The following is a 54,916-nucleotide window of genomic DNA, read 5'->3' on the forward strand; positions in this document are numbered from 1 at the left end:
CGTTGCCGCCCGCTACTGGGGATCGGGCTGGGGTGTTGTGGCCAGCGCCGCGGTCTTTGCGGTGGCCCATTCCAGCCTCGGAGAATTCCCGCCACTGATGGTTTTAGGGCTCGGCTTGGGCTGGCTGCGCTGGCGCAGCGGACGGCTCGGGAGCTGCGTGCTGATGCACGCCCTCTGGAACAGCCTGACGTTCTTCAATCTTGTTGTGCTGGGTTGGTGAAAACCCACTTGCTGGAAGCGCTCTCGCGTGGTTGACTTGCGCAGCACGCATTGATGTTTGTGGTTGCCGTTCAGCTCCAACAGAGCAACCGAGCGCAGGGCAACCGCTCCAGCCGATCGCTTGAGCTGATTCAAGGCTCACTGCTGGCTCGCAAGCTCGATCGCCAAGCCCCATGGCTTGGGAACCTGCACCGCATCGCCGATGGAAGCCTGGTCGGCCTGGGGGTCGCGGTGGTCGGCCTGAGCGCCTTAACCCTTCACTGGCAAGGCCGCTGGACGAGCAGTTTTCAGTCTCTAGAAGCCACCCAGCGGTTGGAGCACCGCCTGCAGGACTCGGCTGCGATGCTCGAGCAGCACCACCTCTCCATGACCCGCAAACCAAGCCTCCTGGAACCCACCAGCAGCGAAAAGCTGGTGTACGTCGCTCCACCGGCCAGCTCCTCGGGCCCGAGCTTTGAAGCCTTGCTGGCCCAGGTCAACCCGGGCCAAATTCTGCCCGGGTACTGATGGGATCACTGGGGCTGCAAGGCCGCCGCACCCCTGCACCACGGGACGATCGGCGACGCAGACGGAACCACGTCGTGGACTTTCAGCCCGTGCCGTCGCGTCGGCTCTGGGTTGTCTACGGACTGTTAGCAGCGGGGCTCAGTGGCCTCGCCCTTCGCCTGGCTTGGGTTCAAGTCATTCAGGGCAACGAGCTCCTGAATCGCGCCCGGGCGATCCAGACCCAGACGATCACGCCCTTGGGCAGGCGCAGGACCATCGTTGATCGACAGGGACGCCTGGTGGCCCTGGACGAAGAGCGCTTCACCCTCTGGGCCCACCCCCGCTACTTCTCCTTCCCTGGAGATGACATCGGACGACTGCGCAGTCCCCTGGATGTGGCACGCAAGCTCTCCCCCGTGCTCGCCAAGCCGATGGGCGAGTTACTCAAGGCCATGGATGGCCGCAAATCCGGGGTCAAGCTCGCCAGCGAGCTGGATCCTGAAACCGCCCAGCGGGTGCGGGAACTCGGCATCAGCGGTGTCGACCTGGAGGCTTATCCCCAACGCGTCTACCCGCAAGCCGGACTGTTCGCCAATGTCGTCGGCTTTCTCAACCTCGAGCGCATCCCGCAAGCCGGACTCGAACAGAGCCGTGATCGCGACCTGCGTCGCCAAGAAGCCTCACGAAGCCTCCGGCGCGGAGCCGATGGGACGCCACTCCCCGACGGCCTGAAGCCAGGAGTGCTCTACGGCGATGACCTCAAGTTGCAGCTCACCCTTGATGCCCGACTGCAACAAGTCGCCCAGATGGCGTTGGCCAAACAGGTCAAGAAGTGGAAGGCCACACGGGGGGCGGCCCTGGTGATGGATGTCAGCAATGGTGAACTGCTGACCCTGGCCTCCACACCGACCTACAACCCCAATCAGTTCTGGAAATTCAAACCTGGGTTATTCCGCGAGTGGTCGGTGCAAGACCTCTATGAGCCTGGCTCAACCTTTAAACCGATCAACCTGGCGATCGCCTTGCAGGAAAACGCCATTGATCCCTCCGGCAAGGTCAATGATTCTGGCCAACTCACCATTGGCGGCTGGCCGATCTTTAACCACGACCGCAAAGGCAATGGGGTGATCGACTTCCCCACGGTGCTGCAGGTCTCAAGCAACGTCGGCATGGTCCAGGCCATGCGGCGCGTTCAGCCCTCACGGTTCTGGCATTGGCTCCAGACCCTCGGGATCGACAACACCCCCGATACCGACCTGCCGGGCGCCGTTGCGGGCCAGCTGAAGTCCCTCGAGACCTTCAAGACCCAACCGATCGAACCGGCCACGGCAGCCTTCGGGCAGGGATTCAACCTCACACCGCTGAAACTGATTCAGCTGCACGCGATGTTGGCCAACGGCGGCCGGCTGGTCAGTCCCCACATCACTCGGGGACTCCGCTCCGGTGATGACCTCGCTAGCGCCCCACCAGCCTCTGGCGTCCAACTCATCCGACCGGCGATCGCGCAGACCGTCCTGAATTGGATGGAGACCGTGGTGGAGAAAGGCAGTGGCCGTGGCGTTCAAATCCCTGGCCACCGCATTGGCGGAAAAACAGGCACAGCGCAAAAAGCTCGCAATGGGGTCTACGTCCCAGGCGCCAAGATCACGAGCTTCATCGCCCATCTGCCGATCAACAAACCGCGCTACGTCGTGTTGGTCGTCATCGATGAACCCAAAGGCGAGAACGCCTATGGCTCAACCGTGGCAGTCCCCGTGGCCAAGCAAATCATCGAAGCCTTGCTGGTGCTGGAGAAAATCCCCCCCACCCGTTCGGTTCCAACCACAGCAAGGCAGTAGGCCTCAATCAGTGACCGCTTGGTGACAACAGGGTTCTGTCCCCGTTCTGCATCGCTAGTTTGAAATCACGTTTGGTGCCCGGCATGGCCAATCTCCTCGACCAACTGGCCGCGATGACGGTTGTGGTCGCCGATACCGGTGATATCGATGCGATCCAACAGTTCACGCCCCGGGATGCCACCACCAACCCATCGCTGATCCTGGCTGCAGCTCAAATCCCGGCCTACCAAAACCTGATCGACACCTCCCTACGGGAATCCCGCGAAGTCTGCGGGCCCTCAGCTCCCGCTGAAGAAGTGGTGCGTGAAGCCCTCGATGAGATCTGCGTCACCTTTGGCAAAGAGATCCTGAAAATCGTGCCAGGCAGGGTCTCCACCGAAGTGGATGCGCGCCTGAGCTTTGACACTGAGGCCACGATCACCAAAGCCCGGAAACTGATTGGCCTCTACCGCCAAGCCGGCATAAACCGCGATCGCGTGCTGATCAAGATCGCCTCGACCTGGGAGGGGATCAAAGCCGCCGAAGTGCTCGAGAAAGAGGGTATTCACTGCAACCTCACCCTGCTCTTCAGTTTTGCCCAGGCCGTAGCTGCGGCTGAAGCCGGAGCCACCTTGATCTCCCCCTTCGTCGGTCGCATCCTCGACTGGTACAAGAAAAGCACCGGCCGCGAAAGCTATCCCGGCCATGAGGACCCTGGTGTTCTCTCGGTCACCAAGATCTTCAACTACTTCAAAACCTTCGGCTACAAAACCGAGGTCATGGGTGCGAGCTTCCGCAATATTGACGAAATCATCGAATTGGCGGGCTGTGATCTACTCACCATCTCGCCCAAGCTCCTTGACCAACTGCGCAACACCCAGGGCGATTTACATCGCAAATTAAATCCATTTGACCCAGCCACCACCGAGCAGCAGATTCATCTCGATGCTCAAGGGTTCAAGGTGATGATGGCCGAGGACCAGATGGCGACTGAAAAACTGGATGAAGGCATCCGGGGATTCACCAAAGCCATCGAAACCCTGGAAGCCCAGCTCGCCCACCGCTTGGGAGAACTCGAAGGAGCCGGGGCTTTTCAACATGCGGCCCAGGAAATCTTCCTGCTCAACGACCTCGATGGCGATGGTTGTATCACCCGCGAGGAGTGGCTTGGAACCGATGCCGTCTTTGATGCGCTGGACACCGATCACGATGGACGTCTTTTGCCCAACGACATCCGAGGCGGGCTCGGTGCTGCTCTCGCCATCAATAACTGACCTAAAGTTCCACCCTCAAAGTTAGATCCTGCGTGAACGCCCTCGAAACCATGCGCGCCCTGGCGAGCCAAGGCGAGGTGCTTCACGCTCCAGCTGGTGGGTCGATTTTTGCTTCGGGTGAAACCGGTGACTGCATGTTCGGCGTTCTTGAGGGAACCGTCGAACTCACCTGGAATGACGAGGTCGGCCATGAGGTGATCAAGGCCGGTGATGTCTTTGGGGCCGGCGCTCTGGTGACAGCCGAGCACCGCCGCTATGGCAACGCCAAGGCAGTCAGTGACTGCAAACTGCTGAAGATGAACCGCGAGAAGTTTCTCTTCGCCGTGCAGGAGTCCCCGATGTTTGCCATCGAGCTACTGGGCTCGATCGATCAACGCCTCAGACAACTCAAGGACTGCACGAAGGTGGGCTGAGGGTTCAGCCCCTCTGGAAGAGCAACCGTTTGATGACGCGCTGGGCGATATCCCCATAACCCATCTCCCCTGACAGGATCTGAGCAATCCGTTGCGGTGCGGTCGGGCGCTTGATCCCCAGTTGGTAACCCACCTTGGGGACCCGGTAAAAAACTTGCGCAATGCGACGCCCCCAGGCCATGGAGTCTCCCCAGTGCTGGCGCATCTCGGCGCTGTACTGGGCCAGGGCCTTCTGTTGCTCATCGGACGCTGAAGAGCCCAGGTAGCGATCGACTGCCTCTGCCGCGCGAACTCCGCTTATCAGTGCTGGCCGCAACCCTTCCGCCAAAAAGGGGTCACAGAGCGAAGCGGCATCGCCAACCACCACCGCCCCTGGGACATGCAGCGGATAGTGACCATCCCAGACCCGAAGAGGAGAACGCCGTCTCAAGCCAGCATCAGAGGGCAGACCCAACGCTGGCAGCAGTTCAGCCAAGACCGCATCGGCATCCGCCGCGTCGCGGCCAATGAAGGTGCCGACACCAATGCTGTAGCCGCCTTGCCGAGGAAAGGCCCAGCAGAAGCCATGGCGCACGAGTCCGAATTCAAATCGAGCCGTGTCGCTCTCTAGGACATCAGCATCCACCTCGACCGCCAAGGCCTCCGCAAAGCGCGGCTGACTGGGACCAAGGCCCAAGGGAGCGGCAAAACGTGAATTGGAGCCATCAGCGATCACCACAGCTCGCGCCCGGTAGCCATCGCCCCTGGATTCCAGCATCCATTGATCGCCGTCGCGCTGGATCGACGAGACTTCGGAGCCATCCAGCAGCTCAGCGCCCTCTGCCACAGCCTGCTGGACGAGGTAGTGATCGAGCTTGGAGCGCTGGACGATCCAGAAGGGTGAATCACCAGGCAGGACCGCCACCACCGGATCCTCCAGGCACCAGGTGAATTTCACCTGGGTGATCACTCGATCAACGGCCGGCTGCAGGTCAAAGGGAAACCAGCGCTGCACCGAAGCCGCCATCCCGCCACCGCAGGGCTTGGCACGGGGCAAGGACTGAGCGTCCAAAAGGAGAACCCGGCGTCCACGGGCCGCCAGGTGATAAGCCGCCGATGCGCCGGCAGCACCGGCACCGACAACGGCAACATCAAAACAATGCTGTTGGCTCACACCTTGAGGATGTCTGCTTCCTTATCCGCCAGGAGTTTCTCGATCTCAGCGATGAACTTGTCGGTGAGCTTCTGGACCTTGTCCTGCTCATCGCGACTCTGATCTTCAGAGAACTCCCCTTCCTTCTCCTGCTTTTTCACCTTGTCGATGGCATCGCGGCGAACGTTGCGCAGGGCAACCTTGCCTTCCTCGGCATACTTCGCCGCCAGCTTGCAGAGCTCCTTACGGCGATCCTCGGTGAGGGGCGGAATGTTGATGCGAATCAACTTGCCGTCGTTGTTGCACGTCAATCCGAGATCGCTCATGGCGATCGCCTTTTCGATCAGAGCCAAGGAGCTCATGTCGAACGGCTGAAGTTGGATGGTGGTCGAGTCCGGCGTGCTGATGGTGGCCAAGGACTTCAGCGGCGTATCAGCGCCGTAGTACTCCACCTGGATCTTGTCTAGCAGCGATGCATTCGCCCGGCCGGTACGAATCGTGTTGAAGGTGCGCTGGGTGGAATCCACCGACTTGCGCATGCTGGCTTCGAGATCCATGGCGAGAAAAAGGCGTCGCTGAAGGAGAGAACTGGGCCGACCCGTCAGGCCGAAGGAAGAATGCTGGTGCCGATGGGTTCACCGCGCACAGCCCGGCCGATGTTGCCGGTGCCGAACAGATCAAACACCACAATTGGGATGGCGTTGTCCTTACAGAGGGCGATGGCCGTGCTGTCCATCACCTCTAGCTCTTTGCTGAGGACATCCATGAACGAGAGGCTTTCGTAGCGCACGGCGTCGGCGTACTTGTTGGGGTCCTTGTCATAGACACCATCAACCTTCGTGGCCTTGAAGACCACATCAGCCCCGATCTCGGCCGCCCGCAATGCAGCGGTGGTGTCCGTGGTGAAGAAGGGATTGCCCGTACCCGCGGCAAAGATCACCACGCGCCCCTTCTCCATGTGCCGAATGGCCTTGCGGCGGATGTAGGGCTCAGCCACCTCTTGCATGGAAATGGCGCTCTGGACCCGGGTGGGGATGCCTGCCCGCTCCAGTCCGTCCTGGAGGGTGATGGCATTCATCACCGTGGCCAGCATTCCGACGTAGTCAGCGGTCGCCCGGTCCATGCCCGCCGCTGAACCTTTTAGACCGCGGAAGATGTTGCCCCCGCCCACCACGATTGCCAACTGACTCCCGTCAGCGACCACAGCAGCAACGTCCTTGGCGATCGCATCAACAACCGCAGGATCGATGCCGTAACCCTGCTCGCCCATCAGGGCTTCGCCACTGAGCTTCAGCAACACGCGCTGATAGGCCATCCCTTCGTGCTGCAGGTTCGATGGCCGAACAGTAGCAAGCGTGAGATCCCTTGCCGACGCTGGCCAGGAGCGCTTCGATGACCAACAGATGGGAGTGATGGATGGACAGGCATCAAGACCAACCCATTCCCCCCGGCGCCTCGAGCCGCAGCGGCCTGATGGCCCGCCTGACCCTCTCAGCGGTTGAACAGCTCACCGAAGACCCCAATGCCTGGCGCGAGCCGGTCGTCCATCGGGCTCTGTTGATCAGTGGACTTTCAGTGCTGATGAGCGCCTTGGCCACCGTGCAGGCCAATGCCAGTCCCTAAAACTCGATTCCGGCCTGGGCTTTAACCCCCTGCTCTCGGAAGGGATGGCGCACCAACTTCATCTCGGTCACCAGGTCAGCCCGCTCAATCAAGGCCGGCGGAGCCCCGCGGCCGGTCAGCGCCACATGGGTTAAGGGGGGCCGCAGGTTGAGGCCCTCCAGCAGAACCTCTAGGTCGAGGTAACCCAATTTCAGGGCCACGTTGACCTCATCCAGGAGCACCAACTTGCGATTGGGATCCGCGAGGTAATCGCAAGAGCGATTCCAGGCCTGCTGCACCAAGGCACGGTCGCGCTCGCGGTCCTGGGTTTCCCAGGTAAATCCCTCACCGAGGGCATGCCAATGCAGCGACTCCCCAAAAACTTCGAGGGCTTTGGCCTCACCGGGATGCCAGCCCCCCTTAATGAACTGCACCACCGCCACCTGCTCCCCGTGGCCCAAGGTCCGGAGCACGAGCCCCAGTCCCGCGGTGGTCTTGCCCTTGCCATCGCCGGTGAAGACCAGCACCAACCCCTTCTCTAAGGAGCGCTCACCAACCCGCTGCTGCTGCACTTCCTTCCGCCGGGCCATGCGTCGCTGGTAGGCATCAGCCGTTGCCTCAGGGGCCAGGTCACCTCCCATCCCCAATTCCGATGCCGTCTGGTCAAGGGCGTTGGGATCCGGCACAGCAAGGGGCACGTGGTGGGTCCAATCTGCCAAGGTCAGGCCGCCGCCGCCTGATGACGCGCCAGGGCAGTGTCCACCGCCTGCTGTTGGTCCCGGCGCGTGATCCAGTGGTGATAGGTGCGGGTGTGGATCGCCACCGAGTGCCCCATCATTCGCGCCGCCACGGTGTCCGGCAGGCCGATGTGAATGGTGCGAACTGCCCAGGCATGGCGCAGGTCGTAGGGGGTTAACGGCAGCGCGTAGCGGCGGAACTGCTCGGCCACCCGACGTCCGACCTGCTGAAGGGTGGTGCGGCGCAGATCGGTACACACCACCGGCAGCAGCTGACGCTGGGCCCCCAGTTGCTCCAGACCAAAGCGCTCCACCCACTCCGGGCGAAAGGGCCAGACCTGGTGCTCGCCGGTCTTGCTCGTGGGCAGGACCCGGATGACCCGATCACCCCCCGGGGCCAAAGCGGAGAGATCGCTGAAGAAGACCTCGTGGTTGCGCAGGCCATAGGTCGCCATCAGGCCATAGGCCAAACGCCATGCGGGATTGGGAATGCGCTCAATCCACTCGAGAATCTGCAGATCACTCGGGAGCTGGCGGAATTGGGCAGCATGGAGGCCATAGCCAGCCGCTCGCTCACTCCAGTCAGCGGGCAACTCCAACCCTTCCGCCCGGGCTAGGGCCGCCAGGGTCGTGCCGCATTGCTGACGCCCCCGCGAGGCCAGGGGATAACTCTCAAGAACAGCCTCGAGGAGCGGAAAGCCCCAGGACAGTTCCTGATCCTGAGCCAGGCGCTCGAGGCGTCTGAGATAGGGCAAATAGGCACTGCTCCAGGTGGTCCGTGCGCCAGAAGGATTGCGGCGGCGGCGCGGATCGTTAAAAAACGCCAGCTCAAAATGCTCCAGTCGCACCGCGACGGGCGTGGCCGTGACGGGATGCGACCGCTCTCCCGTTGTGCCGTCCGTTGGCTTGGGGCTAGCCACCCAATCCCGCCAGCAGAAGCGCTGCTGCTGGAGCTGTTGCAGCACAAGCCTCAGTTGGGAGCGGGCCTGCTCCAAGCCGGCCATGTCTGCATCGAGGCCGAGACTGATTCGCTGCACGCGTTGGGACGGTCCACCGTTGCGGCAGGGGAGGGGGCCCCTGAGGCCCAAGCGGGAGCCACGGCGCTCAAGCCGGAGCGACACCCCGCTGGCGGCCAGCAGCGCGTTGTGATCCCGAAGGGCCAGATCGAGGCGTTCGAGGCTGATCTCGAGACCAATGCGGGCCGGCCGACCTTATCGAGACTGAGCGGTAGCGACCAGCCCCAGGCCGGCAGCGTTACGCTCGCGCTTGTTGTTGTCCGGTGCAACGGGGCATGGCCAAGGTCGGCGTGGTGTTGCTGAACCTCGGCGGCCCTGAGCGCATTCAGGACGTCGGACCCTTCCTCTACAACCTCTTCGCGGACCCGGAAATCATCCGGCTACCCAATCCCGCACTCCAGAAGCCCCTCGCCTGGTTGATCAGCTCCCTGCGTGCTGGCAAGTCGCAAGCCGCCTACCGCTCCATCGGTGGCGGCTCACCGCTGCGTCGCATCACCGAGCAGCAGGCACGCGAGCTCCAGAGCACCCTCCGCCAACGCGGCATTGAGGCCACCAGCTATGTGGCCATGCGCTACTGGCATCCCTTCACCGAATCGGCCGTCGCCGACATCAAGGCCGATGGGATCGATGAGGTCGTCGTCCTTCCCCTCTATCCACACTTCTCCATCAGCACCAGCGGCTCCAGCTTCCGCGAACTGCAACGCCTGCGTCAGGGCGATCCCTCCTTCTCCAAACTCCCCATCCGCTGCATCCGCAGCTACTACAACGACCCCGGCTACATCGGCGCCATGGCCGAACTCATCGGCAAAGAAATCCAGGCCTGCCCCAACCCCCCTGACGCCCACGTCTTCTTCTCCGCCCACGGCGTACCCAAGAGCTACGTCGAGGAAGCCGGTGATCCCTATCAAAAGGAGATCGAAACCTGCGCCCAGCTGATCATGGACAAGCTGGCCGCTGATCTCGGCCACACCAATCCCTTCACCCTGGCCTACCAAAGCCGCGTCGGGCCGGTGGAATGGCTCAAGCCCTACACCGACGACGCCCTCAACGAACTCGGTGAATCCGGCGTCAAGGACCTCGTCGTCGTCCCGATCAGCTTTGTCAGCGAGCACATCGAAACCCTCGAGGAAATCGATATCGAATACCGCGAAATCGCAACGGAAGCCGGCATCACCAACTTCCGACGCGTTCCCGCTCTCGACACCACACCGTCCTTTATCAACGGTCTGGCCAACCTCGTCCAACACGCCCTAGAAGGACCAGAAGTCAACCTCGATCAAGCCGCCGCTCTTCCCACACAGGTCAAGCTCTACCCCCAAGACAAGTGGGCCTGGGGATGGAACAACAGCTCAGAGGTCTGGAACGGTCGCTTGGCAATGCTCGGCTTCTCCGCTTTCCTGCTCGAGTTGCTCAGCGGTCGTGGGCCTCTTCATTCCATCGGCTTGCTTTAAACCAGGGCTGCTGGCTGCTGCCCTGCTGCTGGCGACTTCTGCCCAGGCCAACCCCTGGCGCAAAGCGCGTTTTCCCGTCCCGCAATTCAGCGGCTACACCAGCCATTTCGGCCTCAGGCCGAGCGGATCAGGCAGCTCGAGACACCATCAGGGCCTTGACATCGCCGCACCCCTGGGGTCGCCAGTCCTCAACTGGTGGGCTGGCCGAGTGGAACGGCTGATCAACGACGGGAGCTGCGGCATCGGGCTTGTCATGCGCTCCGGTGCCTACGAGCACCTGTACTGCCATCTGCAGGGGAGCGTGGAGGGGGGCACCCTGCGCAGCGGAGAGGTGAATCTGCGGCAGGGCACCTGGCTCCATGCGGGTGAGCCCCTTGGCACCATTGGAATCAGCGGCCGCAGCAGCGGGCCCCACCTGCATTGGGGCGTGAAGCTGGGAGAACGCTGGCTCGACCCCGTGGTCGTGCTTCACGCAATGGCTGACGCCAGGCGACTGGAAACACCTATTTCTCGGGCCAGACCTTAGGGTGACGAGATCTGAAAACGCTGTCCGCCGCCGCCGTGACCGTGACGTCCGTTTCGCAAGCGGCCACCGCCGCTGAACACTCCGCCCCGACCCGGGTGAGTGGCGGCTACGCCCTCATGGATGCTCTGCGACGCCATGGCGTCGAAACCATCTTCGGCTATCCCGGCGGCGCGATTCTCCCCATTTACGACGAGCTCCACAAGGCCGAGTCCCGGGGATGGCTGAAGCACGTGCTGGTGCGCCACGAACAGGGCGGAACCCACGCAGCCGATGCCTACGCACGGGCCACCGGAAAGGTGGGGGTCTGCTTTGGCACCTCCGGTCCAGGGGCCACCAACTTGGTCACGGGCATTGCCACCGCCCACATGGACTCCGTGCCCATGGTGGTGATTACGGGACAAGTCCCCCGGGCGGCCATCGGCACGGATGCCTTCCAAGAGACCGACATCTTCGGCATCACCCTGCCGATCGTGAAGCACTCCTGGGTGGTGCGCGATCCACGGGACATTGCCCGCATTGTCTCGGAGGCCTTCTTGATCGCCTCCACCGGCCGGCCGGGCCCTGTCCTGATCGACGTGCCCAAGGACGTGGGCATCGAGGAGTTTGACTACGTGCCGGTGGAACCAGGCGCTGCCATTCCCCCCGGCTTCAAGATCCCCCCTGCTGCGGCACCAAGCGCCATCGAGGCAGCGCTCGAGCTGATTCGCAACGCCAGGCGCCCCCTTCTCTACGTCGGTGGGGGTGCCATCAGTAGCGGTGCCCACGCGGAAATCCACGCCCTGGCGGAGCGTTTCAGGCTGCCGGTGACCACGACCTTGATGGGGAAGGGTGCCTTTGATGAGCTCCACCCCCTCTCGGTGGGGATGCTCGGCATGCACGGGACCGCCTATGCAAACTTCGCTGTCACCGACTGCGACCTGTTGATCGCTGCGGGTGCTCGCTTTGACGATCGCGTCACCGGCCGCCTGGATGGCTTCGCCCCCCGGGCCCAGGTCATCCACATCGATATTGATGCGGCCGAGATGGGCAAGACCCGTCTACCGGACGTGGCCGTGGTGTCCGACGTCAAACAAGCCGTTGAAGCCCTGCTGGCCGCCTCGAGCCAAGAAGACTCCCGCGGCCGCACCGAGGCGTGGCTCGAGCGAATCGCGCAGTGGAAGCAGCACTACCCCCTGGTGGTGCCCGCCCCCGAAGGAGATGTCGCCCCCCAGGAGGTGGTGTCGATGCTGCAAGAGCTCTCCCCTCAAGCGTTCTTCACCACGGATGTCGGACAGCACCAGATGTGGGCGGCCCAATTCCTCCACACCCTTCCCCGGCGTTGGATCAGCTCCGCAGGCCTAGGCACCATGGGCTTCGGCATGCCAGCGGCCATGGGGGTGCAGTGCGCCTTCCCTGATGAACCCGTGATCTGTGTGGCCGGCGACGCGAGCATCCTGATGAACATCCAGGAGCTCGGCACCCTCAGCCAGTACCACCTTCCCGTGAAGGTGGTGGTGCTCAACAACGGCTGGCAGGGGATGGTGCGCCAGTGGCAAGAAAGTTTCTACGGCGAGCGCTACAGCGCCTCTGAGATGACCGGAGGCATGCCGAACTTCCCAGCGGTCGCTGAAGCCTTTGGGGTCAAAGGGTTCCAAATCCAGAGCCGGGATGAGCTGCGCTCAACACTGGCCGAAGCCCTCGCCCACCCCGGTCCTGCCTTTATTGAAGTGAAGGTGCGCCGCAACGAGAACTGCTATCCGATGGTGCCCCCTGGTGCCAGCAACGCCCAAATGGTGGGTCTCCCCTCCCATCCAGAACTGGCAATCGACACCAATCGCGAGTGCCATAGCTGCCACCAAAGCACGTCCAGCACAAGCCTGTACTGCCCCAACTGCGGCGCCAAGCTGTGAGCATGGCGCTGATCCCTCGCTTGATCTGCGCTGCAGCGGCGGCTTGTCTGCTGCTCTGGCCTGGCCAAGTCCTGGCGGCGGAAGTTCTCCAGGTGCGAAGCGGGAATCTGCTCCAGATCGGTGACCGAAACCGCAACTACAGCGTTCAGCTGGCCTGCGTGGTGGTTGATCCAGCCGATGACGCCGCGGCCGTCGACTGGATTCGCAAGCAACTACCCCGGCGCAGCAAGGTCAACTTGAGACCGACCGGCAGTGCTGATGGCGTCCTGATCGCCCACATCAACCACCTGGATGGCCAAGGCAACCATGACCTGGGCGCGGAGTTAATTGAGTCCGGCCTAGCCTCCAACTCCGGATCCTGCTGAAGACCTTTGGGTATCAATCGGGCAGCGAAAGGCATCGTCTTGGTGCCCACCCTGTTGCTGGGAAGCGCCTTTCTTGCGACGGCCGTTTGGGGACCAGCGGCGGCCGGAGAGAACAAACAACTCGCCATCGTGGTGGGCTGCGTCTTGATCGCCGCTGGGTTGCTGGCTCAACTGATGCCGGAACCTGAACCCGAGGTCAGGGCTGACGAGAAACCCTGACCTCCCCTGAGCGCTACTGAGCAGGGGTGGACTGGGCCTTGGTCCTGCCCTCCTCAACGAGGCGGAAGTACTCGCGGGTCGGGAAGATCACAAAGCTGTCTTCCTTCGCTTTGCTGATCTGGGAGAGCACTGCTGTCAGATCAGCGACCTTGGGCTTGAGCTTGCTGCGTTCGGCCGCAGGCACATTGGCGAGCGCCTTCTGCAGCTCGTCATAACTCAGGAAGAACACTCCACGAGGTCCATCGGGGGTGTTGAGAGTGAGGAAGGGCTGGGTGAAGAACACAGCGACATTGAGCCCCTTCTTGATCTCCTCGTCGCTCAGTCCCTCCTTCTTGAGCAGGGTGTAGGCCTGCTTGATATCGGCGTCGTTCATCACCACTGGAGCCACCAGCGGCTTGCTTTTGTCCTTGAGCTGCTTATTGAGCTCAACCACCTTTTCGTTCATCACGTTGAGAGGAACGGGGGTGACACTCGCCTTGAGGCTCGGGTTTGACTTCAGCAGTGCCTTGAGTTCGGTATTGGCCCGATCACTCTCGAGGTAAAGCGGCAAGACCAAGGCCTCATCCCGGGGAATGGGCAGGGGAATGCCATTGGCATCGGTGATCACGAACACCGGAATCACCTGAAGCTTCTTGATCGCCTCGGCTTCTGGAATCGCCAACGCTGGAGCCGCAGCCATGGCGCCCAGAACAGCCACAGGGGCCAGCAATGAGGCCGCTTGACGACCCATCGGCTTCAACCAAGCGGGAAAGCGCGAGAGCATGCGACCCAGGAGGAAAGGTCAACCCTAGTCAGAACCCAGCGAAGCCCCCAGCCAATCAGGACGGTGTGGCCCATGACCACTCCCCAGCCTCAGGCCCCCAGGGCGTAACGCTGTCCAGGCACAGGATCAATGACCTGCGCCGCTGAACCCACAGCCTGCTGAGCCTCCGCCAAGGTCCCTTTCTGCCAGAGCCATCGGTTGAGCCATCCACTGAAGCGCACCTCTCCCCCGGTCGTACTGGCCAGGACCTTGCGCGGAGAGAAGCGCTGCACCAGCTCAGGCAACACGGTTTGACCGCGCACAAAAGCGCCGGCCACGGGTAGCCCCAGATCGACCACCGGAGTGATCACCGCATCGAGGGCTTCGGGAGCGACCTCGGCGGAGAGATAACCGTGGGGCTCGAGATAGAGGCTGGCTTCGGGGTGGCGCAGCAGGTAGCCGTTCTCGACTTGGGGCACCGGTGCGCCAGCCGTGGCCTCGATGCGCAGGTCACCAAAGACCGTGATCTCACCAGGGCGTAGGCCCGTGACCTGCTCGAAGCCCAATTGCTGCACCTTCTTCGCTGCCGCCATTGACCCCACCACGGGCAAGGACCGGGGCAGCAGCGCCAGGGTCTCGGGATGGGCATGGTCATCCAGCCCCTGAGTCAGCAGGAGCAAATCGAGATCAGCCGGCAGCTCCAGCGACTGGGATAACTGACCCTGAAAAAACCATGGCCCCGGAGGGAAGACCAGGGGGCCCCGGAACCAGGGGTCCACCAGCACCCTCAGTCCCGACCAGTCCAGCAACCAGCCATTAGCCCCGAAGTAGGTCGCTTCCACAGCTTCAACGCAACGTCTGGCGAGGCTAGGCAGCCCAAACGAGAGCAGTGCGGTGCTGGAATACAGCAACCAGGCTCAGGACAAGTGGTGCTGCGACTGAGCGAACTGAAGCTGCCACTCGATCACGAGGAGACAGATCTCGCTCCAGCCATCTGCAAACGTCTCAAGATCGATCCAGCGGAACTGCAGTCGCACCGCGTGGTCAAAGAAAGCGTCGACGCCCGGCGGAAGTCAGCGATTCAGATCGCCTACAGCCTGGAGCTGCAGCTCCCACCTGAGCTGGAGCGGCAACTGCTCAAACGCTTCAAGCGCGATCCTCACCTCCAACCGGCGAGCGAGACCCGCTATCAGCTGGTGGCCCAGGCCAGCCCAGACACACCAGCTCCCCTCCGGCCCGTAGTGGTCGGGGCCGGTCCCTGCGGCTACTTCTGTGCACTCATCCTCGCGGAGATGGGGCTCAAACCCCTGCTGCTGGAGCGAGGGAAACCGGTCAAGGAGCGAACAGCAGACACCTTTGGTTTCTGGAAAGGAACCCTGACGTTTAACCCCGAATCCAATGCGCAATTTGGAGAAGGTGGAGCGGGCACCTTCTCCGACGGAAAGCTCTACAGCCAAGTCCGAGACCCAAAGCACCTGGGTCGCAAAGTGCTGGAGGAACTGGTGGCGGCTGGAGCCAATCCAGAAATCCTGGTTAAACACCACCCCCATATCGGCACCTTCAAGTTGGCCACGGTGGTCCGGGGCTTGCGCAGCAAGATCACGGCCCTGGGTGGAGAGATTCAGTTCGAGAGCCGGGTCAGCAAGCTCTGCTTTGAGCAGGTTCATGGAACCAGGCGCCTCAGTGGTGTTGAGCTCGCGAGCGGGGAGAGCATCCCGGCGCGGCAGGTGGTGCTGGCGGTTGGCCATAGCGCTCGAGACACCTTCGCCATGCTCCATGAGCAGGGGGTGAGCCTTGAGCGAAAAGCCTTCTCCGTGGGCTTCCGCATCGAGCACCCACAACCCCTGATCGACGCCGCCCGCTGGGGGGACTGCGCCGGCCACCCGCGTCTTGGGGCCGCGGAATACAAGCTGGTCAAACACGTCAGCAACGGGCGCTGCGTCTACAGCTTCTGCATGTGCCCAGGTGGTCTGGTGGTGGGGGCCACCTCTGAAGTGGGACGGGTCGTCACCAACGGGATGAGTCAGCACTCCCGCAATGAGCGCAACGCCAACAGCGGCATCGTCGTCAATGTCGAAACCGAAGACGTCGAGAGCTACGGCGCCTATCCCGGCGACCCCTTGGCGGGCATTGCCTTCCAACGGCACTGGGAGGCCAAGGCCTTCGAGCTGGGCGGGAGCACCTATGCCGCTCCTGGGCAACGGCTCGGGGACTTTCTTGCCCCTACGGCGGAGCCACCGGCTGAGCTGGGGGTGGTCAAACCCTCCTACAGCCCCGGGGTAGTGCCTGCGGATCTGGGTCAGGCCTTACCTGCGTTTGTGATCGAAGCCCTTCGGGAGGCCCTGCCGCAGTTCAACCAGTCCATTCCCGGCTACGCCATGGATGATGCGCTGCTAACAGGCGTTGAAACCCGCACCTCCTCACCGGTGCGCATTCCCAGAACAAAAGCCCTGGAGAGCGTGAACACTCCAGGGCTTTATCCAGCTGGAGAGGGGGCCGGCTTCGCCGGCGGAATCCTCTCTGCTGCGATGGATGGCATCCGCGTCGCGGAGGCCCTTGGCCTCACTCTTCTTCGTCAGGAGCGCCCAGGGGCACCAGGCGAATCTGCTTGCGACCCAGCTTGATCTCGAACTCATCACCGGGCTTGAGGTCCAGCAAGGCGGTGTAGGCCTTGCCCACCATCAGGTTGCCGTTGAACTGAATCTTGGTGGTGAAGCTGAGCTTGCGGCCACCCTTGCCAACCTTCGCGCTGGAACCGCCAAAATCCACGCCCTTCGCGTTGAGCAGGGCCTCATAGAACGCCGTGAAATTGAGACGCTCGCTTCCATCTTTCTTGGTGGACACATATCCACAGGCGCGAACAACATCGGATTTGCTCACGTCGCCCATTTCTTTGACCTTGGCGAGGAGATCAGCTCCGGTGAGCATGAGATTGATAGTTATGCAACTTCTGCATCATCACACCCAGCGGTCGATTCAGCAAGACTGAATTTTCCCCAACTGCGATTTTTCAGGAGATTTTTTTTCTATCAATGCCACCAACGCTGGTCTGGTACCGCCGCGATTTGCGAACGCAAGATCACGCACCACTGCAGCAAGCGTGCATGCGGGGACCTGTCATTCCGGTGTTCGTACTGGATGACGCATTGCTATTTCACCCCGAAACAGCGGTGGCGCGGGTTGACTTCCTGCTGCATTCCCTGCGCGCATTAGACGCAAGATTGCGCGTCCTCGGGGGTCGATTAATCGTGCTGAGGGGACAACCGGATGTTGTTCTCACCCGCCTCGCCCAGAGCACTGGAGCCCGTCACGTTCTCGCCCACACCGACAGTGAGCGCCTGGTCGGGCGGGTCCGTGATGCCCGTGTCAGCCGCGCCCTGCAGGACCAAGGCGTTGCCCTGGAGTGGATCGAACCGGCGGGTGCCAGCGCCAGCCTCCAGCCCTACAGCGATTGGAACCGCCAATGGCATGGTGCCATGGCCGCACCGCTCGTGCCGGAACCCAAGCGCGTGGTCGTGCCACCAGCATCGGAACACTGTCCCGATGCACCAATCCCCAACCTCGCTGCTCTTGGGCTGATCAGCGATGGCAAACCGATTCCAGAGGCCGGCAGTGGTGCCGCTCTGCAACGGCTGGAGCGTTTTCTCGAAGGCTCCGATTCCAGGACCTATTACTGGGAATTGAGCTACCCGTCAGCAAGGGTGACTTCGGGGCTCAGCCCTTACCTGAAATTTGGAGTCATCAGCCCCAGGCAGTGCCTGCAGCGGCTTACGGCAGCAGCTCAGCGGGCCAGGGAGAACTCCGATCGCAGTCGCCTGCGCAGCATCCAACAACTGTTCAGCCGAATCCGTTGGGGCTGCTCGATTCACCAGCGCTTTCGCTACCTGCCGCAGCTGGAGTTGCGCTCCCTCTGGAACGCCTTCGATCAAGACACACCGCTCTCAGACAGGCAAACGGAGCTCTATGAGGCCTGGAAAGAAGGGCAAACGGGGTTCCCGATCGTCGATGCAGCAGCCAACTGCCTGCGCGGAGGCGGTGGCTGGTTGGAGCTGAACTTCCGCAGCCGGGCGATCTACGCCAGCTTCCTGAGCAACCTCTGCGGCATCGATTGGCGCTACGGGGCACTGCATTTCATGCGGCACCTGATCGATGGGGACTGTCCCATCGATCACTACCAATGGGCCATGCAAGCCGGCGCGACCTACCGAGGCAGCAAGGCCTGGACCCGCATCTACCACCCGGGCCAGGTGGCCGTGAATCGCTGCGATCCCCATGGCCTGTTCATACGGCGCTGGCTACCTGAGCTCGAGCGGCTCACCAACGACCAGCTGGGCGAACCACCGGCCTTTGCGGACTACCCAGCCCCTGTCCTGAACTACGAGGAGGCGCGCCTGGCCCGGGTGGAGGCATTAAGCAACACACGTCACGGCATTGGAGCCATCCCCATGGCATTGGCGCGGTTACCCGAAGACCTAACCCCCTTTGGTAGCGATCAGATCGCCGGCAGCCAGGTGCTCTGGGCCAAAGAGCACTCACCGGAGCTCTACCCCGAAGCGATCGATCTCGATCGCCTCGACCGGGATGGATGGATGGCCCTGTTGAGCTGGTTCAGCCTCAGGCGTTCCGCGGAAACCGGTGAAGAGGGGGACAGCGAACCCAGGCGCCCGCGCCAAGGCAAGCGGCCATCCAGGCGCAGCAAGACCGCCGACGGGCAGCTGAGCCTGGATTTCAGCTAGGCAGCTGCTGGGAGACGATGCCGCTCCACTGCACCGCCTTGACCTGATCCCGGCGCCAGGAGTGGAACAGCAAGGGCTCTGAAGCCGTGCAGAGAGGACAGACGCTGATCTGCTCCGCTGGCAAGCCAGCCCGCTCCAAGAGCAAACGGGTAGCCAGGCGCAGATCAAGGCGCTGACGCGCGGGATCGGGATCCGGCTGCAGCGCACCACAGGCTTTCAGAGCCGCAAGAGCCGACTCCAGGGAGAGGGCTCCATCCAGGAGCTGCAGCTGCTGGGCGATGGCTTCAGGGACAGCCGGCTCCACTTGATAGTTGGGCCCACTAACGGCTGGCCCCAAAGCGATCAACAGTTCACTGCGCTTGCTACCGCGCTGCTCCAGCTGACGGATCGCCTCCAAGACAATGCCCCCGGCCAGACCACGCCAGCCGGCATGGCAGGCCGCCACCTGACCAGAGCGGGGATCAGCCAGCAGCACTGGGGTGCAATCAGCCCCGCAGACCCAAAGACTCTGCCCACCGGCATCGCTCACTAAGCCATCGGCATCGGGCCAGGGATCTGAACAGGCCTGGCTCGCCGGTAGGACTAAGGCGCTGTGAACCTGTTGAGGCCGGTGAACACTGACCCCGGCGCTGACGTACCCAGCCAGGACATCAGGGCCCCGGCCATGCCACTGGCGGGTGAAGAAGCCATGTTCAAAGGCCTCCAGAAGATTCGACTGGAGGTAATAGCCCCCGTAGCAACCAATCCAGGTCCAGCCCTCCAGGGCATTGAAACCGGCATCAGGACGGTTAAAGGGGGCCTCGACGGCCTCAGCCATGGAGCCCTTTAGGCATCGGGGAGATCACGCAGGATCCAGAACCCATCAAACCCGGGTTGATCGGGACTGGATTGAACCGCCAGGAATTGAACACCGCCTGCCTGGCCGCGGGCGGCCAGGAAAGCCGCCGCCGCCGCCTCAGCCTCTTCGGATTCCAGCTGCCCCAGGAGCCAACGGTCCTCTTGCCCCGCCTCGAGCACCAGCTGCTGGCCGGAGACCTCCAGGCGAACGGGCTCCAGGCCGGAGACCCAACCGGCAATGGCCAAGGAACGACTGGCGCTGAACAAGCGCAAGCCACTGACCATCAGCTCATCGTCCAAGGACGCCGGCAAGGGAACCAAGCCCGCAAAGCTGGTGTCCCAATTCATCGCCTCGCGCAGGGCGCTGATAGGCAGGGAAGCCCAGGACCAACTATCCCCGCGAGCCGCCTCGGGCAGCGGAACAGCCACGGGCTGAATCGGCTGCGGAGGAGGAGCCAGGGGGCCAGCCATGTAGCCCTCTTCCTCGGGGTAAACCGTGGCCTGTCGCTCCTGAAGCCACTCCACGAGCGCGTAGCAACGGCGGCTGGGAACAAGCTCAAGACCAAGCTGCTCAGCCGCCCGTTGCACCATCGTGCGCATGGACGAGCGCCAACAGCGAATCTTGCGGGGCGGGTCAAATCCCTCGGCATCCGCCTGATCCAGCGCCTGCTCCAGGGCCGTCTTCAACCACTGGGAGTTGACGCTCGCGGCGGGGCAATTCAGGACCCACTGAAACGTTCGGTCTGAATTGGCACCGGAGGGGGAGCTGCAAATCAGTAGCTCCCAGCGCTTCTTTCCATCCTCTTCGAGGATCGGACGGGAGTAGTAATCCAGCTCCCAATCCGCCTGCAGTCGGGCGGGACTCGCGGGCTCGGCGGCCTGAATCATCCGGCGGTCTGTTCCTGCTGACGCAGAACGTTACGAGCCCTGTTGGCACGATCGACGGCCTCAGCCATCACTTTGTCGCGCTCGATCAACAACTCACCAGGCTGACCTTCCAGCAGGGCCGTGTTCAAGGCAATGCGGCCGCGGCCAGGGTCCAGGTCGGTGATCAGAGCTTTGACCCGATCACCCTGACCGAAGACTTCACGCAGATCGCGCATTTGACCACCCGTGATCACGGAGTGGTGCAGCAGTCCGCTGATGCCGCCCAGATCCACAAACAAGCCGTAGGGCTTGATCGCCACCACCTGACCTTCGACCAACTGGCCCACCTCCAGGTTCTGAAACAGGGCTGCCGTTGCCGCCTTCTTCTCAGAGAGCACCAACTTGCGGGTGTCAGGGTTGACCTCCAGGAAAGCCACGCCAAGGGTCTTACCCACAAGCGCCTCGTGGTTCTCACCGTCCTGCAGCTGGGAGCGAGGCACAAAACCGCGCAGACCTTCGACATCACAGGTGATGCCGCCGCGGTTGAAGCCGTTGACCTTGACCTGCAGGACCTTGCCTTCTTTCTCCAAGGCACGGACCTTCTCCCAACTGTGGCGCAGGGCCAGGGCGCGGGCGCTGATGGTGACCATGCCATCGGCGTTCTGCTCGCGGGTCACGAGCACTTCCACGCTCAGACCTTTAGGGAAGCGCTCCTTGAGGTTGGTGATGACACCAAGGCCGCATTCCTTCTTAGGCATAAAGCCTGGGGCTTTGCCGCCGATGTCGACGTAAACCCCGTCACTCTCCATACCGATCACCGTGCCGGTGACCACTTCCCCGGTCGTGCCGACGAAATCCTGCTCATCGAGGGCCGCCAGGAAGGCTTCTTCGTCAAAGTCGAAGTCGTCGACTGAACGGGAAGGAACAGCCGCAGGCTTGGCCTGTGGTGTGGCCATTCGGGATCCACCGGCACGGCGACCCTTGCTGCGGTCATCGGGGCCGAGCAGATCAGCCATGCTCAGGCCTTCAAAACCGCTCATGTCAAACAGCTCGTCGTCAGTGCTGGACGGGCTGGTGGCCGGGGCGGCCTGAGGGCGCTGGGGTGCAACCGCGGCCTCACCGCGGGCCGCGCGGGCGGCATTTTCCAATTCAGCCGCGCGCTGAACCGCCGCTTCGGCAGCAGTGCGGGCTTCAGCGGCTTCGCGCTCTAAACGCAGCTGCTCTTCCTTCTTATTGATCTGCAGAACCTGGGGGGGCTTGCGAACCGGCGGCGGCGCTGCGGCGGCGGGACGCTGCGGGGACGGGGGCACCGGACGTGCCGAGGTGGGTTGCTGGTTGGCCGAGGGCTGGGAAGGCTGGGGAGTGCCGGAACCGGCCATGACCAAGCAAAGACGCACAGCGCCACACTGTAGGGACGACCCTCCTTCTTCGAAGACAGCCCAATGGGCGAAGACGCAAACTCCCGTCAGGGGTCTCGTCGCCTCGATCACTTGAACTGGCCAGCCGTTCAAGCAGCCGCGCAAACCGCCGGAAGCACGGTGGTCTGGCCCTTTGGCGCCTTTGAACAACACGGCCCGCACCTCCCCCTGGGAACCGATGCGCTGTTTGCCGAGCGGATCCTGGATCAAGTGCTCGCGGCGTTGCCCGTTCAGGCCCCGATCTGGCGTCTGCCGGTGCAAAGTCTTGGCTTCTCACCCGAGCACCTGAGCTTTCCGGGGACCCTGAGCCTCCCAGCCGAACTGCTCCTTCGCAGCGTTGAAGTCGTCGGAGCTCAGCTGGCGGCAGCCGGTTTCCAGCGATTGGTGCTCTTCAACGGCCATGGCGGTCAAATCGCCCTCCTGCAGGTCGCGGCCCGCCAACTCCGCGCCGCCCACCCTTCCCTGGGGGTACTGCCCTGCTTCCTCTGGAGCGGTCCAAAGGACATCGGTGGCCTGATCCCCGAGCCAGAACGCAGCCAAGGGCTTCATGCCGGACTGGCGGAAACCAGCTTGATGTTGCAGCTGAACCCTGAGCTCGTCGGCCCCGAGCGTCCCATTGATGGCCTCCAGGCCCAAACCCCTCCCCAGGGCTGGAGTCTGGAGGGAGCCGTGCCCAATGCCTGGCTCAGCCAAGACCTCAGCTCCAGCGGTGTGGTCGGCGATGCCACCCAAGCAAGTCCAGCCTTGGGTGAGGCCCTTCAGCAGCGGCTGGTGCAGGGCTGGAGCGAGCTCTTCTCCAATCTCCTCAACAGTGAATGGCCGCCTAGGGAACCGCACACACTGCTGGCGCAGCGCTGAAGAATCGGGCAGTTCAAGCAAGCGGAAGTGGGCAAACGCTGCCAAACACCGTCTTGAGCTTGTGGAGATGGTTACAGTCAATTCCATTGCAACGTGTTCTCGGTAGCCATGGCGACCCTTGAAGCCACTGATCTGCCTACGGCGGGCGCGACTGCGCTTCCCGATTTCACCTGCCCGAACTACAAAGACGCCTACAGCCGGATCAACGCGATCGTGATCGAGGGCGAGCAGGAAGCCCACGACAACTACATTTCGATCGGAACCCTTCTGCCCGATCAGGCCGAGGAACTGACCAAGTTGGCTCGGATGGAGCTGAAGCACATGAAGGGCTTCACCGCCTGTGCCAACAACCTTGGTGTGACCGCCGACATGGCCTTCGCCAAGGAGTTCTTCGCTCCCCTGCACGGCAACTTCAAAAAAGCCCTCGATGAGGGCAAGGTCCCGACCTGCCTCCTCATCCAGGCTCTGCTGATCGAAGCCTTTGCCATCTCGGCGTATCACATCTATATCCCAGTTGCTGATCCCTTTGCCCGCAAGATCACCGAGGGCGTGGTGAAGGACGAGTACACCCATCTCAACTACGGCGAGGTCTGGCTCAAGGCCAATCTCGAGACCTGCCGCGAGGAACTGGAGGAGGCCAACCGCGAGAACCTGCCCCTGATCCGCCGCATGCTGGATGAGGTGGCCGGTGATGCAGCCGTGCTGCAGATGGACAAGGAAGACCTGATCGAAGACTTCCTGATCGCCTACCAAGAAGCTTTGACCGAGATCGGTTTCACCACCCGCGAAATCGCCCGCATGGCGGCTGCCGCCCTGGTCGGCTGAACACATCAGCCTGAACGAACCGGCGCTGGCCTTTAATCAGGTGTCTTCTTGGCCGGTGTGCAACCAGGAGAGCCCCCACGAATGTTTGGTCTGATCGGTCACTCCAGCAGCTTTGCGCAGGCCCAAGAGAAGGCCCGCGACTTGGGGCTTCAGGAGATGGCCGAGGCGGACCTGCTCTCCTGGTGTTCAGCGCCGCCTCAGCTGCTCGAAACCTTCGAGGTCACGAGCAAGACTGGGAAAACCATTCAAGGGACCTACATCGACTCCTGCTTCGTGCCGGAGATGCTGAGTCGCTTCAAGACAGCAACCCGAAAGGTTCAAAACGCCATGGAGTTGGCGCAGAAGAACGGCATCAATGTCACGGCCCTGGGGGGATTCACCTCCATCATTTTCGAGAACTACGACCTCTCGAAGTTCCAACAAATCCGCAACACCACCCTGGAGTGGGAACGTTTCACCACGGGGAACACCCACACCGCCTGGGTGATCTGCCAACAGGTTGAAACCAATGCGCCTCTTCTTGGCATTGACCTGAGCCGCGCCAAGGTTGCCGTGGTCGGCGCCACCGGTGACATCGGCAGTGCGGTCTGCCGTTGGCTCTCCCAAAAAACGGGAGTGGGTGAATTGCTGCTGGTCGCCCGGCAACAACAACGACTTTTGGACCTCCAAGAGTCCCTTGGCGGCGGTCGTGTCCTCAGCCTCGAAGAAGCGCTCCCTGAAGCGGATGTGGTGGTTTGGGTCGCGAGCTTGCCCCAAACCCTGACGATCGATCAGGGGAGCCTGCGCAAACCCTGCCTGATGATTGACGGCGGCTACCCCAAGAACCTCGACGCCAAGGTGGCCGGAGAAGGTGTCCATGTCCTCAAAGGCGGCATCGTCGAGTTCTGGCAGGACATCAGCTGGCAGATGATGGAAGTTGTAGAGATGGAAAACCCCAAACGCCAGTTGTTCGCTTGCTTTGCAGAGGCAATGCTGCTGGAATTTGAGGGCATCCACACGAACTTCAGCTGGGGACGCAACCGCATCTCCATCGCCAACATGGAGCTCATTGGTGAAGCCTCCCTGAGGCACGGTTTCCGCGCCATCGGCCTGAAGCAATCCCCCACCAGCTCCGGCAACCCCGACCTTGAACTGGCCGCTGCCTAAGGCCCTCCGGTTCAACGCTCGCTCCCCTGCCCCTCACACCCGCTGCCATGGCCCGTCGTCCCCTGCTCGACTTCGAGAAGCCCCTGGTGGAGCTGGAGGAGCAGATCGACCAAATCCGGCAACTGGCCAAGGATTCTGAAGTTGACGTCAGTCAGCAGTTGCTGCAACTGGAGACCCTGGCGGCACGGCGGCGCGAAGAGATCTTCAGCAACCTGAGCCCGGCCCAGAAGATTCAGGTCGCCCGTCACCCTCAGCGGCCCAGCACCCTCGACTACATCCAGGTGCTGACCGATGAATTCATCGAACTGCATGGGGACCGTCGGGGCAGCGATGACCAAGCCCTCATTGGCGGAGTGGGTCGCATCGGCGAGCAAGGCGTGGTCCTGCTGGGGCATCAGAAAGGGCGGGACACCAAGGAGAACGTGGCCCGCAATTTCGGCATGGCCTCACCGGGGGGGTATCGCAAGGCCATGCGTCTGATGGATCACGCCGATCGCTTCCGTCTGCCGATCCTCAGTTTCATCGACACCCCAGGGGCCTACGCCGGTCTGCTGGCGGAAGAACAGGGTCAGGGTGAAGCCATTGCGGTGAACCTGCGGGAGATGTTCAAGCTGCGGGTTCCGATCCTCGCCACCGTCATTGGCGAAGGGGGCTCCGGCGGAGCCCTTGGCATCGGAGTGGCTGACCGGCTTCTGATGTTCCAGCACAGCGTCTACACCGTGGCCAGCCCCGAGGCCTGCGCATCAATTCTCTGGCGGGATGCCGGCAAGGCGCCCGTTGCAGCGGAAGCCCTGAAAATCACCGCCCCGGATCTGCTGAAGCTGGGAATCATCGACGAAATCATTGCCGAGCCCTCCGGCGGCAACCACTGGGCCCCGCGCCAGGCCGCAGAGAACCTGAAGGCCGCCCTCATGCAACAGCTGGCGGTCCTGCTGGCCCTCAGTGAAGAGCAACTGGTGGATCAGCGTTACGCCAAATTCCGGCGGATGGGGCGCTATCTGGAATCCGGAGCCCAAGACACGAGCCTCAGCTCTTAAGGTTTTCTACGGTTTTATTGGGGCTCCTATGGCCCGCCAGCGCCCTTGAGCTCCTCTGCTTCCGCACTACCTCCCGTCGCCTTGATCACAGGGGCATCAAGGGGCATTGGAGCTGCCGCAGCACGGGCCTTTGCCCAAGCGGGCTATCAGCTCTTGCTCCTGGCCAGGTCCGAGCAGGATCTCGAGCAACTGGCCCAGGAACTTCGCAGCGACAGCTGCCGCGTGGAAACGATCTCTGTGGATCTTTCCAATCCCCAGGCCATTGCGCCTGCCCTCGAGAACTTGCTGGCCCGGGGGCTCGTCCCAACCGTGCTCATCAACAATGCCGGGGCGGCCTACACGGGCTCTTTGGCCGAGATGCCCCTAGAGCAGTGGCAGTGGTTGCTGCAGCTCAACCTGACCAGTGTTGTTCAAACCTGCCAGGCGGTCCTGCCAAGCCTCCGCCAGACCAGCGGTTTGATCATCAACGTCAGCAGCCATGCGGCCCGCAATGCCTTCCCGGAATGGGGGGCCTACTGCACCACCAAAGCCGCACTTGCCTCCTTTAGCCGCTGTCTGGCGGAAGAGGAACGCCAGCACGGGATCCGCGTCTCCACCCTCACCTTGGGTGCGGTAAACACCCCCCTCTGGGACAGCGAGACCGTCCACAGTTCTTTCGACCGGCGTGCCATGCTCACTCCAGAGCGCGTGGCTGAGACGCTGTTGTCTTTGGCCCAGCAACCTTCCTCCAACGTTGTGGAGGACATCACCCTTATGCCCGCCGCGGGCGTTCTTTGAACGCAGCCCGGGATCTGTTCATGACTTCAACCCTGCCCTCGAGTATTCCCGGTCAGTTGGCCCCTGTGAGCCGGCGCATCCGCGAACGCCTTGAGTCTGCCGGCGTCCCCTTTCTGGCGAACGACAACATTGCCGAGCACCTGAAAGACGGTGAACTCGATCAACTCGAGATCGAGGTTGCAGGCAAGGTGCGCGAGCTGCTGCGCAGCTTGGTGATCGATATCGATAACGACCACAACACTGAGGAAACTGCGGAGCGCGTCGCCCGCATGTACCTCCACGAGGTGTTCAAGGGCCGCTACCACCATCAGCCCAAGATCGCGAGCTTCCCCAACGTCAAAAAGCTTGACGAGATCTACACCGTGGGGCCGATCACGGTGCGTTCCGCCTGCTCACACCACCTGGTTCCCATCCTGGGCAACTGCTGGATCGGGATCAAGCCCGGTGATCAGGTCATTGGTCTCTCGAAGTTCTCCCGCGTGGCTGACTGGGTCTTCTCCCGTCCTCACATCCAGGAGGAGGCCGTGATGATCCTGGCCGATGAAATTGAGCGTCTGTGCGAGCCCCAGGGTCTGGCGATCCTGGTCAAGGCTCAGCACTACTGCATGAAGTGGCGCGGGGTAAAAGAGCCTCAAACCAGCATGGTGAACTCCATCGTTCGCGGTGACTTCCGCCACGACTCCAGCCTCAAGGCTGAATTCTTCGAGTTGGTCAAGCAGCAGGAGTCGATGCTGGGCTGAGCAGCCCTCAAGGCGCTTGCACCGGGCCAATCGGGGTGGAGGCGATTCGTTTGACCTGGCCGTTCTGCTTCACCACGGCCACGACCATGAGGTTTTGACCGACATCCACAGGTGCCGGGACATAGCGAGTGCCCTGCGCTGTTTCGATCAACAGCCAGGTACGGTCAGAGGTCCCCTTCCGGTACCAGTGGAACTGGGGATTCGCGACAGCGGCATTGGCATCGGCCTGGAGGGTGGCCTGCAGCAGCTCCCCCTCAATGGCCTCACCGTCAATGACCAACGACTGCAAGCCATCGATCTGCTGCTGAATGGCTCCCTCAAGCTCCAGATCAGCGGAGATCTGATCGCGGAACGTACGGATCTGTTGTTGGGCGCTCTCCGTGACACCAGGAATGCACTGCAGGCTCGCTCCCACCAGCCGGCAGCCCACCAAGTCCTGGGCCCGTGCACCAAGGCCTGACGCCAACGCGAGGGTCAAGCCCAAGAGCACGGGGGCGGAGCGCTGAGCGGCCATGGGCTCGATTTAGTTGCTCAAATCCTGGCGGAAGGGAGCCAAGGCGGCCACAAGCTGCTGCACTTTGGCCAGGTCCTTATCACCGGGAGCTCGCTCCACCCCACTGGAGACGTCCAAACCAGAGGGGGGCTGGTGTTGAAGCGCCTGCAACGCCGGGGCGATCCGATCTGGATTCAGGCCACCCGCGAGCCACCAGGGCAGAGTTGGCTGAAAGCCACTGAGCCATTCGATCGGGATGCGATGGCCCGTCCCGCCGAGCTGATCGGGAACCCAGGCATCGAGCAGCAACCCATCGACCACAGCCCCGTAGTCGGCCGCCCGCTGTAAATCATCAGGCTGCCGAATTCTCAAGGCTTTCCAGAGCAGAAGATCAGGGCCCAGTGCCTGACGCAGTTGCAAGCAGCGCTCCGGGGTTTCTTGACCATGGAGCTGGACCACCTGATGGCCTCCAGCGGGACCCAACACCGGAACGTCATGATCAGTGGGATCTGCCACCACCAGGACGCCCAGACAACGGCTGGAGGCCTGACGCACCGCCGAGAAGAGCGCAGGCCTCGCGTCCTGGGCCAACCAGCGGGGGGACGATTCGACGCCAATGACCCCGATGGCATCCACGCCAAGAGCGGCAACGGCATAGGCCTGCTCAGGGGTGCGCAATCCACAGACCTTCAACCAAGGCTGGGGCCCAAGCGAGGGATCTGGACGCGCCGTCATGCCGTGGCCCCTAGAAGCAGAACCTTTCTAGGATCAGGTCAAAGGACGAGGACGTGTGGGGGAAGGCTGGCAGTTGATGCGGATTCAGGGCATCCCCCTGCGCATTCACCCCAGCTGGTTTCTGATCTTGGCCCTGGCCACGGTGGCCTTCCAACAGCAGTACAGCCAGCAATTTTCAGCGCAAGCCCAGGAGCCCCTGCTCTGGGCCATTGGCCTACTGACCGCCCTGCTGCTCTTCGTCTCGGTGCTGCTCCATGAGTTGGGGCACTCCCTGGTGGCGCTGAGTCAGGGGGTCAAGGTCCGCAGCATCACCCTGTTCCTCCTCGGTGGGGTAGCCAGTGTGGAGCGGGAGTGCCCGACGGCCATGGGCTCCTTCTGGGTGGCCGCCGCTGGCCCCCTGGTGAGCCTGGCCCTCTCCGCCCTGCTGCTGCTGAGTACGCACAGCGCTAGCCATGCCTCTCCCCTGCTCGGGGCGATGGTGAGCGAGCTGGGCGGCCTGAATCTGATCCTGGCTCTGTTCAACCTGCTGCCCGGACTCCCCCTCGACGGCGGCCTCATCCTCAAGGCGCTGGTCTGGCAGTTCACCGGAAGCCAACGCAAGGGCATCCAGGTGGCCACCGCCAGCGGCAAGGTGCTGGCCTTCACCGCCATCGGCCTTGGTGCCTTCCTGCTGCTGCGGGGAGCGGGGGTAGCTGGGATTTGGTTGATGCTGCTGGGTTGGTTTGGCCTGGGGGCCGCCCGCAACCAAACGCAGATGCTCGCCCTCCAAAGCGTGCTGCGCCGACTGCAGGTCAAAGATGCCGCCCAAAGGCGTTTCCGGGTTCTAGAGGCCGACACCAAACTGCGGGAGCTCAGCCGGATTCGAGTGAGCGACGAGAACGGTCTGGCTGACTGGTTGCTGGTCTGTGATCGCGGCCGCTGGAAGGGATTCGTCACCGATGCTCCCCTGCAAAGCCTGCCCGTTCAGCGGTGGGATGAAGAAACCGTCGGAGACCATCTACAACCGCTCGATCAACTGCCGACCATCCGCGATGGTGCACCGCTTTGGCAGGCGATCCTGCAGCTCGACCAACCTGAGGTCAACCGACTCCTGGTGCTCGGTCCCGCGGGCTTACCCAGTGGCACGTTGGAGCGACCGGAGCTGGCAGAAAGGGTCCTGAAGGAACTGGGCGTCCGTCTTCCTCTACCCATCCTGGAAGCAGCGCGTCGCCAGGGCGTCTATCCCCTGGGAATGATGTTGCCGCCGGTGGCGCGCACCATCGAAAGCAACCCTGAGGCTTAAGGGGACAAGAAGGCTCCGCCCTCCAGCTGCTGGATCTGCTTCCACTCGCAGGCGTTCAGGTCCATCGTTTGTAGATCCCCTCCACAGAGGTGATCACGCGCCGCCACCTGCAGCGCCTCCATCACCGCCAACTCAGGCAAGGGATCCAGATCCGGAGCGGCACTGGAGAAGACCTCCTGCCAAAGCCCCTGGGGCGGCTGAATCAAGACGCTGCCGTGCTGCAGCAGGCAGGCCCCACTCCAGAGCTGGGCACTGCCGATGCGCTTGGCGCCGTTGGCCTGGATCAGATCAGCGGCCGTACCGCTGGCAAAACAGTTCCCCCGTTGCGCCGCCTCCGCGGCCTTGACGGTGCCGAATGCCAGCGGCACTCCCAACGTCTTGAAAGCCGCCAACAACCACTGACAGGCTTCGCCATAGGCCGTGAGCCGATGGGTCGTACTCGGCCGGCAGGCCAGGGCATAGGTCAATTCACCGGCATGCAGGACCGCCCGACCACCGCTGGGGCGCCTGACCAAGTGCAAACGCCCCTGCTGGGCTAGCGCCATCCAACGGGGATCGATCTGGCGTTGATGCCTCCCGAGGGACAAGGTCGGCTGACTCCAGCGGTAGAGCCGAAGCATCGGGGACCCGCTCTCCTCGCACTGCTGGGCCAGCATCCAGCGGTCGATGGCCATCTGCCGGTTGCCGTCAGCCGTCAGCGGAGGGATCCAACGCCAGGTCATGGAGCTGACAGGATGCGCAATTGCGGTCGGCGACGCCATGACCTGGGAACTCCTGCCTCTGCTGCCACTCGGCATCTTGGCCGGATTGCTTTCGGGATTGCTGGGCATCGGCGGCGGACTGGTGTTCTCGCCCCTGTTGCTCTGGATTGGACTGCCGCCCCATCAGGCCCTGGCCACCAGCACCTTGGCAATCGTCCCCACCACCATGGCGGGCAGCCTGACCCACTGGCGCAGCGGTCAGGTGCCCAGACAAGCGGCCCTAGCGATCTGCGCGGGGGCAGCCTGTGGCGGGGGGCTCTTCAGCCAAGTTGGCCACAGCCTGGAGGGGTGGCAACTGCTGGCCCTGCAAGCCCTGATGTACGGGCTCCTGGCCATGGTGATTCGTCCCAAACAAGCCAACGGCAAGACCCGCACCACTGTCCCCGTGCCCGGCCTGGTCGGTGTCGGTCTGGTGGCGGGGCTCTCCAGCGGTCTGCTCGGCGTCGGCGGCGGCCTGGTGATGGTGCCGCTAATGGTGCGAGGACTGCAGCTGGGGGTCTATCAAGCGATTCGGCTGAGCACGATGGCGGTCTTCGCCTCATCCCTGGTGGCCGCCATCACCTTCTGGGGCGACGGCCGGGCGCAACTGCTGATCGGCTTGGTCCTCGGGGCTGCTGCCGCCTCGGCTGCCCAGTGGTCGGCCGCTCACCTGCAGAACGTGTCCGAAGAACGTCTGGTGGGACTGATCAGGCTGCTCTGCATCCTGCTGGCCGTTGATGTGGGCCGGCGGGCCCTGCTGCTCTGGCTCTAGCGGCTGGGCTGGCTTGGATCTAGTGGTGCTGATGCTCTTTCCAGAAGCTGCCATCCAGCTCAAAACCGAGCACGGCCGCCATCTGCTCAAGGTTGCCGCGGCAGTTCAGGCCATACCCCCTGGACCAGTGATCCAACAGATAGAGGCGGTGGGTCATCCACAGCTCGAGGCTGTCTGGGGCGAAGCGAATCCCCTCGCTGCGGCTGAACTGGTGGGGAAGCAGCATCGCCACATGGCGGGTCAACTGACCGCTGCTGCGCTCCAGCAAAAGAGGCAGCCAAGGGCAGAGGGCATCAGCGCGAAGACTCCAGAGCCGCAGCTCCGTGATTTCGGAGAGCTCGCGGGGGTCTTCTGCTGCGCGGGGCCAATCGAAGTTGAGCGTGAGGCTTCCGCTGGCCTGCAGCAGGTCCTTGGGGTCCAAGGCAAACCAAGGCTGCAGGGGTTCGAGACTCTGGTCTTGAACTTGCTGCGCCGAGATCGACAGCGTGCCCTCAGGAGCAAGACCAGACACCAAAGACCTCTTCAGGAGTGTCAATTGACCGTAGCGAGCCCATCCCCCAGGGGTGTCGAGCTGTGACAGGCCCAGGCTCCCTCCCTAGCCAGAACCACCATCTGCGTGAAAATGGGATGGTGTTTTTCTCGACGGTCATGTCCCTCACCCAGGCTGAAATTCTGATTGCCCTGGTGGTGGCCGCCCACGCTGGCGTGCTCGCAGTGCGTCTTGCCGCCAGCCTCTATCGCGCCTGATCCCTTGGCACGGGAGGGACGACCTGCTAGAAGCGGTGCGTCTCTCCCGACTCCTCTACCCCCTTGAGCCCCTCCCGATCTGCCCAGCTATCGCAGCGGCGATCTGCAAATCGGAGCAGAACTGCTCAAGAGTCCAAAGCTGAGCCCGTCCGTGGCCGTCGCCATTCAGGCCGCCCACAGCAGCGCAATGAGCCCAAGCTGAGCGTTGTTGAGCCAGGGCCGGCCCCTCAGCTCAGAGCTTCGAGCCCAACTCAGGAATTGCTCTACGGATCCATCGGGCTCTCCCTCAAGGTTGGCCTGTCCCTGGTGGCTGTCGTCAGCCTGGTGCGACTGGCTGGGGCCTACCAGGAGCGCCTGGATCGCTACGGGGAAATCACAGCCGTTCTGGATATCCAGAAAGCGAAGCTGCTCAAGGCCCAAAACCGTTTTGATCGCCTGTTCAACGTGGGCGGTGAGCAAAAGCTGATCCAAGAACAAGACCAGTGGATTGCGCCGAACCGCCTGCGGGTGGTCTGGAAGCAAGCCAGCCCGGATTCCAATCAGCAACCGTCCAACCCAGTCGCGAACCCCTGAGGCGTTTGCTTCCGTAAGTTGTTGCGGGCAGTTTTTGGGTCCATGACCGCCAGCAGCGAAACCAGTTCAAGCAACCTCCCGGAAACAGCCGGCCGTGCCGGTGCGGTGTTGGTGACTGGCACCACCTCAGGGGTTGGACTCAATGCCGTGAAGGCCCTGACCGATCGGGGTTGGACGGTGGTCACGGCCAATCGGGATCCAGTGCGTGCCGGAGCCGCAGCCGATGCCCTTGGCATTGCGCGCGAGAAGCTCCACCACATCCGGATGGATCTAGGGGATCTTGAGAGCGTCCGGGTGGGCGTTGAAACCCTGATCGATTCCCTGGGCTTCGGCCTCGATGCCCTCGTGATCAATGCGGCGGTCTACAAGCCGAGACTCAAGGAGCCTGAGCGCTCTCCCCAGGGCTACGAGCTCTCCATGGCCACCAACCACCTGGGGCACTTCCTGCTCATCCAACTGCTGCTGCCGCAGCTGCAGGCCTCACAGCATCCCTCCCGGCGGGTGGTGATCCTTGGCACGGTGACCGCGAACTCCAAGGAGCTTGGCGGCAAGATCCCCATCCCTGCGCCGGCCGACCTAGGCGACCTCAGCGGTTTTAAAGCCGGGTTCAAGGCTCCGATTGCCATGGCCAATGGCAAGACCTTCAAACCTGGGAAGGCCTACAAAGACAGCAAGCTCTGCAACATGATCACAACGCAGGAGCTGCATCGCCGCCTGCACGACTCCACGGGGATCGTCTTCAGCTCCCTCTATCCCGGCTGCGTCGCCGACACCCCGCTGTTCCGGAACACTCCGCGGGCCTTCCAGAAGATCTTCCCCTGGTTCCAAAAGAACGTCACCGGCGGCTACGTCAGCCAGGCTCTTGCCGGGGAGCGGGTCGCCCAGGTTGTCGCCGATCCAAGCTTCGGCACATCAGGGGTCCACTGGAGTTGGGGCAATCGCCAGAAGCAAGGCGGGAAACAGTTCAGCCAAGAACTCTCCGATAAAGCCAGTAACCCCGAAACCGCTCAGGGGGTTTGGGAAGAATCGCTCAAGTTGGTCGGCTTGGGCTAGTCCAACGTCTCCCTTGCAGTAGGGATGACAACCCCTCATCCCTGATGTATGCCTACGGCAAGCCTTGCAGGGTTGCCGATGGGCAGGCCGGTGAATCCACTGAATGCCCAGGACCAGCCCCGCTGGTTCCTCTTGGCCATGGCGTGTCGGTGGCCCCTGGCCATTGTGCTCGCCACCTGGTCAGCGGCCTTGGCGGCCATCCAGATCCTGGGGCAACCCATTCCGATCGCCGTCAAGCGCCAAATGCCCTTTCCGGTGGTGCTGAAGGGACCGATTCAGGTTGAGAAGATTCTGACCCCGGTCCAGGTTCAGGCCAATGGCTCCCTGCCGGTCGCCGTCAGCGCCAGTTCGGCTCTCCCCGTGAAGGCCAATGAGTCCCTCCCCGTCGATGTGGGGCGAATTGAGAAGCCGGTGGCGGTTGAGAAGATCGTCGAACCCGTGGAGATCCTCAGCGATGAACCGCTGCTGGTGAATGGCGAGGTGGGGGTCAACCAGATCGGCGGCAACGTCACCGTCACCATCAAGGACGCCCTGAAATCGGTTTCCCCCCTACCGCTGCCCCCCCTACCTTGAGGCGCTGGCCATGACTCAACGCGTCCCCCTACTCCCCGCGCTTTCAGGCAGCGTGGTCCTGCTGATGGGCACGAGCCTCCCCACAGCCCTGGCTGAGACGGCCAGCAGTGCCTCAACAGCCGAGCAGCAGGAGATCTTGGAGCGCCTGCGGGAGCGACAGCAGGAAGAGCAGGAACGTTGGCGGCGCTTCGGCGATGTCGAGGTGGATTGGAAAAGCTGGAAGCCCTTTGACAGTCACCCCTACGTCTGGATTACCCCCTGGCGGCGGGCCGTGACAAGGCCAACGGCCATCGGCGGCCTGAGTTGGCCTTCAACTCCAGACACCAATCCCAAGGGCAGCATTCCCGATCGGGCCCTAGCGGTGAACTGCCGCGACATGACCATCAACCGCAAGAGGGCTGGATCGAACTGGGGCGACTGGCGCGTTCCGGCCGTGGGCACCCCTGCTGAGCAGCTCCTGCTGACTGCCTGCTCCAGCTTGAGCTCTTGAACAGAACTGCCCAGTCCTGCCTGCTGATGCTGCTCGGGTTCGGCAGTGGAGTCGCCACGGCACTGCTGCTCAGTGGCCAGGGCCCAGAACGGATTCAGCCCTTGCTTTGGCCCATGGCCACAGTGATCTGCGCTGCGCTTCTGGCGCAAGGGCTCTGGAGCATTGCCCGAGGCGGCATCCGCGTGGAGATTTTCACGCGGGCCCCCATCGACGTGGGAACCCGCGGCGGAAGCATCAAGGCCGAGGTGACCAAGGTGCGGCTCTAGGCCGGTAGCAGCGTCAATCGAAGCCGAGCAGATCAAAGATCTCGCGATCCTTCAGCGGTTCTGCCTCCAGGGGCTTCACGCTCTCGAGCATCGACTGGGCGAGCCGCAGATATTCCTGTTGAACCGCCTCGACTTCGGGGGTGGATTCCATCTCAAAGATCGTGCACTTTTTCAGGCGCGAGCGACGGATCGCATCCAGGTCAGGGAAATGGGCCATGGTCTTCATGCCGACCCGGTCGTTGAAACGATCGATTTGATCGGTGTCGCGGCTGCGGTTAGCCACGACCCCACCCAGGCGCACTTTGTAGTTCTTCGCCTTGGCTTGAATCGCCGCAATGATCCGATTCATCGCAAAGATCGAATCAAAGTCATTGGCCGTGACAATCAAGCAGTAGTTGGCGTGTTGCAGGGGCGCTGCAAAACCACCACAAACAACGTCTCCGAGCACATCAAAGATCACCACATCGGTGTCTTCCAAGAGATGGTGCTCCTTCAGCAACTTGACGGTCTGCCCAGTCACATAACCACCGCAGCCCGTACCGGCCGGAGGGCCACCGGACTCGACGCATTGCACCCCATTGAATCCACCAAAGACAAAGTCCTCAGGCCGCAGCTCCTCGGTGTGAAAGTCCACCCCCTCGAGGATGTCGATCACCGTCGGGACCATCTGCTTGGTCAGCGTGAAGGTGCTGTCGTGTTTGGGGTCGCAACCGATCTGCAGAACCCGTTTGCCCAACTTGGAGAAGGCCGCTGAGAGGTTGGAGCTGGTGGTGCTTTTACCAATGCCACCCTTGCCGTAAACAGCAATGACCAACGCCCCCTCTTCGATGTTCATCGAGGGATCTTGATGAACCTGAACGCTGCCCTCACCGTCGGGGCGCTTGAGCGTGGTGGTCATAAATCAAGGGAAAACCACAGCGAACAAAACCTGTGGTTTGAAGTCCTGCCACCATCCAAGGCCTGCCAGGGCTGCCGTGAGACACAGCCATGCAAAGCGAAACAGTTGAATCACACAAATCAGGGTTCGAACACAATGAACTAGGTAGCAATACTCAATTCATTGCTAATGGAGCGTTGGGCTGATACAGCTCAAAAAACATCCCCCGTGACCAGAGAACCTCCGGTCACGGGGGATGGGATCGACGCCGTGTGATTTAGCGGCTGAAGTGGGCCTTGGCTTCGTAGAGGGCTTCGCTGTCGATCACAGCGAGCCCCTGTTCGCGGGCGTAGGCCTCGGTGTTTTTACGGACCTTGCCGCGGACAAAGAAGGGAATCTTGGCCAGTTCCGCTTCGCCATCGGCACTCCAGCTCAGGATGCCCCCAGCAACGGCAACCGCTGCCGGAGCGGGCTCCTCAACCGATGAGGCAGCGGGAGCACCATCCCCCAGGTGACTGCGGTGGCCGTCGACGAACTCAAAGTCGTGGCGGAACATGCCGATCAGGTGTTCCTCTAGCCCCATCATCAGGGGGTGGACCCAACTGTCGAAGATGACGTTGGCCCCCTCCCAACCCATCTGCGGGGCATAGCGGGCCGGAACGTCCTGCACGTGCAGTGGGGCACTGATCACAGCGCAGGGAATGCCTAGACGCTTGGCGCTGTGGCGCTCCATCTGGGTACCCAGCACCAACTCCGGTGCGGCCTCCGCCATGGCCGCTTCAACCGCCAGGTAGTCATCACTGATCAGAGCCTCCAGCCCCAATTCAGCCGCCAGGGCTCTGACCTCTCGAGCCATCTCCCTGCTGTAGGTGCCAAGGCCCACCACTTGAAAGCCGAGTTCGCGACTGGCAATCCGAGCCGCCGCGAGGGCGTGGGTGCCATCGGCAAAGACGAACACGCGCTTACCCGTCAGATAGGTGGAGTCGACGGAGCGGGAATACCAAGGCAGCCGTGAGCGTCGCTCCGCCTGACACAGGCCATCGGCGCCGGGCTGCAGATCCACAGGCAACTCCAGGCCGAGCACGCCATGCAACTCCCGCAGGAACTCCACCGTGGCACCGATGCCGATCGGAACGGTTTTCACCGCCGGCAGGCCGAACTGACGCTCAAGCCAACTGCAGACCGAACCCGAGACCTCGGGATAGAGATTGAGGTTGGCGTCGGCCGAGGGAATGCGCAGCAGGTCAGCCGGCCGCGCACCCAGGGGAGCAACGACCGCGACATCAATGCCATAGCCCGCGAGCAGCTGCGTCAGCTCCCGCACGTCATCGCGGCAGCGGAAACCCAAAAGGGAAGGACCCAGCAGGTTGACCCGCGGACGCCGGTTCTCCGAGCGCCACCGGGTGGGATCCAACTTGGGTGCACCTGGCTCGGGCAACTGCGACTTCAGCAAGCTGCGAACCAACTGATAGAAGGTCTCGGCCGCCCCCCAGTTCTCCTTTTTCGAATAGGCCGGCAGATCCAGATTGACCATCGGAATTCCGCCCAGGTCCATGCCGGCCGCCAGAGCCCCGGGCTGGTCCTGGATCAACTCAGCCGTGCAGCTCTCACCCACCAGCAATGCCTCGGGCTGGAAGCGCTCAACTGCATCGGTGATGGAGCGCTTCACCAATTCAGCGGTATCACCGCCAAGGTCCCGGGCCTGGAAAGTGGTGTAGGTGACGGGCGGGCGCCGATCCCGCCGCTCAATCATCGTGAACAGCAGATCGGCATAGGTGTCGCCCTGCGGGGCATGGAGGACGTAATGCACCCCCTCCATGGAGGCGGCGATACGCATGGCCCCAACGTGCGGGGGGCCTTCATAGGTCCAGAGCGTGAGTTCCATCGGGGGCGAATCAGGAGAACTGCAAAGCGCCGCGGCGACGCAGGGGACGGGCAAAGAGTTCGGCCAGGTCTCCGGCCTGATCAATGCCATGAATGGGGCTAAAGACCAGCTCGATGGACCACTTGGTCGCCATCCCCTCGGCCTCAAGGGGGTTGGCAAGGCCCAAACCACAGACCACCAAATCGGGGCGCTGCTGTCGAACCCGCTGCAACTGGTTTTCCACGTGCTGCCCCTCGCTGAGCTGCGTGCCCTCAGGCAGACGAGCCAGCTCTTGGGCCATCAACTGACGGTCGAGATAGGGGGTTCCGACCTCCACCAACTCCATACCGCATTCCCGAGAGAGAAAGCGAGCCAGGGCAGGCTCGAGTTGGGAGTCGGGCAGCAGAAAGAGACGTTTCCCCTCCAACACCTCCCGGTGAGGAGCCAAGGCGCGCCGGCCGCGCTCCACCAGGGGATCCAAAACAGCATCAATCTGGGCCTGATCGATCCCACAAGCCCTCGCCGCCGCCGCCATCCAGTCCCGGCTGCCCTCGACGCCGAAGGGATAGGGCGCCTCGACCAAGCTGGCGCCTCGATCCACCAGGGCCCGAGCCGTACCGGAAAGGTAGGGCTGGGCCAGAAGCAACTGGGTCCCCGGGCCCACTGCGGGGAGCTCCGTGGAGCGCCGCGGCGGCAAACTCGCCACCCGCTCGATGCCGATTTTGTGGAACAGGCCCACCAGTCGGTCCTCGACCGCATCAGCCAGGGTCCCGGCAATCAACAGCTGGGGCTGATCGCTCTTGGGCATCAGGGGAATCAGCGCCTGGAGGGCACTGTCCTCACCTTGGGTGAAGGTGGTCTCGATCCCGCTGCCGGTGTAGTTGATCACCGTGACGCGCCCGGCGTGCTGCTGGTTCAGCCGCTCGGATGCCTTGGCAAGATCCAGCTTGATCACCTCGCTGGGGCAGCTCCCAACCAGGAACAAGGTGCGGATCTCAGGACGCCGCTCCAAGAGTTGCGCCACAAGCCGATCCAACTCCTCATTGGCATCGGCCAAACCCGCCAGATCCCGCTCGCCAAGGATCGCGGTGCCGAAGCGAGGCTCCGCGAAAATCATCACCCCGGCGGCGCTCTGGATCAGGTGAGCGCAGGTGCGGGAGCCCACCACCAGAAAAAAGGCATCCGGCATGCGGCGGTGCAGCCAGACGATTGACGTCAGACCGCAGAACACCTCCCGCTGGCCGCTTTCCTTCAGCGGTGGCGGCAAGGCTGTTGAAGCAACTGAGCTACTGACCATTGCAGTCAGCCCCCTTTAGTGAGCGCTATCGACCCGGGCTAGCTCCGCCATGGGGGCTAAGGGAGGCTTTGGGCACAAGCTGTCATTAACGGGGTGTGGGAAAGCGCACAAAGGGCGCTCCTCAACTTGCCGGCAGTGCCCGCAGGGAATCCTCAGAACCCATCACCACCAGCAGCTCCCCCTCAGCCAAGACGTGGGAGGCCGGGGGATTGACGTGCAGCTCACCAGCCGGTCCAGCCGCAAGGACATTGACGTTGTAGTGCTTGCGCAGGTTGAGATCGCGCAGGGAATGGCCGACGAATGCCTCCGGGACCTTGATTTCCTCAATGCTGCTGCGGTCATCCAGCCGCAACTGCTCCAGCAGGTTCGGGCGCACCAGCTCAACCCCCAGACGCTGACCCATCATTTTTGAGGGGAAGACGACGCGGTCCGCACCGACACGCCTCAGCATCTTCATGTGGATGTCGCTGGTGGCGCGGGCGATCACCTGCTTGACCCGACTGCCTTCGGAATCTTTGCAAATCAAGGTGGCGGTGACGCTGGCCTCCAGCGGTTCGCTCATGGCGACGACAACCGTTTCCATGTCCAGCACCCCTGCTGCGCGGAGGGCCTCCTCATCGGTGCAATCCACCACCCGCGCCTCGATCGCTGGATCGATCTGACGCAGCTCGTCGATGGCGCGCTGGTTGGAATCAATCGCCAACACTTCCGCACCGGACTGCAGCAACTCCGAGCAGACCGAGGAGCCGAAACGTCCCACACCGATCACGGCGAAGCTGCCGCGGCGCACCCCGGCTTCAGCGCTCCACTGCCACCACTGATTCACAGCCACTGATTCACAGCCCGGTGCTCGACGACCCTGTTCTAAGTGGTGAACCCACTAGACATACAAATCCTCTTTGGGATAGCCAACACGGCTCTGGGGCCGTGGGCCATAGAGCGCCGAGAGCAGCAACAGGATTCCAACCCGACCCACAAACATTCCCACCATCAAGACCAACTGGCCCCAGCGGTTCAGATGGGCCGTCACCCCCAGATCAAGGCCAACGGTGCCGAAGGCTGAGACGCAGGTGAACAGCTTCTCCAGGAAGCTGAAGGACTGCACCTGCTGTTGCCCAAGGGAATTTCCCAACCCCAAGGTCAAAGCCATCAACACCACGAACAAGGCCGAGGCCAACGTGACCCCAACGGCCCGCAGCACGGTGGCATCGGGGATCTGCCGGCGGTGGAGCAAGACATGGCTTCGCCCCTGCAGGGTCGAGCGGGTCGCCCCCATCAAAATCGCAAATGTCGTGGTTTTCACCCCGCCGCCGGTGCCGCCAGGGCTGGCACCGATGAACATCAAGACGATGATCAACAGCAACCCGGCATCGGTGATCTGATGGGCCGAGAGGGGAATGGTGTTAAAGCCTGCGGTGCGGGTGGTGATCGACTGGAAGAGGACGATCTGCAGGCGCTGAAGGACGCTGTAGGGCTCCATCGCCGATGCGCCGTAGCCGAAGTGCTCAGTAATCAACAGACCAACCGCACCGATCGCGATCAACAGGGCCGTACTGCGAATCACCAGACGGGTGTGCAGGCTCAGACGACGCAGGCGCCCTAGCCGAAAGCGGTTGTTCCAGATGTCATTGGCCACCCGCCAACCAATGCCGCCAATGACGATCATGAAGGCGATGACGCCAGTCACCACCGGGTTATCGCGGTAGTTCTCGAGGCTGTTGGACCAGAGGCCAAAACCGGCGTTGTTGTAGGCGCTGATCGCATGAAACATCGACGCCCAGAGCCTCCTGCCGGGATCTTCGATGTCGGTGAAACCAAAGCTGTAAAGCACCACCGTGCCCAAGCCCATCACACAGAGGGCCACCAGCAGGATGCTGTGAAAGGTGGGACCGATTCCGCCAACGCCAAATTCATCAAGGGCGCGCCCCTTATCCAGGCGGTGCCTTAAACCCGACCTTCCCTGCACAAAGCCCTGCAGGAACGTCGTGATCGCCATCAAGCCAAGACCACCGGTGATGATCAGGCCGGCCAGTACAACTTGACCAGCGAAGGTCAAGTCCTGACCGACGTCGATCACCGAGAGACCGGTCACCGTGATCGCCGATGTGGCGGTGAACAGGGCCTGCCAAAGGCCAACGTTGGCGCTCGAGCAGAGCGGCGTGGAGAGGAGCAGCGTCGCCAGAACAATGACCAAGAGGCCCGTCACCACGGTGAATTGCGGCACCGTGAGTTGTTGACGCCAACGCTGCAGCGCCCTAACTGGATTGCTCGAAGACGGGTTCATCCCGCAAACCGTAGGTAAGGTCCGGTCGATCTCGCAGCCTCCACCAGTCGATGAATCCGATCGTTGTGCTGCTGGTGATGGCAGTGCTGATCCTGGTGGGCTCGGCGTTGGCCTCCAGTACGGAGGCCGCCATGCTGACGGTGAATCCGATTCAGGTCCACACCCTTCAGCAACAACGGGTGCCGGGATCACGAGCGCTGGAGCGGATCAAAGCCAGACCCGGCCGCGCCCTGGTGCTGCTGGTGGTGATCAACAACCTCTTCAACATCTCCGGCTCAATCCTGCTCGGCAGTCAGGCCAACCAGGTCTTTGAAGAGATCGGTGGGCGCTGGTCCCTACTGCTGTTCAACGTGGGATTCACGGTGGCCGTGATCCTCTTCGCTGAAATCCTGCCGAAGACAATTGGCAACAGCTTTGCCATGCCGATCTCCTTGATCTCGGCGCGCATCCTTTTGATGCTCGAGCGGTTAACCCTGCCCCTGCTGCTGGTGCTGGAAAAGCTGATGCCCGCCATCACCGCCGAAAACGAACTCACGACCAACGAGCGTGAGATCCACCTGATGGCGCGTCTGGGCTCCCAGCAGGGCCAAATCGAAGCCGATGAGGCGGCAATGATCGGCAAGGTCTTCGCCCTCAATGACCTGACCGCGCGGGATCTGATGGTCTCGCGGGTCGCCACCCCCTCACTCTCGGGCGGCGCCAGCTTGGACTCGGTTCGCCAGGAGATCCTCGAAGCCCCCGATGACGCCTGGTGGGTGGTCCTAGGGGAAGAGGTGGATGAGGTCCTGGGGGTTCAAAGCCGCGAGAGGGCCATGGCTGAACTGCTGAGCGGCGGGGGCTATCGCCTGATCAGCCAGCTCTGCGATGCACCGCAATTTGTGCCGGAGATGATCCGCGCCGATCGACTGCTCACCAGCTTTCGCCGCGGCGACCGCAGTTCCGTGCGGGTTGTCGTCGATGAATTCGGGGCCTTTGTGGGCCTCGTCAGCGCCGCCGACATCCTTGGAGTCCTGGCGGGTTGGAAGCGTGTCCCCAGCGAAACCTCCGAGAGCTAGGTGTGGGCGCTGCCGCGCTTATTGCGCGTGAGCAAGCACCAATAGAGGCCGCCGAACAGCGCAGCACTGGCCAGCCCCACCAACGTGGAGCCCAGCAATAAGCGTGAACTGATCGCGACACCCATCTCCCAGATTGCCCCCTGCTGAAGCGCCTCAAGGGAGGGCAAGGCGGGCCCAGGGCCCATCACCCTGCAGCCCACGGCGTAGTTGAACCAGTAGAGGGGGATGTAGGTCAGCGGGTTGCTGATCCAGGTACCTGCCGCGGCCAGGATGTGGTTGCCGCGCACCAGGCTGGCCAAGGCGATCCCCAGCAGGGTCTGCAGACCAAAGATGGGAAAACAGCCCATGAACACCCCGGCCGCCAAACCCCGAGCCTTCTGGCCGCGGGTGGCCTCGTGATGCCATAGCCAAAGCAGCCACTGCCTGAGACGCTGCAGCCAACCCTTGGGCCCTCTCATCGAAGGGGATTCCGTCACTGGGGACTCAAGTTCTACAGGCCAAACCAGCGGCAGACCATCCAGGGAACGGCCATGGCCATCGCAACGGTCAACGGGAAGCCGTATCGGGAGACATCCAAGAAGCGATAGCGACCCGGGCCGTAAACCATCAGGTTGGTCTGGTAGCCAATGGGACTGAGAAAGCTCTGGCTCGCACCGAAGAGCACGATGTAAATCAGCGCCATCGGCGGCAAGCCCAACCCCTGGGCCAGCTGGCCTGCGATCGGAATCAACATGGCAACGGTGGCGGCGTTGCTCATCACCTCCGTCAGGGCCACGGTGAAGAGGAAGACCGCAACCATGGCCCCATAGACCGGCCAGCTGCTCAAGCCGAGGAGCAAGCCCTGGGCTAGGGCCGAAGCCAAGCCTGTTTTCTCCAGCGCAACGCTGAAGCTGGCCAGGGAGCCCAAGAGCACCAGAACATCCAAGCGAACCACCCGCTGCAATTCACCGGCCCGCAGGCAGCCCGTCACCACCATCGCCACCGTGCCAAGCAAGACCGACGCCACCAGGGGAATGAGCTCAAAACTGGGCAACAGCAGCACTAAGGCTGCAATCAGTAGGGCGACGCGCTTGCGGCTGACCGTCGGCAAATCTTTTTCGAGCTGCTCCAGCACCACCAAATCGTTGCTGGCCTGAAGGCCACGGATGGCGTCCTTAGGCCCCTGCAACAACAGGACATCACCCTCGCGCAACGGGGCCCGGCCGAGGCGTTCCCGCAGCACGGCATTGCCGCGGCGCAAGGCCAAGACCGTGGCGTTGTAGCGCTGCCTGAAGCGCAAATCCCGCAGGCAGTCCCCGGCGAGGGTGGAACCTGAGGGCAACAGCACCTCCACCATCCGCTGGCTGTTGTCCTGCTGCAGGCTGACCGGTTGCTCCGGCGTGGGGGCCAGAACCACAGTGTGGTCTTGCTGTAGCCGCAGCAGGTCGTCGCGGTTGCAGCGCAGCAGCAGCCGATCCCCGAGCATCAAGGTGCGATCGGCCAAGGGGGGCATCAACCGATCCGTCCCGCGGTGGAGCTCCAACACATCGAGGTCGAAGCGCCGTTGCAGGCGTGAGGCATGGAGCGATTGACCAATCAGCTCGGAGCCCAAGGGAATCTTCACCTCAGTTAGATACCCACTGCTGGAGAGATCAGCGATCAAGTCGTCGTCATTGCGACCTCGATCAGGAAGGAAACGATCGGCGAGCAGCACCATCAGTGAACCGCCCAGCAGCCAAACCCCCAGACCAATCGGGGTAAAGCTGAACAGCCCAAAGCTGCCATAGCCCAGACGGCTACTGACCTCACTGGCCAACAGATTCACCGAACTGCCAAGCAGGGTGATGGTCCCCCCCAACACCGTCGCGAAGGACAAGGGCAACAGCACCTTTGAGGGGGAGATCCGGCGGCGCTTGCACCAGCCCTCCACCACCGGCAGCAGGCTGGCCACGATCGGCGTGTTGGGGACCACGGCTGAGACGGGCCCAACCACCGTCACCATCAAAGCGATCATCCGCTTCGGGCTGCGAATGGCATCCGAGCCAATCAAGGCCCGCAGGCGATCGAGGGCACCACTGCGAAACAGTCCTGCTGAAATCGCAAACAGACCAGCCAGGGTGATCAGGGCAGGGCTACCAAAGCCCTCCAGAGCCTCCCGCGGCTCAATCACGCGGAAGCTGACGAGCAGGCCAGCGGCCAGCAAGCCCGTGAGGTCCGGCGCAAGCCAACCAGAGATGAACAGCACGACCGAGCCGATCAGCACCAGCAGCGTGATCAGAGCTCCGGGCTGCAGAGCGGCAGCAACAAGATCAGCCAAGACAGTGGCGCTCGGGCAAGCACCACAGACTACAGGCCGTAAAACCCATTAGACCCATCGGGAATTGTGGATAATTACCGACAGAGGAACGAGAAACCCCTCAGATAGAGAGCATTGGGCCCCCTCTATTCCCGAGTGCTTTACCGTGTTTTTCAGCCAAAGGCTCGCCCGGTGCCCTTCAACGCCAAAACCAGCTACGGGCTCCTGGCCCTCATCGAACTCGCTGGAATCCAAGCCCAAGGGGGGCGCCTTCAGGTCTCCGCCATCGCCAGCCGTCAGGGCATTCCCGAGCGCTACCTCGAGCAGATGATGACCACCTTGCGCAAAGGGGGCCTACTCATCAGCAGCCGCGGGCCCAAGGGGGGCTATCAACTGGCCAGGCCCGCCGCAGAAATCCGCCTAAGCGAGGTGCTCGACTGCCTGGAAGGTGCGTCAGAACCACAGCAACCGGCCCAGCCCAGCCTTGAGCAACAGGTCTTGCAGTCTCTTGAGGCCAACCTGCAGCAACAGCGACTGGCCCTGCTGGAGTCCACAACCCTGGCCAGCCTCCTGGCACAACGGGATGCTCTGCTGCAGGCTCAAGCGATGTACTTCATCTGAGGGCACTCATCTCCCTTGAGGCAGAGCGGGGCGCGCGGGGAACCCGCTCTATCCAGGGGGAGAGGGTCATCAGCAGCAGCGGGACCACCACCATGCCCAACAGCATCACCACGCCCCAGAAGTGACGCACCACCAAGGTGACGATTGGCACCTGGGCCGATTGGGGCAGCACTTGCTGGCACTCCACGCAAACCAAGCGGGCAGGACGCTGCTGGGTTTTGCTGATCAAGCGAGCACCGCAACGAGGGCAGGGCAAGTCCAGAAACCCCTGGGGCGCCCCATGCTGACAGGCGATCCCTGAGGCCAATAAAAAAGGCCCGCCGAAGCGGGCCGATGGAGAAACGATCAGATCATCACTTCGCGGAAGCGAAGTCGGGGTAAGCCTCCATGCCGTGCTCACCGATGTCGAGACCTTCGATCTCTTCTTGCTCGGTCACGCGGATGCCGCCGAAGAGGCCGCCGATGACAGACCAAGCAATCCAGCAGGTCACGATGGTCCAGATGGCGTAGGCCGCGCAGCCCAGGGCCTGGATGCCCAGCTGGCTGATACCACCGCCATTGAGCAGGCCGATGCCAGCGGAGCCGACATCCATGCCATCAACGCCCCAGAGACCGATTACCAAGGTGCCCCAGACGCCGCACACACCGTGCACGGAGAAGGCGCCAACGGGATCATCAATGCCAGCAGCGTCGAGCGCAGAAACCGCGAAGACAACAATGATGCCGCCCACGGCCCCGGCGACCCAGGAACCCACCAAGGTCATGTTGCCGCAACCGGCAGTGATGCTCACCAGACCGGCCAGGATGCCGTTGATGATCATGGTCAGGTCAGGCTTGCCCGAGGTCAGGGTGGAGACCACGGTGGCTGCGATCGCGCCACCGGCAGCAGCCAGGGTGGTGGTGACAGCCACGTAGGGCACGTACTGGTCCATCGCCAGCTCAGAGCCGGGGTTGAAGCCGTACCAGCCGATCCAGAGGATCAGAGCGCCGAGGGTTGCGATCGACATGTTGTGGCCAGGGATGGCCTGGGGCTTGCCGCCCACGAACTTGCCAATGCGGGGGCCCAGCAGCATGGCGCCCACCAGGCCGGCCCAAGCGCCCACGGAGTGGACGATGGAGGAGCCAGCGAAATCAATGAAGCCCAGCTCGCTCAGCCAGCCGCCGTTCCACTGCCAGGAACCGGAGATCGGGTAGATGACAGCGGTCAGAACGAGCGCGAAGATCACGAACTCGCCGAACTTGACGCGCTCAGCCACGAGACCGGAGACGATCGTGGCGGCGGTGCCTGCGAAGGCAGCCTGGAACAGGAAGTCGACGGTGGGAACCAAGGCTCCCTCGGTCACCATCTCAGCGGTGACGGTGGGATCAAAGAACAGGCCGTTGAAATACAGCCAGCCATCCACCACGGATCCGCCGTACATCAGCGAATAACCAATGAACCAGTAGGCGGTCACCGCGAGGGCGAACACAAACAGGTTCTTGGCGAGGATGTTGACGGCGTTCTTCTGGCGACACATCCCGGCTTCGACCATGGCGAAACCGGCGTTCATGAAGATCACCAGGATCGTGGCCACCAGGAGCCACATGTTGTTGGCCAGGAACGCTGCGTTGAGCTCGGGGAGCTCAGCGGCGCGGGCCGAAAGGTTGAACACGCCCAGGCCGAAAAGTGCCAGGGGCACACAAGCCAACCAGGTCAGCGAACGGCCGGAGGACAGTCCTCGCACCTTGCGGAGCAGAAGCTGAGGAGCCTCCAGCAAGCTCGCTTCCTGCAGGCTCTTCGACCGAGGCCGAGAGACAGGAGAAGCAACAGTCATCAAAAAGCAGTCGCTGGGTGGATGACGGATTACCGCCATTAGATGCCAATGTTCCGCATCACAGACCACCGTCAAGGTTGCATTCGCTACCAATTCGCAAGTCCATCTGGAATTGCACTCAGGCCGCAGAAGGAAAGTGAAGAAAAAACGTTCAGTGGACCACAGTAACTATTACAAAAAAGACAAAAAAGGGGCTTTTGTTCACTCTGAACATTCTTCATCCGCTAGAAATGCTGCAGAAGGACAAAACGTTGAGTGAGCCCCCTTTGGGCCTGGCTCCACCGGAAGTAGCCCACCGCGAGGCGAAGCAACGCTCCTTCCCACGAAGCGGACAACCAGCCAACCCTTCGAGGCCCGATGACCACCATGAGCAAACTCCAGTACCGCGGCGTCACTTACGACAACGCCACCCACGAACAGCCCACCAGCGCTCGCGTTGAGCACGCCTACCGCGGCCAACACTTCGATGCGCCCCTCCGTCACGAAGCGGCTTCAGTCGACACCACTGTCGATCTGCAGTACCGCGGGCACCACTACCACCACCGCCAAGCCGAGGCCGCTGCCCAGGTGAACCAAGGCTGATCACGTCAGAAAACCAAGCCTTCTGGTTTTGGTTCGCATTGATACAACAGCATCCACAACCTCCCCCTCCAATGGGGGGAGGTTTTTTGTGGGCCATGGACATCACCTTGACGTCCGTAGGAGAGAGCTACAACCTCAAGCACCGCAGCGTGATGGGGATGCTCTGGCTCCAGACCCACTTTGCTGATGAGACCTGGGATCTGATTTGCTCAGGGAAAGTAATTCTCAACCGCCAGAGCAGCGAAAGCCTCTACAAAGACGCCACCGCTGCAGGCGTGAGTGTGTCCATGCTTCCCAGTGTCGTTCTGCAATGACCCGCGATTGACTACCCCGCAGCCTTGCGCTGCTGCATCCATCGCAGGGATGTCCAGGTGAGGAAGACCAGCACCAGGGGCAAAACCGCCACCAGCACGAAGAGTCGAAATTCATCGATCCCCGGAGCAGCCGTACTGCTCAGGATCTGTTCAATCAAATAGAGGCCATAGGCCCCCAGCAAGAGCCAACCCTCCAGGCGATTAATCACACCGCCGCTCCAGAAAATCGGCAAGCAAGCCAGGGTCGTTAGCACCATCACTGGGAAGTCACGGCGCAGTAATTCAGGGCTCACCAAGAGACCGTCCTGGCCGGAGAGCAAGGCACACAAACCCAGAATCAACAGCTGGTTGAGCAGGTTGCTGCCCACCACGTTGCCGATGGCGAGATCCGCCTTGCCCCGATAGGCCGCCACCAGGGACGTCACCAACTCAGGCATGGAGGTGCCGGCCGAAACGATTGTCAAACCGATGACTGCCTCGCTGACCCCAAGGGTTTGGGCTGCGGCAATGGCGCCTTTGATCAGGACCTGGGAGCCCACCACCAGCAGGACCAGACCCAAGGCCAACTTGAAGAGGGCCACAGGGGTGGTCGACGCCCCCTCGGCGTCAATGTCATCAAGACCGTCCTCGTGGTCTTCCCTCGCCGAGCGGACTTCCCAGACCAACGTGATCACCAGGGCGGTCAACAGGGCCAAGCCCGCCACCCAGGTGAAGCTTCCTGATGAGGCCATGGCCCAAGTGGCCATCGAAACCGCAAGCAGCAAGGGAACATCGCGGCGCACCAAGCGACTGCGGACCCGCAGGGATGTAATCGCCGCGCTGGCACCCAAAACCACCATCACGTTGAAGATGTTGGAGCCGAGAACATTGCTCACCGCGATGGAGTCGCCGCCGGAGCTGCCCTGCAGCGTCGAGAGCAAGCTCACAAACAGCTCGGGAGCGCTGGTGCCAAAGGCAACGACCGTCAGGCCAATGACGATCTGAGGAATGCCAAGCAGCAGCGAGAGAGCCACGGCCCCGGCCACGAATAGTTCACCCCCTCCAAACAGGAGCAAGATGCCGGCGACGATCTCCAGAAGGGTGAGGGCGTCAGGCATGGCCAGCAGCGGACTGGCCCAATTGTGCACAGAACAGCAGAAATGTCTTCAGCCCGTTAACCCTGCGCTGCAGGAACCGCAGGAGGGGTAGGAGCAGAAGGCTCTGCGGGAGAAGGGGCCTGCTCATCCTTCTCAGGGCTCAGTTCCTGGGGCTCTTCCACTGGTGTGGGCTCTGGATTGGGTTCGGTTTCAGGACCGATCACATCGATCGACACCCGTTGAACCAACAGGCGGTAGCGGAACTTTTGGGTCTTGTTGATGAAGTCCTGAACGGCCGCAACCTGTTTTGGGGTGGGCAGGTTGGGGCGACTCACCCGCACAGCAGCCTTAATTAATGGAGGGTTCTGACTCCAATCGATCTTGACGTCGGTGAGTTCCGAGTCCCGCCCCAAGGTGATGGTGTTTTGACGCAGGCTCTCGGTGATGGCCCGCTCCACCTCCTGGAGGGCCTGCCGCTGCTGCGCTTGACCCAGCAGTGTCACAAAGCCTCCGGTCAGCGGAATCAGCAGCAGCCCAGTCAGGAGCAGGCTCACCAGACCCATCTGACTGCGGAAGAGCTGCTGGCGCAGGCTCGCCTGGGTGGCCACCAAGGTCAGCAATCCCCCCGAAAGAATGCCCAGCAGGTTGGCGGCAAACAGCAGGGCTGCTCCCCTGGCTGGTTCCCACTGCTGAAGCGACAGCAACAGACCCAGTACGCAGACCGGAGGCACCAAGGCCACCGCAATCGCTGTGCCTGCAACGGATGACACCGCCTCCGGCTTGAGGCGGCCGTAAGTCGCCACGGACCCCGCCACCAAAGCAATGCCCAAATCCAGCAGGTTCGGCGTGGTGCGCCCCAGCACCTCATCGCCCAGGACCGGCAGGTTGGCCACCCAACCCAGGGCCGCTGAGGTCAGCACCGTGATGCCGACGCCCACGGCCAGGGTCAGCAACGCACGGCCCACCAGGGCCAGTCGCCCCTCCAGGATCGCGAAGGAGGCGCTGCGCAGGGGCAGGATCCAGGGGGCGATCAACATCGCTCCAATCACCACCGCAGCGCTGTCAGCCAACAGCCCCAAGGTGGCAATCAAGCTCGCCGCAACCGTGAGCACGACATAGGACTGATCCAGGCGGGCTTCCCGCTCAAAGCTGGCCTCCAAGGACGCCAGGCTGGTGGGCTCGCCCATGGATCGCTCAAAGGTCTCGGCCTCAGGATGGCCGATTCGCCAGCGCACTGCCGCCCGCGCCCCAATCGATTCCGCTCAGACGTAGCGTCGTGCTTCCACTCTCAGCGGTCATGACACCGGCGTCGACGTCCCAACGAGCGTCAAGCTTTCGCCTACTCAACCAGATCAGCACGAACAACATCAAAGGGGATCTCTTTGGCGGCGTAACGGCCGCCGTGATCGCCCTGCCCATGGCTCTGGCCTTCGGTGTGGCTTCCGGAGCTGGTGCGGCCGCAGGCCTATGGGGTGCCGTGCTGGTGGGGCTCTTCGCCGCCCTCTTCGGCGGGACCCCCAGCCTGATCTCCGAGCCCACCGGTCCAATGACCGTGGTGATGACGGCCGTGATTGCGAGCTTGACCGCCCGCAATCCCGAGCACGGCCTGGCCATGGCCTTCACCGTTGTGATGCTGGCCGGCCTGTTCCAGATCGCCTTCGGCCTGCTCAGGCTCGGTCGCTATGTGACCCAGATGCCCTACACGGTCATCTCAGGCTTCATGAGCGGGATCGGTCTCATCCTGATCATCCTGCAGCTGGGCCCCTTCCTCGGTCAGGCCAGCCCCAAGGGCGGAGTGATGGGCACCCTCAGCAACCTGCCGCAGCTGCTAAGCAACGCCCGGCCCACGGAGATCACGTTGGCGGTGATCACCATGGCGATTCTCTGGTTAACCCCAGCAGCCCTGAAAAAAATCGCCCCGCCCCAACTGATTGCATTGGTGGTCGGCACGGTGCTTTCCATCACGGTCCTCTCCGGCGGCGGCGGCGGCGGGGAAGAGATTCGCCGCATCGGAGAGATCGCTTCCGGCTTCCCTGCCCTGCAGCTGCCCCACTTTGAACTGGGTGAACTGCAACTGATGCTGGTGGATGCCGCCGTGCTGGGGATGCTCGGCTGCATCGATGCACTGCTGACCTCGGTGGTGGCCGACAGCATCACCCGCACTGAGCACAACTCCAACAAAGAACTGATTGGTCAAGGCCTCGGCAACCTGGCCTCCGGCCTCTTCGGTGGTCTCCCCGGCGCCGGGGCCACCATGGGCACGGTCGTCAACATTCAGAGCGGCGGCCGCAGTGCCCTCTCTGGCATTAGCCGGGCCCTAATCCTGATGGTGGTGATCCTCGCCCTCACTGGCGTGGCCGCCCAGATTCCCCAGGCCGTCCTCGCGGGTATCGCCCTGAAGGTGGGTGTCGACATCGTCGACTGGGGCTTCATCAAGCGCGCCCATCGCATCTCGATCAGCGGTGCGCTGATCATGTACCTGGTGATCGCCCTCACCGTTCTGGTGGACCTCATCGCTGCCGTGGGTGTGGGCGTCTTCATCGCCAACATCCTCACCATCGACAAGATGAGCGCTCTACAAAGCAAGAGCGTCAAGTCGATCAGCACAGGTGACGGCGACCTCGAAATCAGCGACGAGGAACGCCAACTGCTGGATCAAGCCAAGGGCCAGGTGCTCCTCTTCCAGCTCAACGGAGCCATGATTTTTGGCGTCGCCAAGGCGATCGGCCGCGAGCACAACGCCATTGGCGATTGCCGCGCGGTGGTCTTCGACCTCACCGAGGTCTCCCACCTGGGGGTCACAGCAGCCCTCGCTGTGGAAAACGCAGTGGAGGAGGCCATCGAGAAAGGCCGCGATGTCTTCGTGGTGGGGGCCAGCGGCACCACCAAGCGCCGCCTGGAGAAGCTTGGTCTCTACAAAAAACTGCCCGCTGAACGCACCGGGCTGGACCGTCGCCTGGCCCTGCAGCAGGCCGTCAGCGCCATCGCTTAAAGCCATGGCTTGGCATCCCCACCTCTGGCACCCGATCACCCAGGTGGCGCGCAGCGACGCGCCGCAGCGGGTGGTGCGAGCCCAGGGTTCTCTGCTTCAACTCGAAGACGGCAGGGAACTGATCGATGCCATCAGCAGTTGGTGGGTCACCCTCCACGGCCACGCGGAACCCAGCATCGCCGAAGCCATCGGCCGCCAGGCCCAACAGCTGGAGCAGGTGATCTTTGCCAACTTCAGCCACAGCCCTGCCGAACAGCTCGCCAGCCGCCTCAGTGCCCTAACCGGTTTGGAGCGGCTCTTCTTCTCCGACAACGGCTCCAGCGCTGTCGAGGTGGCCCTCAAGATGGCCTGGCAGTGGTGGCGAAACCAAGGCAGTGAACGCCGCCAATTGATTGCCTTTGAAGGGGCTTATCACGGCGACACCTTTGGGGCGATGGCCGTCGGCGATCGCTCGGTCTTCACCGAAGCCTTCGAGGACTTGCTCTTCGATGTCACCCGGCTGCCCTGGCCTGCCACCCACTGGGGGGACGAGCAGGTGGAAGAGCGGGAAGCGGCCGCGCTGGCGGTCCTCAGCGAGGCCCTACAGACACCCACCGCGGCGCTGATCGTTGAGCCCCTGATCCAGGGGGCTGCGGGGATGCGCATGGTGCGCCCTCAATTTCTCAAGGCCGTCGCCGAACTGGTGCAATCCAGCGGTGCCCTGCTCATTGCCGATGAAGTGATGACAGGTTTCGGCCGCACCGGAGCGGTGTTTGCCTGCCAGCGGGCTGGCATCCAGCCAGACCTCGTGGCCCTCTCCAAGGGGCTCACCGGTGGCTTTCTTCCGATGGCCGTCACGATGGCCAGTGAGCGGATCTATGCCGGCTTCATCAGCGAGAGCGAACCCACCGCAACCTTCTTCCACGGCCACAGCTTCACCGCCAATCCCTTGGGCTGTGCCGCCGCCCTGGCCAGCCTGGATCTGCTCGAGGCCAACCCAGAGCGCTACAGCGGCTTTGAAGCGCGCCATCAACCGCACCTGACAGCCCTCTCAAACCACCCCAAGGTCCTGCACGCCCGTTGCACCGGCACCGTGGCCGCCTTCGAACTCGATGCCGGCGAGACCAGTTACTTGAACCCAATTGGCAAAACCGTCCAGCGCCACTGCATCGAGCAGGGCGTCTACCTCAGACCTCTGGGCAATGTCGTTTATCTGCTGCCACCGCTCTGCACGAGCGATGCACAACTGGAGCAGTGCTACGAAGCACTGCGGTCCTGCCTCGATCAGCTCTAGGCCGGAGGGAAGTAGCGAACCAAGGTGAAGACCCTGCTGCGCTGCGCGTTCAGGGCCTGCCGCATGTTCACGCCGCGCTGGTTGAGCAGCAGGTGATCAAAGCGCCGTCTGGGGATCGCCATCGGCATCACGATCGTGAACTGACTGTCCGGGCAGCGGGCTTCCTCTTCCGCCACGAACTGGGCAAAGGGATCGATCAAGGAGGCGAATGGACTCTCCAGCAAGCGCAACTCAAATTGGGGGGCATCACCCACAAGGCGGTGCCAGCGCTGCCGCAACGCCTCGAAGTCGTCGTTGGGTTCACAGACCCAGACGCCAATGACGCGATCGGAGACCTGGGCGGCGTAGCGCAGGGCCTCCAGCGTGGGACGGCTCCAGGAGGCCAGCCAGACGATGCTCTGGTTCTCCAAGACGTCCTGGCGATCAGGCCAGGGGACTGAGCAATCCTCCCCGGGCTGCAGCTCGATCGCGTCATAGACCCGTTGGTAACGGCGCCGAATCCCGGCCAGTCCCCAAACCAGAAGGGGGAGGAGGAGCACCACGATCCAGGCCCCCTCATCAAATTTGCTCAGGACAATCACGGCAAACACCACGCCCGTCGTGATCGCCCCGAGGGCATTCATTGCCAGCCGGCCGCTCCAGCCCTTCCCTCGCCGCAGCCACCAATGCCTAACCAAGCCCGCCTGGGACAGGGTGAACGCCAGGAAGACACCCAAGGCATAGAGGTTGATGGCGACATTGGTGTTGCCGCGGCAGACCACGATCACCAGGGCCGAGACCAGCAGCAGCAGCCCAATGCCGTTCTGGAACACCAGGCGATCCCCCAGCCAGGCCATTTGACGCGGCAGATAGCGGTCTTTGGCCAGCAGCGCCGCCAAGCGCGGAAAACCGGAGAAGGCTGTGTTGGCCGCCAATCCCAAGATCAACAGCGTGCTGATCTGCAGGCACCAATAGAGGGGATTGCTGGGACCGAACACCCGCAGACCGATCTGGGCCAGAACGGTGCGGTCGGGGTTGGGGGCAATCCCGTACAAAAAGGCCAAGCCGCTGACGGCCAGAAACAGCAGGGCCAGCAACAACCCCATCACCATCAGCGTGCGCTGGGCCCGGCGGGCCGCGGGCTCACGGAAGACCTTCACGCCATTGGCGATCGCCTCAATGCCGGTCATGGCCGAACAGCCGGCACTGAAGGCCCGCAAAACCAGAAACAGGCCAAGGGGCTCCAGGGCGGCGACCGCCGGTGGTGCATCCGGGCGGAAGCCATGGGTCAACACCATGTTCTGCAGGCCCAAGAGGGCCAGCAGCGCCACCATCACCACAAAGGAGTAGGTGGGCAGGACAAACAGGCGGCCGGCTTCCTTGAGACCGCGCAGATTCGCCCAGCCCACCAGGGCTAAAAGCAGCAGCGACAGACTGGTTTCATGGGCGAGTAGGCCGGGCAGCAGGGAGCTCAGGGCCTGGGCCGCCGCCATCAAGCTCACCGCAGCGGTCAGGGTGTAATCCACCAGCAGCGCCGCCGCCGCCACCAGCCCGGCCCAGGCGCCGAGGTTCTCCCTGGCCACGACATAGGAACCACCGCCCTCGGGGTAGGCCTCGATCGCCTGCCTGTAGGAGAGCACCACGACCGCAATCAAGCCAACGATGCAGACCGTGATCGGCAGGGATAGCCCGAGGGCCGCACTGCCGGCCAGGAGCAAGACCCCAAGGGCAGCCTCGGTGGCATAGGCCACCGAGGAGAG

60 protein-coding genes (2 of these 60 running past the window's edge) are annotated in these 54,916 nt (G+C 62.6%); 33 read left to right on the forward strand and 27 right to left on the reverse strand.

What is annotated here, in order from left to right; genetic code table 11:
* The 5 genes from ACLM42_RS06190 to ACLM42_RS06210 all read left to right on the forward strand — a co-directional run.
* On the forward strand, window positions 1-220 hold the end of the coding sequence (locus ACLM42_RS06190) for a lysostaphin resistance A-like protein (RefSeq protein ID WP_415400084.1). Its footprint begins 1,190 nt before the window's first position; the window shows 220 of its 1,410 coding nt (coding positions 1,191-1,410); its start codon lies off the left edge, out of view; its stop codon occupies window positions 218-220.
* Window positions 221-273: 53 nt separating this feature from the next.
* A complete protein-coding gene (locus ACLM42_RS06195) occupies window positions 274-726 on the forward strand; it encodes a hypothetical protein (protein WP_247910774.1) in 453 nt (150 codons plus the stop codon).
* Window positions 726-2,543 (forward strand): peptidoglycan D,D-transpeptidase FtsI family protein, encoded by a 1,818-nt coding sequence (locus tag ACLM42_RS06200; RefSeq protein ID WP_415400085.1) that lies wholly within the window; start codon window positions 726-728, stop codon window positions 2,541-2,543. Before ACLM42_RS06195 ends, ACLM42_RS06200 begins: the two co-directional genes overlap by 1 nt.
* 83 nt (window positions 2,544-2,626) lie before the next feature.
* Window positions 2,627-3,796 carry a transaldolase gene (locus tag ACLM42_RS06205; protein ID WP_247910772.1) on the forward strand — a complete coding sequence of 390 codons (1,170 nt, stop codon included), beginning with the start codon at window positions 2,627-2,629 and terminating at the stop codon, window positions 3,794-3,796.
* Between the two features lie 32 nt (window positions 3,797-3,828).
* Window positions 3,829-4,209: a Crp/Fnr family transcriptional regulator gene (locus ACLM42_RS06210; protein WP_247910771.1), complete on the forward strand. Its 381-nt coding sequence runs from the start codon at window positions 3,829-3,831 to the stop codon at window positions 4,207-4,209.
* 4 nt (window positions 4,210-4,213) lie between these two features.
* Here the strand turns inward: ACLM42_RS06210 and ACLM42_RS06215 are convergent, their stop codons facing one another.
* From ACLM42_RS06215 to pyrH, 3 genes are read right to left on the reverse strand one after another with little or no spacing between them, the layout of a single operon-like run.
* On the reverse strand, window positions 4,214-5,362 hold the full coding sequence (locus tag ACLM42_RS06215) for an NAD(P)/FAD-dependent oxidoreductase (protein WP_415400086.1): 1,149 nt from the start codon (window positions 5,360-5,362) through the stop codon (window positions 4,214-4,216).
* Window positions 5,359-5,898, reverse strand: a complete 540-nt coding sequence (gene frr, locus ACLM42_RS06220) for a ribosome recycling factor (protein WP_247910769.1) — start codon at window positions 5,896-5,898, stop codon at window positions 5,359-5,361. The genes ACLM42_RS06215 and frr overlap by 4 nt, the downstream gene beginning before the upstream one ends.
* A gap of 44 nt (window positions 5,899-5,942) precedes the next feature.
* The gene (gene pyrH / locus ACLM42_RS06225; protein WP_247910768.1) at window positions 5,943-6,656 is read right to left on the reverse strand and encodes a UMP kinase; all 714 of its coding nucleotides are present in this window, start codon (window positions 6,654-6,656) and stop codon (window positions 5,943-5,945) included.
* 101 nt (window positions 6,657-6,757) lie between these two features.
* On the opposite strand from pyrH, the gene ACLM42_RS06230 reads away from it, so the two are divergent.
* Window positions 6,758-6,964, forward strand: coding sequence for a hypothetical protein (locus tag ACLM42_RS06230; RefSeq protein WP_247910767.1), 207 nt, complete (start codon window positions 6,758-6,760; stop codon window positions 6,962-6,964).
* Here ACLM42_RS06230 and cobO read toward each other — a convergent pair.
* Window positions 6,961-7,584 (reverse strand): cob(I)yrinic acid a,c-diamide adenosyltransferase, encoded by a 624-nt coding sequence (gene cobO, locus ACLM42_RS06235; RefSeq protein WP_415400141.1) that lies wholly within the window; start codon window positions 7,582-7,584, stop codon window positions 6,961-6,963. The two genes, ACLM42_RS06230 and cobO, sit on opposite strands and share 4 nt — an antisense overlap.
* 80 nt (window positions 7,585-7,664) lie before the next feature.
* A complete protein-coding gene (locus ACLM42_RS06240; RefSeq protein WP_415400142.1) occupies window positions 7,665-8,717 on the reverse strand; it encodes a site-specific integrase in 1,053 nt (350 codons plus the stop codon).
* Window positions 8,718-8,971: 254 nt separating this feature from the next.
* Here ACLM42_RS06240 and hemH point away from each other — a divergent pair, with 254 nt between their 5' ends.
* From hemH to ACLM42_RS06265, 5 genes are read left to right on the forward strand one after another with little or no spacing between them, the layout of a single operon-like run.
* The gene (gene hemH / locus ACLM42_RS06245; RefSeq protein ID WP_247910766.1) at window positions 8,972-10,147 is read left to right on the forward strand and encodes a ferrochelatase; all 1,176 of its coding nucleotides are present in this window, start codon (window positions 8,972-8,974) and stop codon (window positions 10,145-10,147) included.
* Complete coding sequence (locus ACLM42_RS06250; protein ID WP_415400087.1) at window positions 10,116-10,673, forward strand: M23 family metallopeptidase; 558 nt, start codon at window positions 10,116-10,118, stop codon at window positions 10,671-10,673. Before hemH ends, ACLM42_RS06250 begins: the two co-directional genes overlap by 32 nt.
* A 35-nt stretch (window positions 10,674-10,708) precedes the next feature.
* Window positions 10,709-12,562, forward strand: a complete 1,854-nt coding sequence (gene ilvB / locus ACLM42_RS06255) for a biosynthetic-type acetolactate synthase large subunit (RefSeq protein WP_415400088.1) — start codon at window positions 10,709-10,711, stop codon at window positions 12,560-12,562.
* A gap of 2 nt (window positions 12,563-12,564) precedes the next feature.
* Window positions 12,565-12,927: a nuclease gene (locus tag ACLM42_RS06260; RefSeq protein ID WP_415400089.1), complete on the forward strand. Its 363-nt coding sequence runs from the start codon at window positions 12,565-12,567 to the stop codon at window positions 12,925-12,927.
* 6 nt (window positions 12,928-12,933) lie between these two features.
* Window positions 12,934-13,146: a GIVxVP protein gene (locus ACLM42_RS06265; protein WP_415400090.1), complete on the forward strand. Its 213-nt coding sequence runs from the start codon at window positions 12,934-12,936 to the stop codon at window positions 13,144-13,146.
* Window positions 13,147-13,159: 13 nt separating this feature from the next.
* On the opposite strand, the gene ACLM42_RS06270 is transcribed toward ACLM42_RS06265, so the two are convergent.
* Window positions 13,160-13,909, reverse strand: coding sequence for a Tic22 family protein (locus ACLM42_RS06270; protein ID WP_247910761.1), 750 nt, complete (start codon window positions 13,907-13,909; stop codon window positions 13,160-13,162).
* Window positions 13,910-13,998: 89 nt separating this feature from the next.
* Window positions 13,999-14,730 (reverse strand): MBL fold metallo-hydrolase, encoded by a 732-nt coding sequence (locus ACLM42_RS06275; protein WP_415400091.1) that lies wholly within the window; start codon window positions 14,728-14,730, stop codon window positions 13,999-14,001.
* A gap of 87 nt (window positions 14,731-14,817) precedes the next feature.
* Between ACLM42_RS06275 and ACLM42_RS06280 the strand changes: the two genes are divergently transcribed.
* Window positions 14,818-16,512: an NAD(P)/FAD-dependent oxidoreductase gene (locus tag ACLM42_RS06280; protein WP_415400092.1), complete on the forward strand. Its 1,695-nt coding sequence runs from the start codon at window positions 14,818-14,820 to the stop codon at window positions 16,510-16,512.
* Here the strand turns inward: ACLM42_RS06280 and ACLM42_RS06285 are convergent.
* On the reverse strand, window positions 16,451-16,816 hold the full coding sequence (locus ACLM42_RS06285; RefSeq protein ID WP_247910759.1) for an AbrB family transcriptional regulator: 366 nt from the start codon (window positions 16,814-16,816) through the stop codon (window positions 16,451-16,453). The two genes, ACLM42_RS06280 and ACLM42_RS06285, sit on opposite strands and share 62 nt — an antisense overlap.
* A gap of 104 nt (window positions 16,817-16,920) precedes the next feature.
* Between ACLM42_RS06285 and ACLM42_RS06290 the strand changes: the two genes are divergently transcribed.
* Complete coding sequence (locus ACLM42_RS06290; RefSeq protein ID WP_415400093.1) at window positions 16,921-18,624, forward strand: FAD-binding domain-containing protein; 1,704 nt, start codon at window positions 16,921-16,923, stop codon at window positions 18,622-18,624.
* Here the strand turns inward: ACLM42_RS06290 and pgeF are convergent.
* The 3 genes from pgeF to ACLM42_RS06305 are packed head-to-tail and all read right to left on the reverse strand — an operon-like array spanning window position 18,617 to window position 21,707.
* Entirely contained in the window at window positions 18,617-19,441 is an 825-nt protein-coding gene (pgeF, locus tag ACLM42_RS06295) for a peptidoglycan editing factor PgeF (RefSeq protein WP_415400094.1), read from the reverse strand. The genes ACLM42_RS06290 and pgeF overlap by 8 nt on opposite strands.
* A gap of 8 nt (window positions 19,442-19,449) precedes the next feature.
* The gene (locus ACLM42_RS06300) at window positions 19,450-20,349 is read right to left on the reverse strand and encodes a Tab2/Atab2 family RNA-binding protein (RefSeq protein ID WP_247910756.1); all 900 of its coding nucleotides are present in this window, start codon (window positions 20,347-20,349) and stop codon (window positions 19,450-19,452) included.
* On the reverse strand, window positions 20,346-21,707 hold the full coding sequence (locus ACLM42_RS06305; RefSeq protein ID WP_415400095.1) for a S1 RNA-binding domain-containing protein: 1,362 nt from the start codon (window positions 21,705-21,707) through the stop codon (window positions 20,346-20,348). The genes ACLM42_RS06300 and ACLM42_RS06305 overlap by 4 nt, the downstream gene beginning before the upstream one ends.
* Before the next feature lie 63 nt (window positions 21,708-21,770).
* Here ACLM42_RS06305 and ACLM42_RS06310 point away from each other — a divergent pair, with 63 nt between their 5' ends.
* The 6 genes from ACLM42_RS06310 to folE all read left to right on the forward strand — a co-directional run bounded on the left by ACLM42_RS06310 (window position 21,771) and on the right by folE (window position 27,129).
* On the forward strand, window positions 21,771-22,604 hold the full coding sequence (locus ACLM42_RS06310; RefSeq protein ID WP_247910754.1) for a creatininase family protein: 834 nt from the start codon (window positions 21,771-21,773) through the stop codon (window positions 22,602-22,604).
* Between the two features lie 108 nt (window positions 22,605-22,712).
* Window positions 22,713-23,429, forward strand: coding sequence for an aldehyde oxygenase (deformylating) (locus ACLM42_RS06315; RefSeq protein ID WP_247910753.1), 717 nt, complete (start codon window positions 22,713-22,715; stop codon window positions 23,427-23,429).
* An 81-nt stretch (window positions 23,430-23,510) separates the two neighbouring features.
* Window positions 23,511-24,575 (forward strand): long-chain acyl-[acyl-carrier-protein] reductase, encoded by a 1,065-nt coding sequence (locus tag ACLM42_RS06320; RefSeq protein ID WP_247910752.1) that lies wholly within the window; start codon window positions 23,511-23,513, stop codon window positions 24,573-24,575.
* A 47-nt stretch (window positions 24,576-24,622) separates the two neighbouring features.
* A complete protein-coding gene (locus ACLM42_RS06325; RefSeq protein WP_247910751.1) occupies window positions 24,623-25,612 on the forward strand; it encodes an acetyl-CoA carboxylase carboxyltransferase subunit alpha in 990 nt (329 codons plus the stop codon).
* A 45-nt stretch (window positions 25,613-25,657) separates the two neighbouring features.
* On the forward strand, window positions 25,658-26,389 hold the full coding sequence (locus ACLM42_RS06330) for an SDR family oxidoreductase (protein WP_415400096.1): 732 nt from the start codon (window positions 25,658-25,660) through the stop codon (window positions 26,387-26,389).
* 20 nt (window positions 26,390-26,409) lie between these two features.
* Window positions 26,410-27,129, forward strand: coding sequence for a GTP cyclohydrolase I (gene folE, locus ACLM42_RS06335; protein ID WP_247910749.1), 720 nt, complete (start codon window positions 26,410-26,412; stop codon window positions 27,127-27,129).
* Window positions 27,130-27,136: 7 nt separating this feature from the next.
* On the opposite strand, the gene ACLM42_RS06340 is transcribed toward folE, so the two are convergent.
* The gene (locus tag ACLM42_RS06340) at window positions 27,137-27,643 is read right to left on the reverse strand and encodes a hypothetical protein (RefSeq protein ID WP_415400097.1); all 507 of its coding nucleotides are present in this window, start codon (window positions 27,641-27,643) and stop codon (window positions 27,137-27,139) included.
* 9 nt (window positions 27,644-27,652) lie between these two features.
* The gene (locus tag ACLM42_RS06345) at window positions 27,653-28,357 is read right to left on the reverse strand and encodes a phosphoribosylanthranilate isomerase (RefSeq protein ID WP_415400098.1); all 705 of its coding nucleotides are present in this window, start codon (window positions 28,355-28,357) and stop codon (window positions 27,653-27,655) included.
* A 55-nt stretch (window positions 28,358-28,412) separates the two neighbouring features.
* Here ACLM42_RS06345 and ACLM42_RS06350 point away from each other — a divergent pair, with 55 nt between their 5' ends.
* Window positions 28,413-29,639, forward strand: coding sequence for a site-2 protease family protein (locus ACLM42_RS06350; protein ID WP_415400099.1), 1,227 nt, complete (start codon window positions 28,413-28,415; stop codon window positions 29,637-29,639).
* Here ACLM42_RS06350 and ACLM42_RS06355 read toward each other — a convergent pair.
* Window positions 29,636-30,361: a biotin/lipoate A/B protein ligase family protein gene (locus tag ACLM42_RS06355; protein WP_415400100.1), complete on the reverse strand. Its 726-nt coding sequence runs from the start codon at window positions 30,359-30,361 to the stop codon at window positions 29,636-29,638. The genes ACLM42_RS06350 and ACLM42_RS06355 overlap by 4 nt on opposite strands.
* Window positions 30,362-30,398: 37 nt before the next feature.
* Here ACLM42_RS06355 and ACLM42_RS06360 point away from each other — a divergent pair, with 37 nt between their 5' ends.
* Window positions 30,399-31,151, forward strand: coding sequence for a sulfite exporter TauE/SafE family protein (locus tag ACLM42_RS06360; protein ID WP_415400101.1), 753 nt, complete (start codon window positions 30,399-30,401; stop codon window positions 31,149-31,151).
* Window positions 31,152-31,170: 19 nt separating this feature from the next.
* On the opposite strand, the gene ACLM42_RS06365 is transcribed toward ACLM42_RS06360, so the two are convergent.
* Entirely contained in the window at window positions 31,171-31,665 is a 495-nt protein-coding gene (locus ACLM42_RS06365) for a CRR6 family NdhI maturation factor (protein ID WP_415400102.1), read from the reverse strand.
* Window positions 31,666-31,778: 113 nt separating this feature from the next.
* On the opposite strand from ACLM42_RS06365, the gene psaM reads away from it, so the two are divergent.
* The 6 genes from psaM to ACLM42_RS06395 all read left to right on the forward strand — a co-directional run bounded on the left by psaM (window position 31,779) and on the right by ACLM42_RS06395 (window position 34,853).
* Entirely contained in the window at window positions 31,779-31,898 is a 120-nt protein-coding gene (gene psaM / locus ACLM42_RS06370; RefSeq protein WP_247910742.1) for a photosystem I reaction center subunit XII, read from the forward strand.
* Between the two features lie 258 nt (window positions 31,899-32,156).
* On the forward strand, window positions 32,157-32,471 hold the full coding sequence (locus ACLM42_RS06375) for a hypothetical protein (protein ID WP_247910741.1): 315 nt from the start codon (window positions 32,157-32,159) through the stop codon (window positions 32,469-32,471).
* Window positions 32,472-32,513: 42 nt separating this feature from the next.
* Window positions 32,514-33,524 carry a protochlorophyllide reductase gene (locus ACLM42_RS06380; RefSeq protein WP_247910740.1) on the forward strand — a complete coding sequence of 337 codons (1,011 nt, stop codon included), beginning with the start codon at window positions 32,514-32,516 and terminating at the stop codon, window positions 33,522-33,524.
* 78 nt (window positions 33,525-33,602) lie between these two features.
* The gene (locus ACLM42_RS06385) at window positions 33,603-34,097 is read left to right on the forward strand and encodes a hypothetical protein (RefSeq protein ID WP_247910739.1); all 495 of its coding nucleotides are present in this window, start codon (window positions 33,603-33,605) and stop codon (window positions 34,095-34,097) included.
* Window positions 34,098-34,107: 10 nt separating this feature from the next.
* A complete protein-coding gene (locus tag ACLM42_RS06390; protein WP_415398559.1) occupies window positions 34,108-34,587 on the forward strand; it encodes a hypothetical protein in 480 nt (159 codons plus the stop codon).
* A 26-nt stretch (window positions 34,588-34,613) separates the two neighbouring features.
* Window positions 34,614-34,853 carry a hypothetical protein gene (locus ACLM42_RS06395; RefSeq protein ID WP_415398560.1) on the forward strand — a complete coding sequence of 80 codons (240 nt, stop codon included), beginning with the start codon at window positions 34,614-34,616 and terminating at the stop codon, window positions 34,851-34,853.
* A 13-nt stretch (window positions 34,854-34,866) separates the two neighbouring features.
* On the opposite strand, the gene bchL is transcribed toward ACLM42_RS06395, so the two are convergent.
* The 5 genes from bchL to ACLM42_RS06420 all read right to left on the reverse strand — a co-directional run bounded on the left by bchL (window position 34,867) and on the right by ACLM42_RS06420 (window position 41,175).
* Window positions 34,867-35,751, reverse strand: coding sequence for a ferredoxin:protochlorophyllide reductase (ATP-dependent) iron-sulfur ATP-binding protein (bchL, locus tag ACLM42_RS06400; protein ID WP_247910736.1), 885 nt, complete (start codon window positions 35,749-35,751; stop codon window positions 34,867-34,869).
* Window positions 35,752-36,007: 256 nt separating this feature from the next.
* Complete coding sequence (locus ACLM42_RS06405; RefSeq protein ID WP_415398561.1) at window positions 36,008-37,615, reverse strand: ferredoxin:protochlorophyllide reductase (ATP-dependent) subunit B; 1,608 nt, start codon at window positions 37,613-37,615, stop codon at window positions 36,008-36,010.
* Window positions 37,616-37,625: 10 nt separating this feature from the next.
* A complete protein-coding gene (locus ACLM42_RS06410; RefSeq protein ID WP_247912074.1) occupies window positions 37,626-38,891 on the reverse strand; it encodes a ferredoxin:protochlorophyllide reductase (ATP-dependent) subunit N in 1,266 nt (421 codons plus the stop codon).
* A gap of 121 nt (window positions 38,892-39,012) precedes the next feature.
* Window positions 39,013-39,717 carry a potassium channel family protein gene (locus tag ACLM42_RS06415; RefSeq protein WP_247912073.1) on the reverse strand — a complete coding sequence of 235 codons (705 nt, stop codon included), beginning with the start codon at window positions 39,715-39,717 and terminating at the stop codon, window positions 39,013-39,015.
* Between the two features lie 54 nt (window positions 39,718-39,771).
* Window positions 39,772-41,175 (reverse strand): TrkH family potassium uptake protein, encoded by a 1,404-nt coding sequence (locus tag ACLM42_RS06420; RefSeq protein ID WP_247910734.1) that lies wholly within the window; start codon window positions 41,173-41,175, stop codon window positions 39,772-39,774.
* A 50-nt stretch (window positions 41,176-41,225) separates the two neighbouring features.
* On the opposite strand from ACLM42_RS06420, the gene ACLM42_RS06425 reads away from it, so the two are divergent.
* Window positions 41,226-42,230 carry a CNNM domain-containing protein gene (locus ACLM42_RS06425; RefSeq protein WP_247910732.1) on the forward strand — a complete coding sequence of 335 codons (1,005 nt, stop codon included), beginning with the start codon at window positions 41,226-41,228 and terminating at the stop codon, window positions 42,228-42,230.
* Here the strand turns inward: ACLM42_RS06425 and ACLM42_RS06430 are convergent.
* Both ACLM42_RS06430 and ACLM42_RS06435 read right to left on the reverse strand, forming a co-directional pair.
* Complete coding sequence (locus tag ACLM42_RS06430) at window positions 42,227-42,688, reverse strand: DUF2062 domain-containing protein (protein ID WP_415398562.1); 462 nt, start codon at window positions 42,686-42,688, stop codon at window positions 42,227-42,229. The two genes, ACLM42_RS06425 and ACLM42_RS06430, sit on opposite strands and share 4 nt — an antisense overlap.
* Before the next feature lie 32 nt (window positions 42,689-42,720).
* Window positions 42,721-44,526 carry an SLC13 family permease gene (locus ACLM42_RS06435; RefSeq protein ID WP_415398563.1) on the reverse strand — a complete coding sequence of 602 codons (1,806 nt, stop codon included), beginning with the start codon at window positions 44,524-44,526 and terminating at the stop codon, window positions 42,721-42,723.
* Window positions 44,527-44,697: 171 nt separating this feature from the next.
* Between ACLM42_RS06435 and ACLM42_RS06440 the strand changes: the two genes are divergently transcribed.
* On the forward strand, window positions 44,698-45,126 hold the full coding sequence (locus ACLM42_RS06440) for an RrF2 family transcriptional regulator (protein WP_247910727.1): 429 nt from the start codon (window positions 44,698-44,700) through the stop codon (window positions 45,124-45,126).
* Here ACLM42_RS06440 and ACLM42_RS06445 read toward each other — a convergent pair.
* On the reverse strand, window positions 45,119-45,382 hold the full coding sequence (locus ACLM42_RS06445; RefSeq protein WP_247910725.1) for a hypothetical protein: 264 nt from the start codon (window positions 45,380-45,382) through the stop codon (window positions 45,119-45,121). The genes ACLM42_RS06440 and ACLM42_RS06445 overlap by 8 nt on opposite strands.
* Before the next feature lie 97 nt (window positions 45,383-45,479).
* A complete protein-coding gene (locus ACLM42_RS06450) occupies window positions 45,480-46,940 on the reverse strand; it encodes an ammonium transporter (protein WP_247910724.1) in 1,461 nt (486 codons plus the stop codon).
* 357 nt (window positions 46,941-47,297) lie between these two features.
* On the opposite strand from ACLM42_RS06450, the gene ACLM42_RS06455 reads away from it, so the two are divergent.
* The gene (locus ACLM42_RS06455; RefSeq protein ID WP_247910723.1) at window positions 47,298-47,522 is read left to right on the forward strand and encodes a DUF4278 domain-containing protein; all 225 of its coding nucleotides are present in this window, start codon (window positions 47,298-47,300) and stop codon (window positions 47,520-47,522) included.
* A 95-nt stretch (window positions 47,523-47,617) separates the two neighbouring features.
* Entirely contained in the window at window positions 47,618-47,836 is a 219-nt protein-coding gene (locus ACLM42_RS06460) for a hypothetical protein (RefSeq protein ID WP_247910722.1), read from the forward strand.
* Between the two features lie 11 nt (window positions 47,837-47,847).
* Here the strand turns inward: ACLM42_RS06460 and ACLM42_RS06465 are convergent, their stop codons facing one another.
* The gene (locus ACLM42_RS06465; RefSeq protein WP_247910721.1) at window positions 47,848-48,933 is read right to left on the reverse strand and encodes a calcium/sodium antiporter; all 1,086 of its coding nucleotides are present in this window, start codon (window positions 48,931-48,933) and stop codon (window positions 47,848-47,850) included.
* A 56-nt stretch (window positions 48,934-48,989) separates the two neighbouring features.
* On the reverse strand, window positions 48,990-50,099 hold the full coding sequence (locus tag ACLM42_RS06470; protein WP_415398564.1) for a DUF389 domain-containing protein: 1,110 nt from the start codon (window positions 50,097-50,099) through the stop codon (window positions 48,990-48,992).
* 110 nt (window positions 50,100-50,209) lie between these two features.
* Between ACLM42_RS06470 and ACLM42_RS06475 the strand changes: the two genes are divergently transcribed.
* On the forward strand, window positions 50,210-51,904 hold the full coding sequence (locus ACLM42_RS06475; RefSeq protein WP_415398565.1) for a SulP family inorganic anion transporter: 1,695 nt from the start codon (window positions 50,210-50,212) through the stop codon (window positions 51,902-51,904).
* 4 nt (window positions 51,905-51,908) lie between these two features.
* The gene (gene bioA, locus ACLM42_RS06480; protein WP_415398566.1) at window positions 51,909-53,177 is read left to right on the forward strand and encodes an adenosylmethionine--8-amino-7-oxononanoate transaminase; all 1,269 of its coding nucleotides are present in this window, start codon (window positions 51,909-51,911) and stop codon (window positions 53,175-53,177) included.
* Here bioA and ACLM42_RS06485 read toward each other — a convergent pair.
* A protein-coding gene (locus ACLM42_RS06485) for an APC family permease (protein ID WP_415400143.1) crosses the window boundary here: on the reverse strand, window positions 53,174-54,916 show its 3' portion. The gene runs 105 nt beyond the window's last position; the window shows 1,743 of its 1,848 coding nt (coding positions 106-1,848); its start codon lies off the right edge, out of view — the gene reads right to left on this strand; its stop codon occupies window positions 53,174-53,176. The genes bioA and ACLM42_RS06485 overlap by 4 nt on opposite strands.

It is taken from the genome of Synechococcus sp. W4D4 (assembly GCF_047716805.1).
Classification (GTDB): domain Bacteria; phylum Cyanobacteriota; class Cyanobacteriia; order PCC-6307; family Cyanobiaceae; genus Vulcanococcus.

Bases quoted from the DNA above. Each gene is read 5' to 3' on its own strand.
- ACLM42_RS06195 (WP_247910774.1), top strand. From the start codon at position 274: ATGTTTGTGGTTGCCGTTCAGCTCCAACAGAGCAACCGAGCGCAGGGC.
- ACLM42_RS06200 (WP_415400085.1), top strand. From the start codon at position 726: ATGGGATCACTGGGGCTGCAAGGCCGCCGCACCCCTGCACCACGGGAC.
- ACLM42_RS06205 (WP_247910772.1), top strand. From the start codon at position 2,627: ATGGCCAATCTCCTCGACCAACTGGCCGCGATGACGGTTGTGGTCGCC.
- frr (WP_247910769.1), bottom strand. From the start codon at position 5,898: ATGGATCTCGAAGCCAGCATGCGCAAGTCGGTGGATTCCACCCAGCGC.
- pyrH (WP_247910768.1), bottom strand. From the start codon at position 6,656: ATGGCCTATCAGCGCGTGTTGCTGAAGCTCAGTGGCGAAGCCCTGATG.
- ACLM42_RS06230 (WP_247910767.1), top strand. From the start codon at position 6,758: ATGGACAGGCATCAAGACCAACCCATTCCCCCCGGCGCCTCGAGCCGC.
- cobO (WP_415400141.1), bottom strand. From the start codon at position 7,584: ATGGGAGGTGACCTGGCCCCTGAGGCAACGGCTGATGCCTACCAGCGA.
- hemH (WP_247910766.1), top strand. From the start codon at position 8,972: ATGGCCAAGGTCGGCGTGGTGTTGCTGAACCTCGGCGGCCCTGAGCGC.
- ACLM42_RS06260 (WP_415400089.1), top strand. From the start codon at position 12,565: ATGGCGCTGATCCCTCGCTTGATCTGCGCTGCAGCGGCGGCTTGTCTG.
- ACLM42_RS06270 (WP_247910761.1), bottom strand. From the start codon at position 13,909: ATGCTCTCGCGCTTTCCCGCTTGGTTGAAGCCGATGGGTCGTCAAGCG.
- ACLM42_RS06285 (WP_247910759.1), bottom strand. From the start codon at position 16,816: ATGCTCACCGGAGCTGATCTCCTCGCCAAGGTCAAAGAAATGGGCGAC.
- ACLM42_RS06290 (WP_415400093.1), top strand. From the start codon at position 16,921: ATGCCACCAACGCTGGTCTGGTACCGCCGCGATTTGCGAACGCAAGAT.
- pgeF (WP_415400094.1), bottom strand. From the start codon at position 19,441: ATGGCTGAGGCCGTCGAGGCCCCCTTTAACCGTCCTGATGCCGGTTTC.
- ACLM42_RS06300 (WP_247910756.1), bottom strand. From the start codon at position 20,349: ATGATTCAGGCCGCCGAGCCCGCGAGTCCCGCCCGACTGCAGGCGGAT.
- ACLM42_RS06305 (WP_415400095.1), bottom strand. From the start codon at position 21,707: ATGGCCGGTTCCGGCACTCCCCAGCCTTCCCAGCCCTCGGCCAACCAG.
- ACLM42_RS06310 (WP_247910754.1), top strand. From the start codon at position 21,771: ATGGGCGAAGACGCAAACTCCCGTCAGGGGTCTCGTCGCCTCGATCAC.
- ACLM42_RS06315 (WP_247910753.1), top strand. From the start codon at position 22,713: ATGGCGACCCTTGAAGCCACTGATCTGCCTACGGCGGGCGCGACTGCG.
- ACLM42_RS06320 (WP_247910752.1), top strand. From the start codon at position 23,511: ATGTTTGGTCTGATCGGTCACTCCAGCAGCTTTGCGCAGGCCCAAGAG.
- ACLM42_RS06325 (WP_247910751.1), top strand. From the start codon at position 24,623: ATGGCCCGTCGTCCCCTGCTCGACTTCGAGAAGCCCCTGGTGGAGCTG.
- folE (WP_247910749.1), top strand. From the start codon at position 26,410: ATGACTTCAACCCTGCCCTCGAGTATTCCCGGTCAGTTGGCCCCTGTG.
- ACLM42_RS06340 (WP_415400097.1), bottom strand. From the start codon at position 27,643: ATGGCCGCTCAGCGCTCCGCCCCCGTGCTCTTGGGCTTGACCCTCGCG.
- ACLM42_RS06345 (WP_415400098.1), bottom strand. From the start codon at position 28,357: ATGACGGCGCGTCCAGATCCCTCGCTTGGGCCCCAGCCTTGGTTGAAG.
- ACLM42_RS06355 (WP_415400100.1), bottom strand. From the start codon at position 30,361: ATGACCTGGCGTTGGATCCCTCCGCTGACGGCTGACGGCAACCGGCAG.
- ACLM42_RS06360 (WP_415400101.1), top strand. From the start codon at position 30,399: ATGACCTGGGAACTCCTGCCTCTGCTGCCACTCGGCATCTTGGCCGGA.
- psaM (WP_247910742.1), top strand. From the start codon at position 31,779: ATGGTGTTTTTCTCGACGGTCATGTCCCTCACCCAGGCTGAAATTCTG.
- ACLM42_RS06380 (WP_247910740.1), top strand. From the start codon at position 32,514: ATGACCGCCAGCAGCGAAACCAGTTCAAGCAACCTCCCGGAAACAGCC.
- ACLM42_RS06385 (WP_247910739.1), top strand. From the start codon at position 33,603: ATGGGCAGGCCGGTGAATCCACTGAATGCCCAGGACCAGCCCCGCTGG.
- ACLM42_RS06390 (WP_415398559.1), top strand. From the start codon at position 34,108: ATGACTCAACGCGTCCCCCTACTCCCCGCGCTTTCAGGCAGCGTGGTC.
- ACLM42_RS06395 (WP_415398560.1), top strand. From the start codon at position 34,614: ATGCTGCTCGGGTTCGGCAGTGGAGTCGCCACGGCACTGCTGCTCAGT.
- bchL (WP_247910736.1), bottom strand. From the start codon at position 35,751: ATGACCACCACGCTCAAGCGCCCCGACGGTGAGGGCAGCGTTCAGGTT.
- ACLM42_RS06405 (WP_415398561.1), bottom strand. From the start codon at position 37,615: ATGGAACTCACGCTCTGGACCTATGAAGGCCCCCCGCACGTTGGGGCC.
- ACLM42_RS06410 (WP_247912074.1), bottom strand. From the start codon at position 38,891: ATGGTCAGTAGCTCAGTTGCTTCAACAGCCTTGCCGCCACCGCTGAAG.
- ACLM42_RS06420 (WP_247910734.1), bottom strand. From the start codon at position 41,175: ATGAACCCGTCTTCGAGCAATCCAGTTAGGGCGCTGCAGCGTTGGCGT.
- ACLM42_RS06425 (WP_247910732.1), top strand. From the start codon at position 41,226: ATGAATCCGATCGTTGTGCTGCTGGTGATGGCAGTGCTGATCCTGGTG.
- ACLM42_RS06430 (WP_415398562.1), bottom strand. From the start codon at position 42,688: ATGAGAGGGCCCAAGGGTTGGCTGCAGCGTCTCAGGCAGTGGCTGCTT.
- ACLM42_RS06450 (WP_247910724.1), bottom strand. From the start codon at position 46,940: ATGACTGTTGCTTCTCCTGTCTCTCGGCCTCGGTCGAAGAGCCTGCAG.
- ACLM42_RS06455 (WP_247910723.1), top strand. From the start codon at position 47,298: ATGACCACCATGAGCAAACTCCAGTACCGCGGCGTCACTTACGACAAC.
- ACLM42_RS06460 (WP_247910722.1), top strand. From the start codon at position 47,618: ATGGACATCACCTTGACGTCCGTAGGAGAGAGCTACAACCTCAAGCAC.
- ACLM42_RS06465 (WP_247910721.1), bottom strand. From the start codon at position 48,933: ATGCCTGACGCCCTCACCCTTCTGGAGATCGTCGCCGGCATCTTGCTC.
- ACLM42_RS06470 (WP_415398564.1), bottom strand. From the start codon at position 50,099: ATGGGCGAGCCCACCAGCCTGGCGTCCTTGGAGGCCAGCTTTGAGCGG.
- ACLM42_RS06475 (WP_415398565.1), top strand. From the start codon at position 50,210: ATGACACCGGCGTCGACGTCCCAACGAGCGTCAAGCTTTCGCCTACTC.
- bioA (WP_415398566.1), top strand. From the start codon at position 51,909: ATGGCTTGGCATCCCCACCTCTGGCACCCGATCACCCAGGTGGCGCGC.